The organism is Serpens gallinarum (assembly GCF_014836765.1).
GTDB lineage: Bacteria > Pseudomonadota > Gammaproteobacteria > Pseudomonadales > Pseudomonadaceae > Serpens > Serpens gallinarum.
The window spans coordinates 1-57,671 of record NZ_JACSQG010000014.1 but is presented as its reverse complement, the minus strand read 5'-3'; the positions used below and the strand labels follow the sequence as shown (position 1 = coordinate 57,671).

Sequence of the window (57,671 nt, the reverse complement as noted above, 5' to 3'; positions counted from 1 at the left end):
GAGTTTTATGTGATGGAGCGGGTCAAAGGCATTATCTTGCGCGCCGACATTCCTGCCGCACTGAATTTCACTCCCGAGCAAACCCGCGGCTTGTGCAAAAGTTTCATCGATAAACTGGTGGACTTACACAATGTCGACTACCACGCCTGCGGCCTGGCGGATCTGGGTAAGCCGGAAGGTTACGTGCAGCGCCAGATTGAAGGCTGGTGCGATCGTTACGAAAAGGCGCTGACTCCCGATGCCCCGAGCTGGGAGCCGGTCAAGGCCTGGCTGCGCGACAAGATGCCTGCCGATCATTACCGTTCGGCTATCGTGCACAACGATTACCGCTTCGATAACGTCATTCTCGACCCGGCGAACCCGATGCAAATCATTGGGGTGCTGGACTGGGAACTGACGACACTGGGCGATCCCCTGATGGACCTGGGCAACACCCTCGCGTATTGGATCGAAGCAGGCGATCCGCCTGCAGTGCAACTGATGCGCCGCCAGCCGAGCAATGCTCCGGGTATGCTGACCCGACGCGAATTCGTTGATTACTACGCGAAACGCGCCGGTATCGAAATTGAAAACTTCGATTACTACTATTGCTACGGCCTGTTCCGCCTGGCCGGCATCGTCCAGCAAATCTATTACCGGTACTACCACGGCCAGACCCAGGACAAGCGATTCGCGCCCTTCGTGCAGATGAATAGCCTGCTGGAAAAAATGGCCCATAAACTCATTCAGCACTCATCGCTGTAAACCATCGGTCCCAATAACAAGGAAAACGCCATGACCAAGACCACCCTGTTCGACCTTGATGGCAAGATCGCCTTCGTGTCCGGCGCCAGCCGCGGTATTGGCGAAGCCATCGCCCGCCTGCTAGCCCAGCAAGGCGCACATGTAATCGTTTCCAGCCGCAGGATCGAAGGCTGCCAGGCCGTGGCTGACGCCATTAACGCCGAAGGCGGCCAGGCCACAGCCATTGCCTGCCACATCGGCGAGATGGAGCAGATCAAAAATACCTTTACCGAGATACGCGAGCGCTTTGGCCGCCTGGACATCCTGGTGAACAACGCAGCGACCAACCCGCAATTTGGCAACGTGCTCGACACCGATCTTGCCGCCTTTCAAAAAACTGTGGATGTGAACATTCGCGGCTATTACTTCATGTCCATCGAGGGCGGCAAATTGATGAAGGCCAACGGGGGCGGCAGTATCATCAACGTCGCATCGATCAACGGCGTCACGCCCGGTGAATTCCAGGGCATCTACTCAGTGACCAAAGCCGCTGTGATCAGCATGACGAAAGTCTTCGCCAAGGAATGCGCAGGCTTTGGCATCCGCTGCAACGCATTATTACCGGGCCTGACAGATACCAAGTTCGCCTCGGCGCTGACCAGTAATGAAGCGATCCTAAAGTACGCCCTGCAGCGCATTCCGCTCAAGCGTGTTGCAGACCCGAGCGAAATGGCAGGCGCAGTGCTGTACCTCGCCAGTGCCGCCTCCAGCTACACCACGGGCCTGGCGTTGAATGTAGATGGGGGCTATCTCGCCTGAGTCTTGTCATTCCAGGGGCCAGCAATGCCCGGCCCCTCTCCTCTCTCCCCCTACTGCCAGCCTTTCATAGCCTGCTGTGCAGCCAAATTGAACGGCTGCGCAACCAGTCCGGTCGGTGCCAGCCGCACCGCGAATACCGCCCCATCGGCCATGGGCATCGGTGCGCTGCGCACAATCTGCGCATCGAGCCCATAGGCATGATGTTGAGCCAGCCGGAGCCAGCGCCACAGGTCTATACCCAAGACTGGCTCAACTAGCGACACATCGGTATTGCGCGCCAAATCCTGTTGTTCGATGGCCAGATAGCGGCCAGACAAGGTTTCCAGGCGATAACCCGACTCCAATCCAATCAGTGTTGCTAACCCCTGCATCTGCAACAAACGCGTATCCAGTTGCCAGAGATCGCCATTCAGCCGAACTTCTCGCTCCTGAGCGCCGGCCAGCAGGGTAACCGCAAACTGTTGTTCACCGAGGGACTTGAAATTCAGGGTTGCCAGAGGTTTGCTGCCTGGCAAGGGGGCATAGAACAGCAGATCACGGGCAACCAGGGCGACCATCCCGGCTATTGCCAGGCAAGCCATGCCCAGAGACCCTCGCAACCAGCCCAGCAACCAGTGGCGGTTGAATAGAATGCGTGCCGCAAGCAGCAAGGCCAGTAACGCCAGCAACGCGGTGAACCAGGCCAGCCCGTTGTACTGCATGCAAGATCTCCGCTAGAAAAGGCGGCATTATGTGCAGGCGTACGCTTTGTCTCTACACAGAGCCTTTCACAATCTGACCGACTTCGAGTTTTTCATGGATTTCCCCTTCGAACTGGCTTTCGATTCCTGGATTTTTGCAGCCTTGCTGGCAGTCGCCTTTATTGCCGGTTTTATCGATGCCATTGCCGGCGGCGGGGGCCTGCTTACCATTCCCGCCCTTCTGACGGCCGGCCTGCCGCCACATCTTGTGCTCGGCACCAACAAGCTGTGCGCCACTTTCGGCTCCGCAACGGCCAGCTACACATTCTACCGCCGCCGCTTATTCGATCCTCGTCACTGGTATCGCGCCCTGCTCGGCACGGCCTTGGGCGCAATGCTTGGCGCAGCCCTCGCACACTGGCTGCCAGCCAGTGCGCTGAACCAGATCCTGCCGGTCGTGGTATTTGGCTGTGGGTTGTATCTGCTTTTCAGTCGTACCCCCAAAACTCCCTCGGATCCAAACCAAATCATTCCACGCCAGCGACAGTGGCCACAAAGCCTCGGGCTAGGGTTTTACGATGGTTTGATCGGGCCCGGCACCGGGGCATTCTGGACGGTCAGTACCTTGCTGCTTTATCCCCTGGACCTGCTCCGCGCCAGCGGCGTGGGCAGGAGCATGAATTTTGTCAGCAACGGGGTGGCGCTGGCCGTCTTCGTGGCCAGCGGCAATGTCGCCTGGGCGCTGGGCCTGGGGATGGGCCTGGCGCTGATGATCGGCGCTTATCTGGGGGCGCGCACGGCGATCCACGGAGGTGCCAAGTTCATTCGCCCCGTGTTTATTCTGGTGGTGCTGGTAATGAGTGCGCGGCTAGCCTGGCAGCACTGGCTCGGCGTGGCCTAAACGGCGCGCGATATACAAGTCGATCAAGTAACGGGAAATCGATCGGTGCGCCGGCAGCGGCGGTAAGGCGTCGAGCCGGAACCAGCGTGCGTCTTCGATTTCATCGGGTTGCGCAACGATCTCCCCCGACGCGTACTCGGCATGAAAACCAAGCATCAGTGAATGGGGAAACGGCCAGCTCTGACTGGTGATATAGCGCACATTGCACACTTCCAGGCACACCTCCTCGCGTATTTCCCGTATGACGCAGTGCTCAACGGTCTCGCCTGGCTCGACGAAGCCAGCCAGGGTACTGTAAACACCTGGAAGAAAGCGCGGAGAACGCGCCAAAAGGATTTCATCGCCACGGGTAACCAGCACGATCATGCTGGGCGACAAACGGGGATAGTGGCGCAGCCGACAATCATGGCATTCCATGGCCCGCTCACCGTCGACAGGTGTCAGCGTTTTGCCACAGGCCCCGCAAAACCTGTGTTCCCATGCCCAGGTCGCAATCTGCCCGGCATAGCCAAGCAGAGCCGCGTATTTGGCATCTCCGTGGAGCAAATGCTGGCGAAGGCTCTGCCACTGGCAGCCAGGCAGATCCGGCTGATCAGCGAGCTGTCGCAAATACACCGGCACAGTGTCGTAATACCCAAGCCCATATTCGGCCACTGTCGCCAGTCCCTGCTCGCCTACCCAGGCGTCAGGAAACAACGGCCCCTGGGCATCCAGAAGAAAACCACCCGGACCTTGCAGTACAACCCACGCGCCCGGCAAACCGGCAGGAATACAGCCCGGTTGCCAGCGTGCGTCCATCAGCAGGCCACCGCTAACCTGAGTGCTTCGACACTGCGATCGGCAAGTTCCAGAACATCGTTGCGCGATGCGCCGCCGGCTTCCAGATAGTACTCAAGGCTGGTTAATGCATCAGCCAGACTTTCCAGCTTGGCCTCCACTGGCATCTGGTCAGTCTCCAGCATGTGTTGCTGGATATAGTCTGCACAGCTTCCCACCAGCCTCGCGGTCCGCTCTTGCCCCAGAAACCACAGACCACCGCGAACCGCCTGCAATGTTACTGGCACGTTGGCCAGATGCATTTTGTCACCGCCGGACTCCAAATAAGCAGTAATGGCCCGTTTGGAAAGTGCAAGCCCGGCCTTGGCCTCATCCAGAACGACAATCTTGGCTTCGGTCAGTTGGTGAACAGCAAAACTGGGCGAACTCAGCCCCGGCTGCAGCAAGGGGGCAACAGGCGCTGCCTGTCGATCCTCCTCTAGGCTTGCCACCATGCTTTCCACATAGAGGACCGCATCAGCAAGCTGGTTCAGTGCATCGGTGTTGCCTGGAGCCGCACGGCTCCAGGTGGCAATTTCGGCCAACTGTGCTTGCAGGGCATTACTCGCCGAGCTGAGCCCCACCATGCCAAGCGTCTTCGCCAGCTTGCCCAACAAGGCATGCAAATTCGCAAAGCCGTCATCCTGAACCACACCTCGCTCGATGAGATCAAGCAGGTCTTTGACACTGCCGAGCTCTTCTCGAATCGCGGTGGAGAGCGAACGCATCACCGCCTGTCCCGGCCCTGCCAAACGCCGATATTCTTCAGCCAGCATCGGTGCGGTAAACGGCAGCGGCCCCAGGTTGAACACCTCGCGAATCTGCGTGGCTCGGGGTCCATGGCTGTCAGCTAGCACGATCAGATAAAGCATCTCCTTGAGCAGATGACGGGGTGCCTGATACTGAGGATTGTTAAGTAATTGCTTGAGTTCGCGCTCAATTCTCACTCCCAGCTGTTTACCTGCCTTGCTGGGGCGCAACTGACCATCCAACGCGGCTTCGAACATGGCCGCGCCAATCCAGCACAGCCGGCCACGCGGATCGTTGGCATACAGATCATCCAGCCTGGCCATGGCTCGCGCCATCAGTTTCAACCCAGGCTGGGGCTGGGGGTCTCGCAGCAGCCCCAGCAATCCTACCTGGTACATGTGCCGCAAATGACGCGTCTGACTGACACGCACCGCAGCATCGACCGCCGGGGACGCGCTGCGCGGTCGCTCCTGATCCAGACGAACACTGAAAAAGAAACTTTCCGGCAGCGCTGGCTGGTTACATGCTTGGCGCAACTTGTTGATCGCTGGCAGCAACAGCTCGGGAATCTCCTGGCGATGCAGGCCCAGGCCTTCGAGGTAACGACGTAGCACGTGTAGTGCACTGCCCAGCGCGGTCAATTGTCCGTCTCGCTCAGGGCCTACACCGGTGGGAATATCCATCGCCACGTGCAGAGTTTCCTGAGCCAGTAGCTCGGCTCCCGTCAACTCGATCAAATTGAGTGTGCCACGTACCTGTTGCAGATTTTCAATGGCCTGCTGCAACAGCGTGCCGTTCTGCCGGTCGACGATGAAATGCTCGAGACTGCGTTCAGCCTCATCCATGGTGGCGAATAATTCGTCACGTACTAGATTGAGCGAGTTAACCCCTGTCATTGTTTACGCCTCCTGGCCTACTACGTTCAGTCTACAGTCAGTCGGCAAACTCCGGCTTCTGCTTGCTCATGTGTGCCGCCATGGCAATACGCAGGTCGGACGACTGCAACATCGCAGCATTCCAGGTGGCGATGTATTCAAGGCCATCATCAACGCGATGATCACGCATGTAGCGGATCATTTCCTTGGTGCCACGAATGGCGATGGGCGACTTGGCGGCAATCTCGGCGGCCAGCTGCATGACCCCCTCGAGAAGTTGCGCCTGAGTGTCCCAAACACGATTGACCAGCCCAATGCGCTGCGCTTCATCACCGTGCACATGGCGGCCGGTAAAGGCCAGCTCACGCATCATGCCATCACCGATAATGCGCGGCAGACGCTGCAACGTGCCCACATCGGCCGCCATGCCCATGTCGATTTCCTTGATGGAGAATTGGGCATCGCGAGTGGCGTAACGCATATCGCAGGCGGCGATCAGATCGATAGCACCGCCCAGGCAATAGCCCTGAATGGCCGCCAGCACGGGTTTTCGACACCGATCAACTGCATTGAAGGAGGCCTGCAGTTCGAGAATTTTGCGGCGTAAGGCTTCGGCACTGCGGCCGACATCTTTGCCGACCAGATTGGCTGCCTGAGCCAGCAGGCCCAAGTCGATACCGGAAGAGAAGTGTTCACCTGCACCGGCCAGTACCACCACGCGCACCTCATCGGTGCGGTCGACCCAATCGAAAATCTCGATAATTTCCGACCAGAACGCGCTGTTCATGGCGTTACGTTTTTCCGGGCGATTGATCGTGACGGTAGCGATCTTGTCCGTCAACTCGACACGGAAGGCTTGATAGTCTGGCACAGCTGACATCCTCGAGGCGCTTGTTAATGTTATTGGCGGCCCGGCAACTATAACAAGCCAGGGTCAAAAGTCGATGGTGCGCGATGTGAATCAAACCACGCCCGACACCTAACCGCAGGCTTGAAATATCAGCCTGGTTGCAGCTCTTTTCCCCACGAGCCTCAAGTGAGGCAATCGACGCTATAAATTATTTGCCCCTCGTTCACCTGTCGCCGCAATCCGTGCACATCGGCGTTGAATCCGGGAAACTGCTGATCAAAGCGCCTGGCAAAATGCAGGTAGTCGATGATTGACCGAGTCTGCGCTGTGAACCGCTCGCCGGGCATGATCAAAGGAATACCCGGCGGATAAGGCACCAGCATATTTGCTGCAATGCGCCCTTCGAGATGCTCAATGGCAACCGACTCTACCTCGCCACGCACCAGTCGATCATAAGCTTCTGAAGGTTTCAGGGCGATTTCAGGCAACTGCGTATACATGTGCTTGAGCGCCTTGGCCGTGCTGTTGGTGCGATAGCAGTCATGCAAGTCATCACACAGATCACGCAACCCCATACCCTGATAATGCGTTTCTACGCCATGGACCAGCGATGGCAACGCTTCGCTAAGTGGCAGGTTTGCATCGTAATGGCGTTTGAATTCAAGCAACTCGGTCAGCAGGGTGCTCCATTTACCCTTGGTGATCCCCATGGAAAACAGCACCAGGAAGGAATACAGGCCGGTTTTCTCCACCACCAGGCCACGCTCCCAAAGAAACTTGCTGACCACCGCAGCGGGAATTCCTCGTGTATCCAGCCGGCCACCGGCCGTCAAACCAGGCATGACCAAGGTGACCTTGATCGGATCAAGCAGCATGTAGTCGTCGGTGATCTCGCCGAAGCCGTGCCACTCCGCCCCCGGCAGCAAGAGCCAATCGGCAGTCACCACCCCGCCTGCGCCCTCGGCCTCAGGCGGCTGCCAGATCGTAAACCACCAGTCATCTGGGCTCAGATTCTGACGCAAATTGGCCAGCGCACGCCGAAAACTCAGTGCTTCATCAAAGGTTTCCTGGATCAATGAGCGCCCGGCCTGGCCTTCCATCATCGCCGAGGCTACATCCAGCGAGGCCAGGATGCCGTACTGCGGCGAGGTGGAAATATGCATCATGAAGGCTTCGTTGAAACGCACCGGGTCCAGGCGCCGCTGGCCGTTGTCTTGGACATGAATCATCGAGGCCTGACTGAACGCAGCCAAGAGCTTGTGGGTGGAATGGGTGGTGAACACCAGAGGCCCCTGTTCGGCGCGCCGAGTGCCCATCCCATAACGGCCCAAGTAGAATTCATGGAAGGCCGCATAGGCGTACCAGGCCTCGTCGAAATGCAGCACCTCAACATGCCCTTCGAGCGCCTGCTTGATCAGCTCGGCGTTGTAGCAGAGCCCGTCATAGGTGGAGTTGGTCACCACAGCCAGCTTGATCTTCGCTTCACGCCCCCGGGCCAACGGGCTGGCGTCGATCTTCGCCTGAATGGATTCACGACTGAATTCGCTGAGCGGAATCGGCCCAATGATGCCCAGCTCGTTGCGTTCCGGCATCAGATACAGCGGGATGGCGCCGGTCATGATGATGGCGTGCAGAATCGACTTGTGGCAGTTGCGGTCGACCAGCACCAGATCATCACGGGCGACCCGCGAATGCCAGACGATCTTGTTTGCCGTCGACGTGCCGTTGATCACGAAGAAGGTGTGGTCGGCGCCGAAATTGCGCGCCGCGCGCACTTCGGCCTCCGCCAGCGGGCCGGTGTGATCGAGCAGCGATCCCAGCTCAGGCACGGAAACCGACAGGTCGGAGCGCAGGGTATTCTCACCAAAGAACTGATGGAACGCTTGACCGACAGGACTCTTGCGGTAAGCCACGCCACCGCCGTGCCCTGGGGTGTGCCAGGAAAAATTCGATTGAGCGGTGTGCTCCACCAACGCTTTGAAAAAAGGTGGCAGCAGAGCATCCAGGTAAGTCCGCGTGGCCCGTGCAACCTGCCGGGCCAGGAAAGGCACCGTGTCTTCGAACAGGTAAAGAATGCCGCGCAGTTGATTGAGATCGGCCATCGCCTCGGCCGGCGCATTTTCGATGGTGACCTGTTCGCCCAACGCAAAGATCGGTAACTGCGGCGCCCTGGCTCGCGCAACGCGGATTAACTCAACCACGTCATGCAGCAGCCGGCGATTGTCTCCCGCCCCTTCGGCGGCCAACAGAATGCAGGCCAGGCCATGGTGGGTCGAGGCTACCAGGCGCCCTTCATCCGAGCTGCTGGCGGACAGAATGGTAAAGCCGTACTGCCGCAACTCGTCGGCAATGGCTCGCACTCGCTCGCCTGCCACACTTTCAGCCTTGATATCGCGATGGACAATCAGAATCGGAAATTTCAGGTCTTTGTACATGGCGCCGCCCTAGGATGATCCTGCACACAGAGTCATACAGCGAGCTGCAAGCTGCAAGCTGCAAGCTGCAAGCTGCAAGCTGCAAGCTGCAAGCTGCTTAGCATGGGGCGGGTTAACGGCGGGCAACAAGCCTGAAGCGCTTTACGCCTGCTCCAATTGCGCCCACAAAGGCGCCGCGCCCGAGGCTTTCTCCAACACGGCCAGCCGCGCGGCATGGGCAGCCAGTTCGGCTTCATTGGCCTTCAGCACCAAACCACGAGCCCGCTCGGCAGGCAGGCGCTGGATCGGGCTGGCCTGCGGCCGGTTGCCTGTGGAAGCGTCGCTGCCCTCACCGGCCAGGGACAGATTGGTCTGTCCGCCCGTCATCGCCAGGAAAACGTCGGCGAGAATCTCGGCATCGAGCAAGGCGCCGTGCAATTCGCGGCCCGAGTTATCAACGCCGTAGCGTTTGCACAGCGCATCGAGGTTGTTGCGCTGGCCCGGATGACGCTCACGAGCCATCAACAAGGTGTCGAGCACCGAGCAATGTTCGGCCAGATCAGCCCGCTCCGTCTGCGCCAGCAAAGCGAATTCGTTATTGAGGAAGCCAATATCGAACGCCGCATTGTGGATGATCAGCCGCGAGCCTTTGACGAACTCGAAGAAATCATCGGCCACATCCTTGAAGCGGGGCTTGCCGATGAGGTCTTCATTACGGATGCCGTGCACGGCGATCGCGCCTTCGTCGATGTCGCGATCTGGCTGCAGGTACACATGAAAATGGTTGCCCGTGAGGCGCCGGCCAATCAGCTCCACACAACCGATTTCAATGATTCGATGCCCATCGGTAACCGGCATGCCGGTGGTTTCGGTATCAAGTACAACGCTGCGCATGCTTTTTCTGTCAACTCCGGTGTTGTTGTTTGGCCAGGATCACGCCACGGTTGGCCAGCTCATCGGCTCGCTCATTGCCTGGATGCCCGGTATGGCCACGCACCCATTGCCAGGTCACCTGGTGTCGGTTGACCTGCTCATCGAGTTGCTGCCACAAATCTGCATTCTTGACAGGCTGCTTGGCCGCAGTTTTCCAGCCCCGCTTTTTCCAGTTCGGCATCCAGTCCTGAATGCCCTGCATGACGTATTGCGAGTCAGTTACCAGGCGCACCGCACAGGAGCGCTTGAGTTCGGCCAGCGCACGAATCGCCGCGGTCAATTCCATGCGATTGTTGGTGGTATCCATCTCGCCGCCAAACAACTCACGTTCTACACCTTTGTAGATCAGCAACGCGCCCCAGCCACCGGGTCCAGGATTGCCTTTGCAGGCACCGTCGGTGTAGATCTCGACTTGTTCACTCATGTATTTTTCAAATGCTCGGAATTACGCCGACTGATCTTGATCACAGGCATTGGAATCAACTTGCCCATCGGCTCGCGGCGCGCTTGTCGCAAGGGCCGGACACCGACAGCCAGCTTGCGCGCCACCAATAAATAGAAACCGGCGCCAGGCGTTTGCCAACGACTGCCCCAGTGTTCCAGGCCCGCCAAGCGTGCTCGCCAGGCCTGCGAGACAAGCGGCGGACGATAACACCCAAAGCGGCGTTTCTCCAGCGAGAAACCCAGCAGGTTCAGCCAGTCATAAACCCGATTGGGTGCTATGCAACGCGCCTGCCGAAACCCATCACCTGCGAAATAATGCCGCATGCCCCAGCTGCTCCAGGGGTTAATGCCAATGATTAGCAAGTGACCGCCAGGCCGCACGCTTCGGGCCGCTTCACGCAACAACCCATGGGGTGAAAGACTGAAATCCAGCCCATGTTGCAAGACCACCAGGTCGGCGCCGTGCTCTCCCAAAGGCCAGGCCTGCTCTTCGCAGGCGACTTCCACACCCGGAAAAGGCGCACCAAGGCTGATGCTGTGCCGAATCTGTCGTGCCTTGATAAGGTCCGGCACCGGACCGTATTGCACGAGATAACCACCGAAAAAGCGCGACAGTTCCGCCTCGATCAAGGGGCGCTCTTCAGCCAGCATCTGCTGCCCCAAAGGCCCGGCGAACCATGTCCGCGCCTCGCTAATCAATGCCAACCACCGAGGGTCGGCTTGTGCAAAGGGTTGTTCGGTCATATCCATCTCCCGCAAGATTGAGCAGATGTATTCCCCAGGCGCGCCGTTTCGCCGAGAACCGCACGCCACGGACGGCTGACGAAACGGCACAGACCCTAGCATCCTAGGATGCCCTTACCGACCAGGACAGTTCACCATGCTCGAGATCGATGCTCTGCCCGCCTTCAATGACAACTATATCTGGCTGTTGCGCAACCCTGCCCGCAAAGAATGCGCTGTAGTGGACCCAGGTGATGCCGCCCCCGTACGGGCGTGGCTGGCGGCACACCCTGACTGGCGACTAACCGACATTCTTATCACCCATCATCATTTCGATCATGTGGGCGGCACCACGGCACTTCAGCAAGAAACAGCAGCACGCGTCTATGGCCCCGCCACGGAAAAAATTCCGGTGTGTGACCATGCACTGAACGATGCCGACACTATCAGCGTGCTCGATCATGCGTTCCAAATCCTGCATGTTCCGGGGCATACTTTGGGCCATATCGCCTATTACCACGAGGCCGCCACGCCGCTCCTGTTTTGTGGCGACACGCTGTTTGCCGCCGGCTGCGGTCGCCTATTTGAAGGCACCGCCGAGCAGATGCATGAGTCACTGACTCGGCTGGCCGCGCTACCCGATGCCACGCTGGTCTATTGCGCCCATGAATACACCTTAAGCAACCTGCGCTTCGCCCAAGCAGTGGAACCGCATAACCCTGCCATCGTTGCGCGAATTGCTGAAGTGGAAGGATGGCGGGCCACGGGCCGTATCAGCCTCCCGTCCAGTTTGCAGCTGGAACGAGCCACCAACCCCTTCCTGCGCTGCCAGGAAACATCTGTTAAACAAATGGTTGCAGCCGAAAGGAACGTCCAGGCCGAGGACACAAAGGCCATTTTCGCTGCATTGCGTGCCTGGAAAGATCATTTCTGAATAATCAGAACAACCGAGCCGGTCACATTGGCTGCTTGACCCCCCTAGGTGGGGTTCCTAGAATCGCGACAATTTTTTAAGCGGAACGATTCCAGCCAATGTCGCTAATCGCATCGAAACTGTTTAACGCCAGCGCATTGGCTCCTTGTATCAAGACCACAGCCCTGCTCTTTTCCCTCTTTCTTGCCGGTTGCCAAAACCTGACTCAGACCGGCAGCGCTCCAGAATCAGGCGAGATCATCGCCTCGGGCTCCGCGGCGGATGCCGACTGGCTACCCCAGCCCAATGCCTTGATTACACCGCCCGAGGATATCTGGGAGCGCATGCGGGCCGGCTTCAAGATGCAGGAGTTCATCGAAGCCAACGCCCAAATCGATTATCACCGACAGCAGTTCATCGATTATCCACGCTCACTGGAAGTCGCCAGCGAACGCGCCAGCCTCTACATCCATTACATTGTCGAGCGTCTGGAGGAACGCGATCTGCCGCTGGAGCTGGCTCTGTTGCCCGTCATTGAAAGCGCCTATGATCCGCTCGCGTATTCCCGCGCCCACGCTGTGGGTCTCTGGCAGTTCATTCCCGCCACCGGCCGTCACTTCAACCTGCGCCAGACCAACTGGTATGACGGTCGCCGCGACATCACCGCCTCCACCGACGCGGCGCTCAATTACCTGTCGCGCCTGAACACCATGTTCAATGGCGACTGGATGCTGGCCCTGGCGGCTTACAACGCCGGTGAAGGCACTGTAGGTCGCGCCATTGCACGCAACCGCAGCGCCGGCAAGCCCACCGACTTTTGGAGCCTGCCGCTGCCTCGCGAGACGCGCAATTACGTGCCCAAGTTTCTTGCCCTGTCGCAACTGGTCATGTCGCCTGAGGAGTTCGGCGTAGCGCTCAGCCCGATCGCCAACGAACCCTACTTCGAAGTCGTCGAAATCAAGCAGCGCATGGACCTGCGGCGTGCCGCCAAACTGGCCGAGATCGACGAACAGGAACTCTACATGCTCAATCCGGCGTTCAAGCGCCGGATCACCATGGACGGTCCCAAGCATTTGCTGGTACCGACCGGTAATGTGGAAATCCTCGCCGCCAACCTGGCCGAGATGCCGGAGCAAGAGTTGGTGGACTGGCATGAGTACAAAGTGCGCTCCGGTGACAGTCTCTACACCATCGCGCGCCGCAATAACCTCACGGTCGGCATGCTGCAAGAAATCAACCGACTGTCCGGCAGTCATTTGCGTATCGGTCAGGTGCTGAGCATTCCGTCCCACGCCGGCCAACCCGCTCGGTCCACCGCTCCGACCAATCTGGCCAGCCACACCTCCGGTTCCTCATACAACTACCGGGTGAAGAACGGCGACTCCCTGTGGACCATTGCCCGCGCCCACCAGGTCAGCGTCAAGGACTTGCAGCGCTGGAACAAATTGTCCGGTAACAACCTGAGGATCGATCAGGTCCTGACGCTGCATGGCGGCACTGGCAAATCCACCCAGACGCAAACTGCCACCCTCTACAAGGTACGTGAAGGCGACTCCCTGTATCGCATCGCCAAACGCTTCAACGTCAACCTGGCCAATCTGCAAAGCTGGAATCCGAGCAGCAGTTCCTCCTTGAAGCCCGGCCAGACCCTGACGCTTTATCTGGCCAATTGAGCGACGCAGCGCCCTTTCCACCGATTACCCGATGTGCCGTGGTGGCAGGCTTTTTCCCTTGGGAACAAGCTGATACTGTACCGCCAGCCTTTCCGCCACCATGGACCGGGTGTATTTCTTTGATGTGCCGTTTTTTACTTGTGTTGCTGTGCCTGACCACCAGCCTGCCCGGCTACGCTGCGGTCACCCACAGTCACGGCTACGCACAGTTCGGCACGCTCAAATATCCCACCAGCTTTACCCATTTCGACTGGGTCAATCCGACCGCGCCCAAAGGCGGCACCCTGCGCATCATGGGCTCGGGGACCTTCGATACCCTCAACCCCTATTCCCTCAAAGGCACCAGCCCCTCGGCTACGGCCAACTTCTACCAGTACGGTGTCAGCGAGCTGAACGCGCCGCTGATGGTCGGCACAGGTGTCTACGACCCCTCCGGCGATGAACCGGCATCCAGCTATGGCTTGATCGCCGAATCCGTTGAGTACGGCGAAGATCGCAGCTGGGTCGTCTTCAACCTGCGCAAGACTGCTCGTTTTCACGATGGCAAGCCGATTACCGCCGCCGACGTGGCGTTCTCCTATCAACTCCTGCTGCGTGAAGGCCATCCGCAATATCGCACCAACCTGCAGGAAGTGGCGCGGGTGGACATCTTGAACAGCCAACGCATCCGCTTCGTGTTCAAGCGCGCCGGCAATCCGTTGCTGATTTTGCGTCTTGGCGAATTGCCGGTGCTGCCCCAGCACTATTGGAAAAAACGCGACCTAAAGGCCACCACCTTCGAACCTCCGTTGGGCAGCGGCCCCTACCGCATCACCCAGGTTGATCCCGGGCGGCGCCTGGTGTTCGAGCGCGTGAAGGGCTGGTGGGGTGAGGATCTGCCCGTTAACCGCGGCAAATACAATTTCGACCGTATCGAGGTGGAGTATTACCGCGACAACCATGTGGCCTTCGAAGCCTTCAAGGCCGGTGAGTTCGATATCTTCCTGGAGAACCAGGCAAAAAACTGGGCCAGCGGCTATAACTTTCCAGCGGTCAGCCGCGGCGAAGTGATCCGTGCAGAAATAGCCCACCAGATACCCACCCAGACCCAAGCCCTGTTCATGAACAGTCGGCGCGCACTGTTCGCCGACCGCCGTGTGCGTGAAGCCATGGGGTTGATGCTCGATTTCGAGTGGGCCAATCGCACCCTTTTCAACAATGCTTATCGGCGCAGCGAAAGCTACTTCCCGAACAGCGAGTTCGCCGCCACCGGCAAACCGGAAGGAGCTGAATGGCTTTTGCTCTCCCCCTGGCGTCAGCAACTGCCCAGCGGCCTGCTCGATCAGCCTTGGAAAATGCCCCGTACGGATGGACGCGGCATCCCCCGCAACACGGTTCGCCGTGCATTGGGCCTGCTTGCCGAGGCCGGCTGGAAATCCACCAGCCAGGGTTTGCGCAATTCCCGCAACCAGCCGCTACGCTTCGAGGTCCTGCTGGTCAATCCGCGCCTGGAGCGAATTCTTCAGCCCTACCGTGAAAACTTGGCACGCCTCGGCGTGCAGGTCAGTTTGCGTACCGTGGATCGCGCCCAATATAAGCAGCGCCTGGATCAATTCGACTTCGACATGGTACTGATGACTCTGCCGCAAACCCTCAGCCCCGGCTTGGAACAATGGCAATATTTTCATTCCTCGCAGGCTTCTATTCGCGGCAGTCGCAATTACGCCGGCGTCGCCGATCCGGTCGTCGATGCCATGCTCGACAAGCTGCTGGCTGCCACCACCCGAGAAGAGCAGATCGCCGCCACCCGCGCCCTTGATCGCGTACTGCTGTGGCAGCATTACAGCATTCCCAACTGGTACCTCGACAAGCATCGCCTGGCCTACCGTAACCGGTTCGCCTTTGTCACCACGCCGCCCTACACACTGGGCCTTCGCGCCTGGTGGATGAAGCCCACGGAGAACACTGCCCGATGAGCACCCCGCTGCACGCTTTTTTGATGACTGGCTGCGCCGTACTGCTGATGGGCATGGCCTCGCTCACCACTGCGGAGCCACGCCACGCGCTGACCTTGTATGACGAAGCGCCCAAATACTCGGCAGGTTTCCAGCATTTCGACTTCGTAAATCCTGACGCTCCCAAAGGCGGCACTTTACGCTTGGCAGGTCTGAACGGTTTTGACAGCTTCAACCCTTTCATTCCAAAGGGTAATGAAGCCAGCATGATCGGCCTGGTATACGACACGCTGACTTATCATTCCCCAGACGAACCCTTCACCGAGTACGGCTTGCTGGCCGAGAAGATCGAGAAAGCCCCGGACAACAGCTTCGTGCGTTTCTACTTGCGCCCCGAAGCCCGTTTCAATGACGGAACCCCGGTGACAGCCGAGGATGTCGTGTTTACCTTCAACACCCTGATCCAACAGGGTGATCCGATGTACCGCCACTATTATGCTGATGTTGCCGAGGTGGTCGTTGAGAACCCGCAGCGGGTGCGCTTCGATTTCGCTCACACCGGCAACCGCGAGCTGCCCTTGATCCTCGGCCAGTTGCAGATTCTGCCCAAGCATTGGTGGCTGGAACGCGACATCGGCAAGCTCGCCACAGCGCCGCGTCTCGGCGACAAGGCGCACCTTGTGCCCAGCGAAGACGGCCGAACGCTGCACGTGAACATTGCCGAAGGCGGCGAGGCCGTCAGCCCCGAAGATATCCGGCAATCGTGGCGGCAATTGAAGCAATCGAGCAGTACTGATGACGCGCACCTGGCCGTCGTCCAGAACGTTCGCATCATCGACGGGCAGACACTTGAGTTCGACCTCGGCCAACCCGCCAGCCCCGAACAGCTGCGCGAGCTAAGCGACCTGAAAATCCTCCCGGCCAAGCGCGACTTCAGCCGCACCAGCCTCGAGCCACCACTGGGCAGTGGCCCGTACCAGATTGTCGACTTTGCCGCCGGGCGCTCGGTACGCTATGCACGGGTCAAGAACTGGTGGGCTGCGGACCTGCCAGTCAGCCGTGGCCAATATAATTTCGACGCGATCAATCTCGACTATTACCGCGACATGTCGGTAGCACTGGAGGCCTTCAAGGCCGGCCAGTTCGATTACAACCTTGAGTACTCCGCCAAGGACTGGGCCACCGGATACGACAGCCCAGCACTGCGGGAAGGCCGCATCGTCAAGGAGGCGATCCCCAACCACAATCCGGTGGGCATGCAGGGGTTCACCTTCAACCTGCGTCGCCCCATGTTTCAAGACCGCCGGGTGCGTGAAGCCATCTCGCTCTTGTTCGACTTTGAGTGGACCAATAAGCAACTGTTTTTTGGCGCCTACAAGCGCACCCACAGCTTCTTCGAAAACTCCGAACTTGCCTCCCGGGGCTTGCCCACACCCGGTGAATTAGCCCTTCTCGAGCCCCTGCGCGGGCAAATCCCCGCTGAAGTGTTCGACACCGCATTCCAGACACCCGTCAGCGACGGCAGCGGCATCATTCGCGACCAGCAACGACGCGCTTATCAGTTGCTGCTGGACGCCGGTTACCGGGTGGAAAATGACCGTATGGTGAATGCCGAGGGTCAGCCACTGACTTTCGAGTTCCTGGTCGTACAGGCCAACCTGGAGCGGGTGATCCTACCGTTCAAGCGCAACCTCGCCGAACTGGGCATTGATCTGCAACTGCGCCGCGTCGATGTCTCGCAGTTCATCAACCGCCTGCGCTCGCGGGACTTCGACATGACCTCGAGCATTTGGCCGCAGTCCAACTCGCCGGGCAACGAACAAATGGAGTTCTGGCATTCCCGCAGTGCCGACAGCCCGGGCAGTCGCAACTTCATCGGCCTGCGCGACCCGGCAATCGACACCCTGGTGGAAGGGCTGATACGCGCCGACTCTCGGCAAAGCTTGATCGACCACGCCCGCGCCCTGGACCGTGTCCTGCTTTGGGGGCACTACGTGATCCCCAACTATTACACCGACACCTGGCGTGTTGCCCACTGGACGCACCTGGCCCGCCCGCCCCGCACGCCCGCCTATGACATCGGCCTGCTGACCTGGTGGGTCAAAGGTCAGGAAGGTGACGCAAGCCAAACCGCCGTAGCTGAGCAGGAAGCCCGCTGATGCTCGCGTATATCCTGCGGCGGCTGCTGCTCATCATTCCAACCCTGTTCGGTATTCTGCTGATCAATTTCATCATCATCCAGGCGGCGCCCGGCGGCCCGGTGGAGCAGATGATCGCCAAGCTGGAGGGCTTCGATGCCGCCGCAGGCGGCGCCACCGGGCGCATTTCGGGCGGCGGTACCGAGGTTGCGTCGGCCGGTTCCAACTACCGCGGTGCCCAGGGCCTTGACCCTGAGCTGGTAGCCGAAATCGAAAAGATGTACGGCTTCGACAAGCCTGCCGTGGAACGCTTCTGGATCATGCTCAAAAGCTACGCCCGCTTCGACTTCGGCGATAGCTTCTTCCGCGATGCCAAGGTGACCGACCTGATCATCGAAAAGATGCCGGTCTCCATTTCCCTGGGGCTATGGAGCACTTTGCTGATGTACTTGGTGTCGATTCCCTTGGGCATTGCCAAGGCCACCCGCCACGGCAGCGCCTTCGATGTCTGGACAAGTTCGGCCATTATCGTCGGCTACGCGATTCCCGCGTTCCTGTTTGCCATCTTGCTGATCGTGGTGTTCGCCGGCGGCAGTTACCTCAACTGGTTCCCACTGCGCGGACTCACCTCCAGCAACTTCGACCAGTTGAGCCTGGGGGCACAGATCCTCGATTATTTCTGGCACCTGGCCCTGCCCGTGACTGCCTTGGTGATTGGCAACTTTGCCACCCTCACGCTGCTGACCAAAAACAGCTTCCTTGATGAGATCGGCAAGCAGTACGTAGTGACTGCGCGCGCCAAAGGCTTGAGCAATAACCGCGTGCTCTACGGCCATGTGTTTCGCAACGCCATGCTGATCATCATCGCCGGTTTCCCGGCGGCCTTTATCGGCATGTTCTTTACCGGGTCGTTGCTGATCGAGGTGATCTTCTCACTGGATGGCCTGGGGCTGCTCAGCTTCGAGTCGGCGCTCAACCGTGACTACCCGGTGGTGTTCGGCACATTGTTCTTGTTCACCTTGCTGGGGCTGATCGTGAAGCTAATCGGCGATCTCACCTACACCCTGGTCGATCCGCGCATCGACTTTTCCAGCCGGGAGGGTTGAGATGAAACTGTCCCCCCTCAATCAACGCCGTTTCGAACGCTTCAAAGCCAACAAGCGCGGCTGGTGGTCGCTGTGGCTGTTCCTCGCCCTGTTCGTTCTCAGCCTCGGTGCGGAGCTGATCGCCAACGACAAGCCGCTGCTGGTCAGTTATGAAGGCCAGTGGTACACGCCGGTTTTCAAGCGCTACCCGGAAACCGTATTCGGCGGTGAGTTTCCGCTGGAAGCGAATTACAAAAGCCCTTATGTGCAGGAACTGATCAGCGACAAACAGGGCTGGATGATCTGGCCGCTGATCCCCTTCGACTACGCCAGCATCAACTACGACCTGAATGTTCCCGCCCCTGCCCCGCCCTCGACGCAGAACTGGTTCGGCACGGATGACCAAGGGCGCGATGTGCTGGCGCGCATCATCTATGGCTTTCGCATTTCAGTGCTGTTTGCCCTGACGTTAACCATCCTCAGCTCGATCATCGGCGTAGTCGCCGGCGCCCTACAGGGTTTTTACGGCGGCTGGGTGGATCTGGTCGGCCAGCGCTTCCTGGAAATCTGGTCGGGCCTGCCGGTGCTCTATCTGCTGATCATCCTGGCCAGCTTCGTGCAGCCGAATTTCTGGTGGCTGCTGGGGCTGATGCTGTTGTTCTCGTGGATGAGCCTGGTGGATGTGGTGCGCGCCGAGTTTCTGCGCGGGCGCAATCTGGAGTACGTGCGCGCCGCACGGGCGCTGGGCATGGAGAACGGCGCGATCATGTTCCGCCATATCCTGCCCAACGCCATGGTTTCCACCATGACGTTCATGCCGTTCATTCTGACCGGCGCCATAGGCACCCTGACCGCACTCGACTTCCTCGGCTTTGGCTTGCCGGCCGGCTCCCCATCGCTGGGCGAGCTGGTCGCCCAGGCCAAGTCCAACCTGCAGGCGCCCTGGCTGGGCATCGCCGCCTTCGCCGTGTTGGCGATCATGCTGAGCCTGCTGGTATTCATCGGCGAAGCCGCCCGCGATGCCTTCGACCCGAGGAAATAAACATGGCCGAGAATCTGATTGAAGTACGTGATCTGGCCGTGGAGTTCCGTAGCGGCGAGCAGTTCCAGCGTGTGGTCGAAGGCGTCAGTTTTGACATCCGCAAGGGCGAAACCTTGGCGCTGGTGGGTGAAAGCGGCTCTGGGAAGTCGGTCACCGCCCATTCCATCCTGCGCCTGCTGCCCTACCCGCTGGCTCGCCATCCGGCCGGCACTATCCACTACGGCCAGCAGAACTTGCTCAAGCTCGGCGAGACACAGCTGCGCGGCATTCGTGGCAACCGCATCGCCATGGTGTTCCAGGAGCCCATGACCTCGCTAAACCCGCTGCATAGCGTTGAGAAACAGATCAACGAGGTGCTTGGCCTGCACAAAGGCCTGACCGGCAACGCGGCCACCGCCCGGACCCTGGAGCTACTGGAACTGGTCGGCATCCCCAAACCGCGCAAGCGCCTCAAGGCCTACCCCCATGAGTTGTCCGGTGGACAACGTCAACGGGTGATGATCGCCATGGCCCTGGCCAACGAGCCTGAGTTGTTGATTGCCGATGAGCCTACGACTGCGCTGGACGTCACCGTGCAGCTGAAAATCCTCGAATTGCTCAAGGATCTGCAGGTACGCCTGGGTATGTCGCTGCTGCTGATCAGCCACGATCTCAACCTGGTGCGCAGAATTGCCCATCGCGTATGTGTCATGCAGCACGGTCGGGTCGTCGAACAGGCATCGTGTGACGAATTGTTCCGTGCTCCGCAGCATCCCTATACCCGGGAACTGCTGGGCGCCGAGCCCAGCGGCGAGCCGGCGAGCAACCCCGCCGGTGCGCCGCTGCTGGAAGTGCAGGACCTGCGCGTGTGGTTCCCGATCAAGAAAGGGTTCCTACGCCGCACCGTGGATCATGTGAAGGCGGTGGACGGCATCGGTTTCAGCCTGCCCCAGGGCCAGACCCTGGGCATCGTGGGCGAAAGCGGTTCCGGTAAATCCACCCTGGGGCTGGCGATTCTGCGGCTGCTAGGTAGCCAGGGCGCCATTCGCTTCGAAGGCCAGGCACTGGACGGCATGAATCAGCAGCAGGTGCGGCCGCTGCGGCGGCAGATGCAGGTGGTCTTTCAGGACCCCTTCGGCAGTCTCAGCCCACGCATGTCGGTGGCCGAGATCGTTGGTGAAGGGTTGCGCATCCACAAGATGGGCACGGCTGCGGAGCAGGAACAAGCGATCATCGATGCGCTCGTGGAGGTAGGTTTGGATCCGGAAACCCGGCACCGCTATCCCCATGAGTTTTCTGGCGGGCAACGGCAGCGTATCGCCATTGCCCGCGCATTGGTGCTGAAACCGGCGCTGATTCTGTTGGACGAGCCCACCTCGGCGCTCGACCGTACGGTGCAGCGCCAGGTGGTGGAACTATTGCGGGCATTGCAGGCCAAGTACAACCTGACCTACCTGTTCATCAGCCATGACCTGGCGGTGGTCAGAGCGCTGAGCCACCATTTGCTGGTGATGAAGCAGGGCCAGGTGGTTGAGCAAGGCGATGCAGCAACGGTATTCGCCGCCCCGCAGCACCCTTATACCCGGCAGTTGCTGGAAGCGGCCTTTATGGCCCCAGCAACAGTCGACTAACCAAGCAAGAGGAATAGAACATGGGTTTTCTCGCCGGTAAGCGCATCCTGATCGTCGGTGTCGCCAGCAAGCTGTCGATCGCCTCGGGCATCGCCGCCGCCATGCACCGCGAAGGCGCCGAGCTCGCCTTCACTTACCAGAACGACAAGCTCAAGGGCCGCGTTGAAGAATTCGCCGCTGGCTGGGGCTCGGGTCCGGAGCTGTGCTTCCCGTGCGACGTGGCCAATGACGACGATATCGTCAACGTCTTCGCAGAGCTGGGCAAAAAGTGGGACGGCCTGGACGGTATCGTTCACTCGGTGGGCTTCGCACCTGGCGATCAACTGGATGGCGACTTCACTGAAGTCACCACCCGCGAAGGCTTCAAGATTGCCCACGATATCAGCGCCTACAGCCTGGTAGCCCTGGCCAAGGCCGGCCGCCCAATGATGAAGGGTCGCAACGGCTGCATCCTGACCCTGACCTATCTGGGTGCCGAGCGCACCATGCCCAACTACAACGTGATGGGCATGGCCAAGGCCAGCCTGGAAGCTGGCGTACGCTACCTGGCCGGCAGCCTTGGCCCGGAAGGTACTCGCGTCAACGCCGTCTCCGCAGGCCCGATCCGCACCCTCGCTGCCTCCGGCATCAAGAGCTTCCGCAAGATGCTCGCCGCCAACGAGAAGCAGACCCCGCTGCGCCGCAACGTGACCATCGAAGAAGTCGGCAACGCCGGTGCCTTCCTCTGTTCGGACATGGCCTCCGGCATCAGCGGTGAAATCCTCTACGTCGATGGTGGCTTCAACACTACCGCCATGGGCGCCATCGAAGACTGATTCGATACACGCGCACAAAAAAACCGCACCCAGCAAGGTGCGGTTTTTTTGTTCTTCGAAACGATTTCAACACTGCGACGCCGCCCTACGACAGCAGAGCTGTCGTAGGGAATATGTCTTAGAAGCGCTCGATCTTCGCGTCAGCTTCCTGTTGCGCGTGGAACGCGGCGAAGTCCTGCTGTCCCTTGCGTGAAGCGAGGAAGCGCTGATACATGGCTTTCTCTTCAGCTGACAGCGCCTCTTGCGGCTCGCTTACACCATTCAGGCGCACCAGAACATAATCGCCGCTGGGGAGTGTCACCGCGGCGTAGTTCGGCTTGTCAGCGGTTTCCGGCTTGGGCATGCGGAACAGCGTCTGCAATACCACGGGTTCGATACCGTCCTGACTGCGGGTCGCGGCCTCAGTGACCTGCCAGGTGCCGACATCTGCCATCTCGACAGGGGTCTTGCCTTCACGCAGATCAGCCAGTAGCTGCTCGCCCTTGTCCTGGACGGCCGCCGCCGCACGCTCCTGAAGCAGTTGCTCGCGGATTTCGGCGCTTACCTGCTCAAAGGGCAGACGCTCGGATTTGCGGTGCTCTTTGACACGCAGGACCACCACCGTTTCCGGGTCAAGTTCCAGAGCCGAGCTGTTAGCCCCGTCTTCAAGCACTTCATCACTGAATGCGGCCTGCACCACCTGACGGTTCGCACTCAGGCCTTCACCGCCTTCGCGGCCAAACGGCTCACTGGTCTGCACGGTCAAACCCAGTTCCTGGGCAGGTTGGCTCAGATCTGAGGCTTCAAACGCCGCATCTTCCAACTGCTTGCTGACTTCAACGAAACGCTGCTCGACCTTCTGTGTTTTCAGGTCACGCTCCAATTTGTCATGCAAGCTGGCAAAGCTCGGCACATCGGCTGCCTGTACATCGATCAACTTGATCAGGTGCCAACCAAACTCGCTGCGTACCGGTGCGGATACTTCGCCCTTGGCCAGCGCGTAGAGCGCCGCTTCGAAGTCAGGGTCATACACACCAGGACCGGCAAAACCCAGATCACCACCGTCGGCAGCCGAGCCGCTGTCCTCGGATAACTCTTTGGCCAGCGCAGCAAAATCCTCGCCCTGCTGCAGGCGGTGCTGAATCCCGTCAATCTTGGCCTTGGCCTCCGCATCGCTGCGCACACCGTCACTTTCGATCAGGATGTGAGCGGCCTGCCGCTGTTCAGCCAGGTTGGCGATTTCTTTCTCGTAAAGGTTCTTCAGGTCTTCTTCGCTTACCTCAACCTGAGCGAAGAATTGATCTTTCTTCAGCTCGATATAATCAATTACCACCTGCTCGGGGCTCATGAAGCGTGCGGCATTCTCATCGTAATACGCCTGCACCTCGTCCTCGGCGATGGTGATCGCCTGCGGGTCTGCCTGCAGCGTCAGCGTGGCGAAATCACGTGTCTGGCGTTCCAGACGCGCAAAAGACTCGATTTCCTGTTCAGTCACGAAGCCACTGCCCGCAATACCGGCACGCAGCTGGCCGATCAGCATTTCCTGCTCGAGCATCTGGCGGAATTGCAGACGGCTATAGCCCATCTGGCGGATGACCTGGTCGAAACGTTCGGCGCTGAATTGACCATTTTGCTGAAAGCTGGGGGTTTGCAGGATGACCTGATCCAGTGCCGCCTGGGAGAACGCGAAGTCGGCCTCTTGCGCACTTTGCAGCAGCAAGCGACGCTCGATCAGCCCGTTGAGTGCAGCGTCGCGTAACAGGCGCTCATCAATCAGCGAGGTGTCGAAATCACGACCAAACTGTTGCAGCAATTGCCGGCGTTGCAGTTCGACCGCCTGGTTCAGCTCGTTGAGGCTGATTTCTTCACCGTTTACCTCGGCAGCATTCTGCGAATTGCTGGCCGCGTTGAAGATCGCCTCGAAGCCGGTAAACGACAGCAGAACGACGATGAGGCCGATGATGGTTTTGGCAATCCAGCCCTGTGAGTTATCCCTGATGTTCTGCAGCATGCATCCCCCAGAAACGGCCGTTAAAACAGCCGCGCTACGCGGTAATGTCCAAAATGGAAAAGGCGCACCCGAACGGATGCGCCTTTTCGAATGGGCGGAATGAAGGAGAAACAACCTACATTCCCGGTCAGGAGGTCGACTATAACCGACTCACTCACCACTCGGCTGCCAGGCCAGTAGTCCGGCCAGCAGCCCAGGCCCGAAAGACGCTTAGTTGACGGCGTCTTTGAGAGCCTTGCCAGCCTTGAAACCTGGAATCTTGGCAGCTTCAATCTTGATCGGCTTGCCCGTTTGCGGGTTACGGCCAGTGCGCGCGGCACGGTCCTTTACCGCGAAGGTACCGAAGCCCACCAGGACCACGGAATCACCAGCTTTCAGAGCACCAGTGACGGATTCGATCACAGCGTCCAGCGCACGACCAGCAACAGCTTTCGGGATATCAGCAGATGCGGCGATAGCATCGATCAGTTCCGACTTGTTCACTCTAAGTCCCCTTATTTCTAACTATTTTGAATGTTCGTATGAAGTATTAAGCAGGTGCCCACCAGACTGCCGGCACCTAATTCGCCAGAGAATCAGCGACAAATAAAGTGTCCCGGAAGTCCTCGAACTAATGCGTGCTGATTCGTTCCTTGGAATCAGTCTCGCGCTTGTCATCCTTTGCAACCATCTCGGGAGCCGCGTCAGGCAAGGGCTCCGGGGCGTATTGCAACGCAATTTGCAGGACCTCGTCAATCCATTTGACCGCTTTAATCTGCAAGTCCTGTTGGATGTTTTCGGGAATCTCCTTTAAATCACGCAGGTTTTCTTCCGGGATGATCACAGTTTTGATTCCACCCCGATGCGCAGCGAGTAATTTTTCCTTCAAACCGCCAATCGCCAGCACCTGGCCACGCAGCGTAATCTCGCCAGTCATCGCCACATCGGCGCGCACCGGAATCTGAGTCAGCGCGGACACCAGCGCGGTGCACAAGCCGATACCGGCGCTCGGGCCGTCTTTAGGCGTGGCGCCTTCGGGCATGTGGATGTGCACGTCGCGCTTCTCATGAAAATCCTCGGCAATGCCCAGGCTTTTTGCGCGGCTGCGCACTACGGTCAGCGCGGCGGTCATCGACTCGGCCATGACATCGCCCAACGAGCCGGTCTTGATCAGCTGACCCTTGCCCGGCACCACGGCCGTCTCGATGGTCAGCAATTCACCGCCCACCTGAGTCCAGGCCAAGCCGGTCACCTGACCAACCTGATCCTGCTGCTCAGCCAGGCCATAACGGAACTTGCGCACACCCAGATAATGCTCGAGCGTCTCGGCCGTCACCTGCACCTGGAAGCGTTTTTCCTTGATGTGCTCCTTGACCACCTTGCGGCACACCTTGGCGATTTGTCGCTCCAGACTGCGCACACCGGCTTCTCGGGTGTAGAAGCGGATCAGGTCGCGAATCGCGGCCTCATCGAAGCTCAGCTCGCTTTCCTTCAGGCCATTGGCCTTGACCTGCTTGGGGATCAGGTACTTGGTCGCAATGTTGACCTTTTCGTCTTCGGTATAACCCGGCAGACGAATCACCTCCATGCGATCCAGCAGCGGCGCCGGAATATTCATGGAGTTGGCAGTGCACAGGAACATCACATCCGACAGGTCGTAATCGACCTCCAGATAGTGATCGTTGAAGTTGTGATTCTGCTCGGGGTCCAGCACTTCCAGCAATGCAGACGCCGGATCACCGCGCATGTCGCTGCCCAGCTTGTCGATTTCATCGAGCAGGAACAGCGGGTTGCGCACGCCGACCTTGGTCATTTTCTGGATCAGGCGACCCGGCATCGAACCGATGTAAGTACGCCGGTGCCCACGGATCTCAGCCTCGTCACGTACACCACCCAGAGCCATGCGCACGAACTTGCGGTTGGTCGAGCGGGCGATGGACTCGGCCAGAGACGTCTTACCCACGCCAGGCGGACCCACCAGGCACAGCACCGGGCCCTTGAGTTTTTTAACGCGCTTCTGCACGGCGAGGTATTCAAGAATACGTTCCTTGACCTCTTCCAGGCCGTAGTGATCGGCATCGAGAATATCTTCGGCGCGGCTCAGGTCCAGGCGCACCTTGCTCTCGGCCTTCCACGGCACATTGAGCAGCCAGTCCAGGTAAGAACGCACCACGGTCGCCTCGGCGGACATCGGCGACATCTGCTTGAGCTTGTTCAGCTCGGCCTGCGCCTTGGTGTGAGCTTCCTGGGTCAGACCGGCATTATCGATGCGTTTCTTGAGTTCATCGAGCTCGTTGTGGCCTTCGTCGATGTCGCCCAGCTCTTTCTGAATGGCCTTCATCTGCTCATTCAGGTAGTACTCGCGCTGACTACGCTCCATCTGCTTCTTGACCCGACCACGGATACGCTTTTCCACCTGCAACAGGTCGATTTCGCCATCCAGCACCGCCAGCACGTATTCCACGCGGGTGGCCAGATCGGTAATTTCCAGGATTTCCTGCTTCTGCTCGATATTCAGCGCCATATGCGCGGCCATGGTGTCTACCAGGCGGCTCGGCTCATCGATGCTATTTAGCGACGCCAGGACTTCAGAGGGCACTTTCTTGCCCAGCTGCACATATTGCTCAAACTGGCTGAGCAGGCTGCGGCAGAACACTTCCGATTCACGCTCTTCAACCGCGGCATCTTCGATCAGCGATACTTCGGCGCGGCACTGGTCTTCCAGTTCGATGAAGCGCTCAATCAACCCGCGCTGCTCACCTTCGACCAGGACCTTGACCGTGCCGTCGGGCAGTTTGAGCAACTGCAGTACCGTGGCTACGGTGCCAACCCGATACAGAGCATCCTCGCCCGGATCGTCATCAGTCGGGTTTTTCTGGGCCAGCAACAGAATCTGCTTGTCGCCCTTCATGGCGGACTCGAGAGCCTCGATGGACTTTTCTCGACCCACGAACAACGGGATCACCATATGCGGATACACCACAACGTCACGCAATGGCAAAAGTGGCAATTCGATGATTGTCTTCATGATTTCGGCTCTACAGCGACCTTCTGGTCGTGATCGGTGGGATTACCCTCGCGGACAAGATGGGGCCGATGACTGCAAAAAACAAGCATCGAGCCCAGAATGACGAAGGGGCCCGCAGGCCCCTTGTCTATCACGCGTCAGGCGCAGCCTTGGCCGTTGGCTCGCTGCTTTCGTAAATGAGCAGGGGCTTGGAGGTGCCCTCAATGACGTTCTCGTCAATCACCACCTTGCTCACATCGTTTTGCGACGGGATCTCGTACATGGTGTCGAGCAAGATGCCTTCCAGAATGGAGCGCAGGCCACGCGCGCCAGTCTTGCGCTCCAGCGCACGGTGCGCCACAGCCTTCAAGGCATCCGAACGGAACTCCAGATCCACGCCTTCCATTTCGAACAGCTTGGCGTACTGCTTGGTCAGGGCATTCTTCGGCTCGGTGAGAATCTGCACCAGCGCCGCCTCGTCCAGCTCATCCAACGTGGCAATGACTGGCAGACGACCGACGAACTCGGGAATCAGGCCGAACTTCACCAGATCATCCGGCGCGACTTCGCGCAGCGACTGACCTACCGACTTGCCGTCATCCTTGCTGCGCACTTCGGCATTGAAACCGATGCCGCCACGCGTGGAGCGGTTTTGGATCACCTTCTCCAGGCCGGCGAACGCGCCACCGCAGATGAACAGGATATTGCGCGTATCAACCTGCAGGAACTCCTGCTGAGGATGCTTGCGTCCACCCTGCGGCGGTACCGAAGCCACGGTGCCTTCGATCAGCTTGAGCAACGCCTGCTGCACGCCCTCGCCCGAAACGTCACGGGTAATCGAAGGATTGTCCGATTTGCGGGAAATCTTGTCGATTTCATCAATGTAGACGATACCCATCTGGGCTTTTTCCACATCGTAATCGCATTTCTGCAACAGTTTCTGAATGATGTTCTCGACATCTTCACCCACGTAGCCCGCTTCAGTCAGCGTGGTGGCATCAGCAATGGTGAAGGGCACGTTGAGCAGGCGCGCCAGCGTCTCGGCCAGTAATGTTTTGCCCGAACCAGTCGGACCGATCAGCAGAATGTTGCTCTTGCCCAGCTCGACTTCTTCTTTCTTGTCGCGCTGGTTGAGACGCTTGTAGTGGTTGTAAACCGCTACAGCCAAAATCTTTTTCGCCCGTTCCTGACCAATGACGTACTGGTCCAGAATCGCGCTGATTTCCTTGGGCGATGGCAATTTATGAGCATTACTCTCGGCCTGGGCTTCTTGCACCTCCTCACGGATGATGTCGTTGCACAGGTCGACGCACTCGTCGCAGATGAAAACCGAGGGGCCGGCAATCAGTTTGCGCACTTCGTGCTGGCTTTTGCCGCAGAAGGAGCAATAAAGCAGCTTGCCGTTGTCCTCGCCGTTGCGGGTGTCAGTCATTCGATCAATCCAATACGGTAGGGCTTGAAACACAAGATGAAGGCAATTGCAGGCATTTTCAACCCCGCCACGACCGGCAATCCCAGCCATGGCGTGACAGCATGATCAGCTCGTCATTTGACGGCGGGTCAGCACCTGATCGATAAGGCCGTACTTGACCGCCTCTTCACCGCTCATGAAATTGTCACGGTCGGTGTCGCGGGCAATCACGTCCATCGGTTGATTGCAATGGTCAGCCAGAATTCGGTTCAGACGCTCACGAATGGTGAGAATCTCACGGGCGTGGATCTCGATATCCGAGGCCTGGCCTTGGAAGCCGCCCAGCGGCTGATGGATCATCATCCGTGAGTGCGGCAGGCAGTAACGCTTGTTGGCGGCGCCACCGGCCAGCAACAGGGCACCCATGCTGCAGGCCTGACCGATGCAGATCGTCGACACGTCGGGCTTGATGAACTGCATGGTGTCGTAGATCGACATGCCCGCAGTGACCGAACCACCCGGCGAGTTGATGTACAGATGGATGTCCTTGTCGGGATTTTCCGCTTCAAGGAACAGCAGCTGCGCCACCACCAGGTTGGCCATGTAGTCTTCAACCTGACCAACCAGGAAGATCACGCGCTCCTTCAACAGGCGCGAGTAGATATCGTAGGCACGTTCGCCACGAGCGGACTGCTCGATAACCATCGGCACCAGACCGCCGGCAGCCTGGATTTCTGGCATTTGCATAAAGGAATTGCGGGACATATCCAGCGATCGCTCCCAATGTGAACGGGTCTTCAAAGACACATAAGCCAGCACGAAGGCTGGCTTATGGTGTGCTCGAACGGGGGAAGAATCAGGCGACTTGCGGAGCTTCCGCGGGCTTGACAGCTTCTTCGTAGGAGACCGACTTGTCGGTTACGTTGGCCTTCTGCAAGACAGTATCTACAACTTGCTCTTCCAGCACAACAGAACGAACCTCATCCAGTTGTTGCTCGTTCTTGTAGTACCAGGCCACGACCTGCTCCGGCTCCTGGTAAGCGGAGGCCATTTCCTCGATCAGCTCACGGACGCGGGCATCGTCGGGCTTCAGCTCGTTCTGCTTGACCACTTCGGCGACGATCAGGCCCAGCACCACACGGCGCTTGGCTTGCTCTTCGAACATTTCGGCCGGCAGTTGCTCAGGCTTGATGTTGCCACCGAACTGCTGAACGGCTTGCACGCGCAGACGATTCACTTCGTTGGCAACGGTAGCTTTCGGCACTTCGACCGAATTGGCGGCCAGCAGGCCATCCATCACCTGGTTCTTGACCTTGGTCTTGATGGCCTGGCGCAGTTCACGCTGCATGTTCTTGCCAACTTCGTCGCGGAACGCTTCCAGACCACCTTCCTTCACACCGAACAGAGCAAAGAATTCGTCGTTCAGCTCCGGCAGCAGCGGTGCGGCAACGCTGTTCACGGTCACGGTGAACTCAGCGGCTTTACCAGCCAGGTCGAGGTTCTGGTAATCCTCGGGGAAAACCGGGTTGATCACGCGTTCTTCACCAGCCTTGACACCAACCAGCGCTTCTTCGAAGCCGGGGATCATGCGACCGGAACCCAGCACCAGCGGAGTGCCCTTGGCGGAGCCACCAGCAAAGGCTTCGCCGTCGATCTTGCCGACGAAATCGATGTTCAACTGATCGCCATTCTCGGCGGCACGCTCAACATTCTCGAAACGGGTGTTCTGCTTGCGCAGCACGTCGAGCATGGTGTCGATATCGGCATCGATCACTTCAGCCTGCAGACGCTCGACGGCAATGTTCTCAAAGCCGGCCAGCTGGATCTCCGGGAACACTTCGAAGGTCGCAACGTATTCCAGGTCTTTGCCCTTCTCGAACACTTTCGGCTCGACGGCAGGAGTGCCTGCGGGGTTCAGCTTCTGCTCAACCACGGCTTCGTAGAAGGTTTCCTGAATCAGGTCGCCCAGGGCTTCCTGACGAGCGGCTGCTTCGTAGCGCTGACGGATCACGCTCATCGGCACCTTGCCGGGACGAAAACCGGGGATCTTGGCACGACGGGCAGTCTGCTGCAGACGTTTGTTGACTTCGTTCTCGATGCGCTCGGCCGGTACGCCGATGGTCATGCGGCGCTCCAGAGCGGAGGTGCTTTCAACAGAAACTTGCATGTATTTTCCTCGTTGCACAGACATAAGCCGGCATTCCGGCCCCAGAATGGGCACGCATTCTAGTAGCTCAACTGCCATAAGAGAAGTGTTCGCGCGAGTAGTAGGCGCGTCGATCATAGTTACCCCCTCTAGAACGCCCTATAATCGCCCGTTTCCTTTCGCCCTGGGTGGCGCCCGTCAATCGCTTTGTACTGCTCATTCTGGTGTTACTGCCCTCTGCCGTAGTGCAGAGCGCGATTGGGCGATCCACGAACTCGTTACCCTTGCTGGAATCCAGGTAGCCCTGTGGGCAATGGCCCGGCTACGCACCGGCGTGCCACTAATGCCACAGCGCAGCGTCAAGGCCACGGTGCTGCTGCTCGGCCTGTTGCTCGCTCAGCGCGGGCTGCCGCACAGTCGACCAAGGCTTGACCTTCAATGACATGGGTGTGAAGCCGCACTTATAGGAGCGACGGTAGGAGCGAGTAAGCAACCATTCCAAGCACGACACCTGCGGCCGGCGTCATACGCACAAGGTGCTGATGCAAAGGCGCAAAAAAAACCTTCCTATACAAGTAATAATAAGCCTGCACGAAGTTGATGTGGAACGCGGCCACCAATCCCCAGCAGAGAATCTCCATATCGCGAGCGATGATGCCTACGCTGATTGCCGAAACCATGACAACAGCCGACAGGCTGCCGCTTAGAAATAGTAAATCCGCCCTGTTCATCGCCTGGAAAAAGCTGCCGCTGGTCGAAAGCACGACCTGTACGGGAATCGCGATGGCGAGAATGCGGATTATCGGCACTACGTCCAGCCATTGATCGCCAAGAGCAAACAAGATGATCCACTTGGCAAGCACGTACATGGCCAGCCCGGCGGCGGCGCCGAGGAGTGAAAGCTTGAAGGTGAAGTCACGATGGATCTCTTCGACCTTTCGAGGGTCGCCAGCATGCTGGCGGATGACTGGCTGGATGGCCGGTGTCATGGCGAAAGTCAGTAACATCAGCGGATACTTCATCAACTGATAAGCCTTGTCGTAGTTGCCAAGCGCAGTTGCGCCCATGTATTTGCCGACCAGAATGTTGTCGAGGTTGCGCGAGAAGTAGTTGATGAAGTTGAAGCCGAACTGATAGCCGGAGAAGCCCAGCAGCGGCTTGATGGCGGAAAACTTCCGCCCCGGCAGCGGCCTGCCGAATTCGGTATTGGCCGAGAAATACCAGATAACGAAAAACAGCGTGCCGGCACTAAAGGCGCCCTTGGCTGCCAGGGCATGCAACGGGTCAATAAGCTGGGCGAGGCTGATGGTGGCTATAGTGCCAAGCAACTCCCCAGCCAGCCCGCCATTGGCGATTCTGTAAAAAGCCTGCTCTCTAAGCAGCAGAGCATGGGGCACGATGCTGGCGGCAAAGAAAAGCAGGCTGACGGCGATATAGGGTACGACTTCATCGACGCGGGGCAGTTGGTAGAACGATAGGAATAGCGGTGCCAATGCCGTAAACAGAAAGGCCAGCAGCAAGCCGATGGTCAATGTCAGTCCAAAAAGGCCATCACGATCTTCTCTTGCCAGGTGGCCCAGATTGATGATGGCAGGCCCCAAGCCAACCTCGGCCATCAATTGAAAAAACACGTAGAAGACCATGATGGCAGCAACCGTGCCGAAGGTTTCCGGCGTGAATACCCGGGCCATTACCATCATCGAAAGAAGGTTGACCGCATAGACGGCATAACGGCCGAGCATGCTTTTGGCTATGGCGCGGTAGAGGCTGCTGGTTTTTTTCATGGATGCTTCACAAGGCCGCGTAGTTTTCTTTTGACAACTTTTATTTCCGGCAAAATGCAGATCAAAGCTGCTCTAGGTTTTATGTGCCTGAGATTTGTCTTGAAAAAAAGCTTTAGGGATTTCTTTCTGACATGGAGAGGAATTTTGTTATTAAAGGCTGCCTGCGCTGTCGCTAACGCGTTGCCAATAATGCTTTGTATAAATTGGTTGAGTGCTATTGCTGTAGAGCAGTTTTGATTTTTTAATCCATTTTTCAAAAGCTCTTCAGCTACAGCGAGATAGCCATTCACATGCTTCATGCTTTTTTCTTGGGTCATGATTGAGCCAGGCCTTACTCTTCTATGAAAGAATCGGTCGGGCAAGCAGATAACCTCTGCCGTTTCGCTACTTATGAGGAGCTGAGTTGTAAAAAGGTTATCCTCATGGATAATTTCTGGCCGAAATCTGTTTTTATTGAATGTACTACGCTTATAAAGATACAGACAAGGCGACACCAAATAGGACTTATTTTTTACGAAAAATGAAAAGGCTTCTCTGCAAAGTAACTTTTTATTAGCGAGACATGAGGGTCTGGTGTAATCCAACTTCCCAATATCAAACTCAGAGACATCATCTGCGAAAGAGCACGCATTAAACATTACCATGTCCGCGTTATGTTCTTTTAGCGCTAACAGGCAACGCTCTAATGTTTCTTTTTCAATCCAATCGTCACTGTCCAGAAATATCAGGTAGTCACCGGTCGATTTCTCTATCCCTGTATTACGCGCAGATGATTGGCCAAAATTTTCCGTGACAATTAAGACGATCTCACTATGTTTCTCTTGATACTCCGATATTATTGCTGCACTGCCATCCGTGGAACCATCGTTAACGATGATGATCTCCTTGTTCTGATGTATCTGACCCACCGCTGAGTCAAGACATTCAGCCAAATATTTCTCCACATTGTAGACGGGTATGATAATACTGACTTTCGAGTCTTTTATATCGTGCATATTTAAGCGCTACCAACAAATCTCGCGTAAAGATTCGGCCTTTCACATCTGCCAACTAACCCCGGCGTCGACTTAAACTCGTCCAGATCGGCGGCTACCCGCGAGTTGTAGAAACTCTGTTCATTAAGCGCCGGTCCATACACCGCCACCTCGAGTAGGGTTTTGCCTTCGCAGATGAATTCCGATAAGCAAAGACTGTTCTCGGCGCGGTACTTCTCGCGCACGGTCTTGATGTAGCCGAGCGCCACGGTGGATTTGATAACCATGACTGCGTTGGGATTGATTGCCAGTAAATCCTCAATCACTTCCTCGACGCTGCGGGTGTTGAAGAAGTTGGTTTGCGGGTCGTAGTCGGTGGGAGTGGCGATGGTTACGAAGTCGGCATCACGGTAGGCCTCACGCTTGTCGAGGGTAGCTCTGAGGTCGAGGTCTTTTGGGGCTAGGTAGCGCTGGATTTCGCTGTGTTCGATAGGGGAAAGGCGGTCGTTGGTTAAGTCCACCTTGGCCGGGGCGGTCTCCAGAGTGATCACCTTGTTGCGCTGCGCCAGCAGTACCGCATTGGAAAGTCCGACGTAACCGGTGCCGGCAATTGAGATGTTCATGGGCTTCCTTGCCTGAAGCTAACGTGTAATGGCGGTGTTCGGGTCGAACGTCTTCAGTAGATGATCAGAATTTTGAGATCCGGCCACAGCGCCAGTTATTGATATAGAGAGATCGTAGTCGAACGAACTTGTAGAGCTTGATCACTTGGTCGTTCCAGCCATGGCGTATCTGTTTGAAGATGACCGGGCCGGGCGAGGAGCGCTTGACCGGCAAGGCAACGGTCAGCACAGCGGGCTGAGAGCGATCAGCGCCAGCTACGCAAGGCTGCGGTCGAGAACGGCTTTGATCAGGACCGCATAGGATCGGTAACGGCAAGCAGCAAAACCTGCCAGATCACAGCCACTTCGCTCGTCACGGTGAGTGCCAGTTTAAGACGGCGCTGCTGTCGTAGATTGGCGTTGTTCGATGCTGGAAGGCAGTTATGTTGGTTGGCTTGGAATACTCAAGCCCTCACCCACCGCTGCCGGACCCAGCTACTGAGCGCATCGACCGCCAGCACCAGCACCAGCATGGCAATGATGACCGTACTGGCTTGCGCCTCCTGGAACAGGCTGAGGCTGACATACAACATCTGCCCCAGCCCGCCCGCCCCCACAAAGCCGAGCACGCTGGCCATGCGGATATTGTTCTCCCAGCGGTACAGGCTGTAAGCCAGTAACTGCGGCCATAGATTGGGCAAGGTGCCGTAGCAGAAGGCTGCAACCGGATTGCCGCCTTGTAGACGAATGGCTTCAGTCGGTCCCGCCGGGGTATTTTCCAGTGCCTCGCCAAATAGACGCCCTAATACTCCGGCGGTGTGCAACGCCAGCGCCAAGGTGCCAGCATTCGGGCCGAGCCCCGCTGCCAGCACCATCAATGCGGCCCACACCAGTTCGGGAATGGCGCGCAAGGCATTGAGCAGCAGGCGTGCGACGCCAGCCAGCGGCCAACCAAAACGTCCGGCGGCGGGCAGCGCCAGCAGCAAACCGAGAATGGCCGCCAACAGCGTACCGACGGCAGACATTGCCAGGGTCTCCAGCGCACCACGGCCGATGGCCTGCAGATGCCCAGCGCTCAGATCCGGGTCAAAAAAACGCTGGGCATACGAACCCATCTGCCCCAGGTTGTCGCGGCCAAATACTGCGCCAAGATCGAGTCCCAAATAGCTGAATGACAGCCCTACCGCCGCCAGCAGAGCCAGAATCAGTCCCGCGTTGATCAGGCGCCTCATACCAGCCTCGCCCGCAGCAGCCGACTGATCAGGTCCGCCAGCATGACAAGCCCCAGGAAAGTAAGAAGCATGCTGGCTACTTCATCACCGGCGAACATGCGCATGGACAAGTCGATCTGCTGACCCAAACCGCCGGCACCGACAAAGCCCATCACCACCGAAGCACGGATTGCGCACTCCCAGCGGTACACGGTGTAGGACACCACCTCGTGCGCCGCATTGGGCAGGATGCCATAGAGAAAAGCGGTAAAACGGCCGCCGCCGGCCAGCAGCAAGGCGTGGGCCGGACGCTGGTCGACTGACTCGAAGATTTCTGCGTAGACCTTGCCGAGCATACCGCTGTAAGTAATCGCGATAGCCAACACGCCTGCGGTAGGTCCCAGGCCCACGGCGCGCACGAACAGCAGCGCCCAGACGATCTCCGGTACGCTGCGCAGGAAAATCAACAGACCGCGCACCGGCCAGCGCAACAGTTGCGACCACCATCCAGGCCGCCCGCCACGCGCCGCTGCGGACAACGACAGCGCGCGACTGGCCAGCAGGCTCGCCGGAATCGCCAACAGCAGCGCCAAGGCCATGCCGGCGGTCGCGATCGCCAGAGTTTGCAGAGTTGCATCGAACAGGAGCTGGAGAAACTCCTCGCCATGGGCAGGCGGCCAGAAGGCAGCCACGAACAGCCCCATATCACTGGCGCTGTCCTTGGCCAGAAACACGCCCAGGTCTAGCTCGCTGAGCTGCATTCCCGGCCATAACAGAGCAATGGCCAACAGGCTTAGCAGCAGCCGCGGCAGGGCTGCCGGGTCGCGGATATCGCGGCTCAGCATCGTGAAACCTGCACACTCGTCACCGGGACCGAGGCCGGACCGGGCGCGAAGGTCAATTGCTGGTTGGCATACAGCGCATCAAGCAACTCGCGAGTGACCTGCGACGCCGGGCAATCAAACAGTACCTGCCCGGCTCGCAAGCCGATGATGCGCGGAAAATGCGCCAGCGCCAGCTCCACCGCATGCAGACTGGATACCAGGATGACGCCTTCCTGCGCCGCGTGCCGACATAGCACACCTAAAGCATGATCAGCGAGCACCGGGTCCATCGCCGACACCGGCTCGTCGGCCAGCAGCAGATCAGGCGCCTGATACAGCACGCGGGCAATGCCCACCCGCTGCAACTGGCCGCCGGAAAGCTGCTGGCACTGCGCAAACAGTTTGTCGGCCAGATCCAGTCGTTCAAGCACCGCCCGCGCACCAGGAATATCCAGCGGATACAGCAGATTGAGCAGACTCTTGCCCAGCCCCCACTGCCCCAGCTTGCCAGCCAGCACGGCGGTGATCACCCGTAAACGCGGCGGCAAGGGCGGTGCCTGATGGATCAAGCCAATGCGCGCGCGTAACTGTTGCCGCTGGCGGCTGGACAAGCGCCAGGGCTGCTGATCAAGAACTTGCACTCTACCGCTGCTGGGCTGCAACGCCGTTCCCAGCACGTTAAGCAGGCTCGACTTGCCGGCCCCGGACGGGCCAATGATGGCAACCTGTTCGCCCTGGGCAATGTGCAGATCCACATTGCGCAGGGCATGAATGCCGTTGCCGTGCGTGAGGCTGGCCTGAGCCAGCTGCACGGTCATTTCAGCAGGTCTGCCGCGCGCGCGGCGTCCTCGATACCTTGATAGTTCTCCGGCTTGGTCTCGATAAAGCGGCTCGCGGCCTGCAAGTCGAGAATCGCCTTGTGCTCGGGATTGGCGGGATCAAGCGCCAGGAACGCAGTTTTGATCTTCTCAGCCAGAGCCGGGTCAAGCGTGCCGCGCACCGTCCAGTTGTAATCGTAATAAGGCGGCGTAGTGGCGAACACTCGCACCTTATTAGTATCCACCTTGCCATTGGCTACCAGCTTGTCCCACACACTGGCATTGAGCACGCCGCCCGCCACCTTGCCCGCCTGCACCCAGGCGGCAGTGGCATCGTGGGCCCCGGAATATGCCACGCGACTGAAGAACTCTTCCGGCTTGATGTCGTCGCCCAGCATGAAGTAGCGCGGCATCAGGCTGCCTGAGGTCGAAGACACCGAGCCGAAGGCAAAGGTCTTGCCCTTGAGGTCGGCCAGCGACTGCACGCTCGGATCGGAAGTAATGAATTTGCTGGTGAATTGCGCATCCTGCTCGCGCTGCACCAGCGGTATGGCATCACCGGTCTTCTGGTGTACTTGGACGAAGGTGAAACCGCCCAGCCAGGCCAGATCAAGACGGTCAGTCGCCAACGCCTCGACCACTGCCGGATAGTCGGCAACGGGTGTGAATTGCACCTGCATGCCCAGCTGCTGTTCCAGATAATTACCCAGCGGCTTGAATTTACGCAGCAGTTCGGTGGGCGCTTCGTCCGGGATGGCGCTGACTCTAAGCACTTCGGCGGCTTGGGCAAACAGGGCGGACAGGGACAGCGTAATACCGGCGGCGAGCGCCAGGGTGGGCTTAAGCATGGAGTTCTCCGGTTCAATAGCGGAAAAAACGTGGGGATGGCCACCACCTAGGCTAGCAGGCATAAGCATGGTGAGCCGCATGGGCGGTAAAAACGAGGCGATTATATAGTGCGGCGAGCGCCACCGCAGCTTTGCTAGAATTCGCGCCCTCAGATGCGAGGTATGTGAAATGAGTGATCCGATTCGCCTGACCCAATACAGCCATGGTGCCGGCTGCGGCTGCAAGATCTCACCCAAGGTGCTGGAGACGATTCTTGCCGGCAGCGGTGCACAGAACCTTGATCCGAAGCTGTGGGTCGGCAACGCTTCGCGGGATGATGCGGCGGTCTATGCCCTGGACGACGAGCGCGGCGTGGTGTCCACCACTGATTTTTTCATGCCCATCGTTGACGATCCCTACGATTTCGGCCGTATCGCTGCGACTAACGCGATCAGCGATATCTACGCCATGGGTGCCGACCCACTGATGGCCATTGCCATCCTCGGCTGGCCGATCAATCTCCTGCCACCGGAAGTGGCCCGCGACGTGATGCGTGGCGGCCGCGCCGTGTGCGATGCCGCCGGCATTCCGCTGGCCGGCGGCCATTCCATTGACGCACCCGAGCCGATTTTCGGCCTGGCGGTGACCGGTGTGGTGGAAAAGCGCTACATGAAGCGTAACGACACCGGCCGCGCCGGCTGCAACCTGTACCTGACCAAGCCGCTGGGCATCGGTATTTTCACCACGGCGGAAAAGAAAGCCAAACTGCGCGCCGAAGACGTCGGCCTGGCCCGCGACTGGATGTGCACTCTGAACAAACCCGGCAGCCGCTTTAGCAAGCTTGAGGCGGTCAAGGCCATGACCGACGTCACCGGCTTCGGCCTGCTGGGCCACTTGGTGGAAATGGCCGAAGGCTGCGGCCTCACGGCTCGCGTGGAATTCTCTCGCGTGCCACGCCTGTCCGGTGTCGAGCATTACCTGGCGGAAGGTTGCGTACCTGGCGGCACCCTGCGCAACTTCGACAGCTACGGCGAGAAGATCGCGCCCATGCCCGAACTGACCAAACTGCTGCTGTGCGATCCGCAAACCAGCGGCGGCTTGCTGATCGCCGTGGCGCCGGAAGGCGAACAGGAATTCCTCGCCGTGGCGGCCGAGCTGGGTCTGGCGCTCGAGCCCATCGGCCAATTGGTGGAGCGACAGCGCCACGCGGTTGAGGTGCTGTAATGCGGCAAGACTGCACCGACTACCGCGACATCTTCCTCAACGATCTGCCCATGATGGATGCCCGCGCCCCGGTCGAATTCGGCAAGGGCGCCTTCCCCACCGCCCTCAACCTGCCGCTGATGACCGACATCGAGCGGCAGAAGGTCGGCACCTGCTACAAACAGCACGGTCAGGCAGCGGCCATCGAGCTCGGCCATCAGTTGGTGTCGGGCCATACCAAGGCCGACCGCATCGCCGCCTGGGCCGCGTTTGCCCAGGCCAATCCCGATGGTTATCTGTACTGCTTTCGCGGCGGCTTGCGCTCGCAGATCGTCCAGCAGTGGCTTAAAAGCGAAGCAGGCATCGATTACCCCCGGGTGGTCGGCGGCTACAAGGCAATGCGTACGTTCCTGCTGGAAATCACCCAGCAAGCGGTTGCCCAGTGCGACTTCGTGTTGGTCGGCGGCCTCACCGGCACCGGCAAGACCGAAGTGATCGACCGGCTGGATAACAGCCTGGACCTGGAAGGCCACGCCAATCACCGCGGCTCGAGCTTCGGCAAGCACGCCACCGAGCAGCCGACCCAGATTGATTTCGAGAACCGCCTGGCCATCGATATTCTGAAAAAACGTGCGGCTGGCGTTCAGCATTTTGTGCTGGAGGACGAAAGTCGTCTGGTCGGCCGCTGCGCGGTGCCGCTGGAATTGCACGAAGGCATGCAGCGCTTTCCGCTGGTCTGGCTGGAAGACAGTTTCGAAAGTCGCGTGGAGCGTATCCTTGGCGACTACGTGATTGACCTATGCGCCGAGTTCCACAGTGTGCATGGCGAGGAAGACGGTTTTCGTCTGTTCGCCGAACGCCTGCTGCAAAGCCTGGGCAACATCCACAAGCGCCTAGGCGGTGACCGTTACCAGAGCCTGCTGGCCCTCATGCAATCCGCACTTGATGAACAACAACGCAGCGGCGTGGTGGACCTGCATCGCGGCTGGATCGAGGCGCTGCTTCGCGACTACTACGACCCCCTGTACGCCTACCCGCGCGCCAGCAAAATCGACCGCATCGAGTTCCGGGGCGAGCAGGAAGCGGTGGTCGCTTACCTGCGTGAGCGGGCGCAGCGCCACAATGGTTGAATAACCACTCCTTTATAGCCAGTCGTAGGGTGGATCGCGCCTCATCGATCCACCGGGTGGCGATCCACCAGGTGGCGATCCATTGAGCGTGTTCGTGGTGGATGTAAAAAGCGACATCCACCCTACAAGACTGCGCGTCGATCCGCTGTACGCCTACCCGCGCCAGCAAGATCGACCGTGTCGAGTTCAGGGGCGATCAGGAAACGGTGGTCGCTTACCTGCGTGAGCGGGCGCAGCGCCACAATGGTTGAATAACCACTCCTTTATAGCCAGCCGTAGGGTGGATCGCGCCTCATCGATCCCGGGTGGCGATCCACCGGGTGGCGATCCACCGAGCGGGGCTTTGGTGGATGTAAAAGGCGATATCCACCTACGGACTGATGCCCAGCGTCAGGGCCGCGAGCAGCAGATAACGACTTGCCTTGGCCAACAGCACAATGAGCAGAAAGCTCCATAAGGGCTCACGCATCACACCGGCGATCAGGGTCAGCGGGTCGCCGATGATGGGCATCCAGCTCAGCAGCAGCGACCAGCGGCCGTAACGGTGATAGCCGCGCTGGGCCCGCTGCAGCTGGGCATCGTTGATGGGAAACCAGCGCTTGTGGCGCCAGCGCTCGATGGAGCGGCCCAGCAGCCAGTTCACCACCGACCCCAGCACATTGCCGACGATGGCAACCGCCAACAGGCCAACCGTTGAATGCTTGCCCGCCAGCAGCAGGCCAACCAGCACCGCTTCCGACTGCAAGGGCAACAGCGTGGCAGCGCCAAATGCGGCCACAAACAGGCCGAGGTAACCGGATACTTCCCACATGCTCTACAAATCCAGGGTCATCAGTGGCAAAGGCATGCCTTCACGTATTCAGATGTCCACTGAGAAACTGCGCCAGGCGTCGTTGCATCAGACGTCCTGCGCTGCCCAGACGAGCGATGGGCGTGCCTGCCAGGCGGTCGTGCGCCAGTTCCGAGCCTTCGCCGCACAACGCCAGCGGGCAGTCCACCGCCAGCACCAGCTTGCGCAACTGCGCCAGCAATGAATCAGTTGGCGGCGCCGTGACATACAGCACCAGCGCCCGTGGCTGCACGGCCTGGCAAATGACACTGAGTTCTTCCAGCGGCTGACCGAGGGCCAGCACGCGCACCGCGCCGTTGTCGCCGTTGAGCAGCAGGCCGGCCACCAACAGTTCCAATTCACGGCACTGGTCTGGAACCGCCGCCAGCAGCACGGTGTTATCGTCCGGGCGGCGCGCCAGTTGCAGGCGCTGCAACACCCGAGCGCGCAGGAAAGCATCAAAAAACAGCCATTGGCTGGCCTGCCCGAACCCCTTGCGGTGCAGCAGTTCGTGCCACAGCGGCAAGACAATGTCCTCGAATACCACCGTCAACGGATACGTCGAATACACCTGGCCATACAGCTGCTCCAGTCGTACGTCGTCGAAATCGCCCACCGCCTGGCGAATTCGCGCCTGCCATTCGCTCCACTCCCCCGCCACCGGCTCGGCTTCGACCGGCAGGGATTCAGCCTTGTTCGCCGCGCTGCGTTCGAGCAGGCTGCCAACCTTGCTGACCGCCACACCGCGCTCGGTCCAGGTCACGATGCTGCGAATCGCCTCGATATCCGCCTGGGAATACAGCCGATGCCCGCCTTCGGTGCGCACCGGCTGGATCAGCCCGTAGCGTCGTTCCCAGGCCCGCAGCGTGACCGGATTCACGCCAGTCAGTCGCACCACCTCGCGGATCGGAAATAGCTCATCCTGGCCCGATGGGTCAGATGCGCGCGGCGCAGCGGCAGTGAATTCGATCATTGGCAGGAGCAGCCCAGGTCATGCAAGTGGCGGCATTCTAACTCAGGGGCAACGGATTGCGCGGCTCACCCCGTAGCAAAGCCGAGCCGACTGAACGTTGTGTCTTGTCGTGCCGCATCGCCTACTTCCCACAGCCTGTTAGAATGCCCCGAACCTGCACGCGGACCTTAGAACATGATCAACGCCAAGCTGCTCCAACTGGTCGTCGAAGCCTCCAATGACGGCATCGTGGTGGCCGAACAGGAAGGCGATGACAATATTCTCATCTACGCCAATCCGGCGTTCGAACGCCTAACCGGCTACCCGGTCGACGATATCCTCTATCAGGACTGCCGCTTCCTGCAGTCAGACGATCGCGACCAACCAGGCCTCAAGGTGATTCGCGAGGCGCTTGCCAACAAGCAGCCGTGCCGGCAGATCATCCGCAACTACCGCAAAGACGGCAGCGCGTTCTGGAACGAACTGTCGATCACGCCGGTCTTCAACGAGGCCGACCAGCTCACCTATTTCATCGGCATCCAGAAGGATGTCAGCGCCCAAGTTCAGGCCACTGAACGTGTGCGCGAACTGGAGGCCGAAGTCGCTCAGCTGAAACGCCAGCTGGCCGACCGGCCCGCCTGAACCGACCGATTCACCGGGTGAGCGACCTGCCGCAGAGCAGACGCAACGTGCATGCACGCTGAATCACCGGTAGCCACCCGACAACCGCCTTGCCTGACGAATTGAACCTATGCCCGTAGCCACGAACAAACTCGAACTCCTCAGCCCTGCACGGGATACCACCATCGCCAAGGAAGCCATCCTGCATGGCGCCGATGCCGTGTACATCGGCGGCCCCAGCTTTGGCGCACGCCACAACGCCAGCAATAGCGTGGCAGAGATTGCCGAGCTGGTGGAATTCGCCCGCCTGTTCCACGCCAAGGTGTTCGTCACCCTCAACACCATCCTGCATGACGATGAACTCGAGCCCGCCCGGCTGCTGATCTGGCAGCTGTACGAGGTCGGCGTCGACGTGCTGATCGTGCAGGACATGGGCATCCTCGAGATGGACCTGCCGCCCATCGAGCTGCACGCCAGCACGCAAACCGACATCCGCACCCTGGACAAGGCCAAGTTCCTCGCCGACGCCGGGTTCTCCCAGCTGGTACTGGCCCGTGAGCTCAACCTGCAGGAGATCCGCCAGATCAGCCACCAGGTCGACGCCACCATCGAGTTCTTTATCCATGGCGCGTTGTGCGTGGCGTTCTCCGGGCAGTGCAACATTTCCCACGCGCAGACCGGACGCAGCGCCAACCGCGGCGACTGCTCGCAGGCCTGTCGCCTGCCCTATACGCTGAAAGACGATCAGGGCCGCGTCGTTGCCTACGACAAGCACCTGCTGTCGATGAAGGACAACAACCAGACCGACAACCTGATGGATCTGGTCGAGGCCGGCGTGCGTTCCTTCAAGATCGAAGGCCGCTACAAGGATGTCAGCTACGTAAAGAACATCACTGCTCACTACCGGCAGGAACTGGACAAGATCCTCACCCAGCGCCCCGACCTGGCCCGCGCCTCCAGCGGCTTCAGCGAACACTTCTTCGTGCCCAACGTGGAAAAGACCTTCCACCGCGGCAGCACCGACTACTTCGTGCAGGATCGCAAGATCGACATCGGCGCTTTCGATTCGCCGAAATTCGTCGGCTTGCCGGTGGGCGACATCATCAAGGTCGGCAAGCACGACTTCATCGCCGAAACCAGCGAATCGCTGAGCAATGGCGATGGCCTGAACGTGCTGTACAAGCGTGAAGTGGTGGGTTTTCGCGCCAACACGGCGGAACTGCTCGAGGAGTTCGAACAGGACGGCCAGACCCGCCGGCAGTACCGCATCGTGCCCAATGAAATGCCGGCGGAATTGAAACAGCTGCGCATGCCCCATGCGCTCAACCGCAACCTGGACCACAACTGGCAACAAGCGCTACTCAAGACCTCGGCCGAACGCCGCGTGCCCGTGCGCTTCCAGGCTACGTTCAGCGACGAGGCACTGACCCTGCACGTGACCAGCGTTGAAGGCATCAGCGCATCGGTCAGTCTGGCCGGGCCGTTCGGTCTGGCGAAGAATCCAGAGCAGGCTCATGAGCAGTTGCGCGATACCCTGAGCAAGCTCGGCACCACGATCTATCACGCTGAACAGGTGGACATCGACGCGCCCCAGGCGCTCTTCGTGCCGAATTCGCAACTCAAGACCCTGCGCCGCGACGCCATCGATGCGCTGACGGCTGCGCGCCTGGCCGCCTACCCGCGTGGCAGCCGCAAGCCGGTCAGCGTGCCGCCGCCGGTGTACCCCGAGTCGCACCTGACCTTCCTGGCCAACGTGTACAACGAAAAGGCCCGTGCGTTTTATCACCGCTACGGCGTGCAGCTGATCGACGCCGCCTACGAGGCCCATGAAGAGCCGGGCGAAGTGCCGGTGATGATCACCAAGCACTGCCTGCGCTTCTCCTTCAACCTGTGCCCGAAACAGGCCAAGGGCGTCACCGGCGTGCGCACCAAGGTCGCGCCGATGCAGCTGATCCATCAGGACGAAGTGCTGACCCTCAAGTTCGACTGCAAACCCTGCGAAATGCACATCATCGGCAAGATGAAAGGTCACATTCTCAACCAGCCCCAGCCGGGCAGCGCGAGCAGCATGGTCGGCTTCATCAGCCCCGAAGACCTGGTGAAAACCATCAAGCGCAAACCCGCGCGGCCTTAAGCCCGGCTCAGCGCGCCCTGACCAACAGGTTTCAGGGCGCGGGCCAGGCCACCTCCGGCAGCGCCTCGAACGCCGGACGGACTAACAAGTAACCCTGGAACAGGTAAATGCCCAGGGCCTGCAACTCGCGTAGCTCGCCGGGGGTTTCGCCACGGGGCCCAGATCAAGCAGCAACAGCAGCCAACGCGGCTGACCGTCAACGGCGCCGTTGGCCAGCACGTCAATGCGTAGCCGGCGCCGTCCACTGGCTTGCTCCACGTCCACCATCACATTCCTGACCGGCTGCGCCTGCTGCGAGCCCAATCGGGCAATCAAACGCCGGGCCAGCCGTTGGTATTCCTCGCCAAGCAGCCAGACCAGGTTGTACACGTTTGCGCCGGTCAGCGTTGCATCGCCCAACACGCGCTCCGCCAGTGGGTTGGCGTATTCGATGCGCCATCACCCAGGGCAACGATTACGCCGATATCGGCCGCCATCCATGGCACGACAGCGCTCCAGGATTAATGTGTCTGCACCGTAATGGATTGCACCTGAGCACTCCCGCACCCGAAAAACCTCAATCGATACCCACCTCGTGCCTGTAGCCTCAGGCGTCATCCCTGTTGTGCTCGACCCAGATCAGCTGCGACACATCTATGCCCAGCTCGGTAGCCTGATTGACCAGCTGTTGGCGCACCTCGTCCGGCAATTGTTTGTCACGGGCGAGGATCCACAGGTAGTCGCGGTCCGGCCCCATCACCATGGCCCAACGGTAATTCTGCCGATCCAATGCAACCACGTTGTAGCCACCGTAAAACGGACCGAAGAACGACACCTTCAGCGACCCGACGTCCGTCGCACCGGTGAACTTGGCCTTGCCAACGGCCTCCTGCCAGGCGCCGCGCATATCGTTGTAACCCCGGTTGATCACCTCGATGCTGCCATCGGCGCGCTTTCTGTACGTGGCATTCACATTGCTCAGGCCGCGCTCGAACGAATGGTCGAGCCGCGCGATTTCGTACCAGTGGCCCAGGTACCGCTCCAGCTCGAACGGCGTCACCACCGCCACGCCTTTAGGGGGTGCGTACGAACAGCCGCCCAGCACCAGCAGGGCCAGTACCAACAGCGCCGCCGGAGTTCGGCGAGACCCGTTTCGGATGCTCCACATATTCATAACGCTGATCTCCGCGAGTTGAGGTTTTCGGTTTGCGAGTGGACCCGGACGTAGGGTGGATCGTGCTTTATCGATCCACCGGGTGGCGATCCACCGAGTGGCGCCCCACCGAGCGGGGCCATGGTGGACGACGACATCCACCCTACGAAGAGCCGCGATTCGTAGCCTGGCTTCACGCGACAACCTTATACAAATACATTGACTTGTACAAGAAAAACCCTACATTTAAGAAAATCTGTACAGCCTAACCCCGTGTCCCTGAATGAGAGACCGCACATGAGCACATTCATCGCCCCCCTCAAGATCGGTATCAGCGCCTGCTTGCTGGGCAAACCGGTGCGTTTCAACGGCGGACACAAGGAGTCAAGGTTGTGCAGCGAGATCCTCGCCCGGCATTTCGAGTACGTGCCAGTTTGCCCGGAAGTCGGCATTGGTCTGGGCACGCCCCGCGAGGCGATCCGCCTGGTGGGCGATCCGGCCAGCCCGCGTGCGCGGGGCAGCGTGCATCGCGAGCGGGATGTCAGCGAGGCGCTGACGGCGTTCGGCCAACGCACAGCCGCACAGCTAGACGACATCTGCGGCTACATCCTTATGCAGAAATCACCGTCCTGCGGCATGGAGCGGGTCAAGGTCTACCAGGACAACGGCAACCCGGTGCCAGGCGGTGGACGCGGTCTGTTCGCCGCCGCGCTGATGCAGACCCGCCCGGACCTGCCGGTGGAGGAAGACGGTCGGCTCAACGATCCGGTGCTGCGCGAGAACTTCATCACCCGCGTGTTCGCCTATGCCGAGTGGCAACGCCTGCTTCGCGAGGGGCTGAGCCGCCGCGCGCTGTACACCTTTCATGCGCGCTACAAGTATCAGTTGATGGCCACCAGCCGCACGCAGTACCAGGCCCTGGGCCGCCAGCTGGCGAACAATCGCGAGCCGCTGGACGTGTTTGCCCCGCGCTACTTCAGCCAGTTGATGGCCGCTCTCAAGCACACCGCCAGCCGGGGCACGCACACCAATGTGCTGCAGCACCTGAGCGGCTATCTGAAGCACGCGCTCAGCCATGACGACAAACAGGAGCTGCGCCAGGTGATCGACCAGTACCGCCTGGGCATCGTGCCGCTGGTGGTGCCGCTGACCCTGCTCAAGCATCACTTGCGCCGCCATCCGGACGACTACCTCGCGGGCCAGGCCTACCTGCAACCGCACCCCGAAGACCTCAGCCTGCGTAACGCCCTGTGACCATGAACGAGACTTTCACGCCTGCGGCCGACGATGACGGCGCGAGCCAAGACCTGCTGCCGATCCGCGAAGTGGCGCGCCTGACCGGCGTCAACCCGGTGACCCTGCGCGCCTGGGAACGCCGCTACGGGCTGATCCTGCCGCAGCGCACGCCCAAGGGGCATCGGCTGTACTCCAGCGCGCTGATCGATCAGGTGCGCCAGGTGCTGGCATGGCTGGAGCGCGGCGTCGCCGTCAGCCAGGTCAAGGGGCTGCTCAGCGAGCGCCAGCCCGAGGCGACCCGCGACGACTCGACCTGGCGCGCCGCGCAACAGCACTTGCTGGAGGCCATCGAGGCACTCGCCGAACGCGCCCTGGATGATGCCTTCAATCGCAGCATGGCTCTTTACCCGCCGGCCACCCTGTGCCGGCACTTGCTGCTGCCGCTGCTCGACGAACTGCGCCGGCGCTGGCGCCAGCAGCCCGGTGTCCGCCTGGAGCAGGTGTTCTTCTTGTCCTGGCTGCGCAGCAAGCTGGGCGCGCGCCTGTACCACAACAACCGCTTGCACCCCAGCGCGCCGCTGCTGCTGCTCAACCTCTCGCCCGAGCCGATGGAACCCGGCCTGTGGCTGTGCGCCTGGCTGGCCAGCGATGCCGAATGCCCGGTACTGGTGCTCGACTGGGCCATCCCTGCGCCGGAGCTGCAGGTCGCCGTGCGGCGCATCCAGCCACGCGGCCTACTCCTGTATGGCAGCCAGAGGCTGAAACCCGCCCTCTTGCAACGCCTGCTGCCGGGCATCGCCTGCCCGGCCCTGCTCTGCGGCCCGGCCAGCGGCATCCACCGTCAGCAATTGCAAAGCACCGATCTGTACCTCGCCGACGACCCGCTCGACGCCCTGCACTGCCTGCAATCGCTCAATCTGCTGGGCAGCTACCGCGAAGGAGCTTCAGCACCAGGAGCCTCGCCATGCGCCAGCTGATCTGGCTGCGCAGCGACCTGCGCGTGCACGACAACACCGCCCTCTGCGCAGCCATGGCCGAGGGGCCGACTATCGCCCTGTACCTGCTCAGCCCCGGCCAGTGGCAGCAACACGACGATGCGCCGTGCAAGGTGGACTTCTGGCTGCGCAACCTGGCCGCGCTGCAAGTGGAACTGCAGCGCCTCAACGTGCCGCTGTTGATCCGTCACGCCGAGCACTGGCGCGACGCGCCCGAGGTGCTGGCTGATGTCTGCCGCACCCACACCATCCGCTGCGTGCACGTCAACGAGGAATACGGCCTCAACGAAACCCGCCGCGACCGCGAGGTGGCGTCTCGTCTGGATGACTTAGGCGTGGGCTTTCGCGGTCATCTTGACCAGTTACTGTTCCAGCCGGGCAGCATGCTGACCCGCTCCGGCGGCTATTTCCAGGTGTTCAGCCAGTTCCGCAAGGTCTGCTATCAGCGCTTGCACGCAGCCCTGCCCGCTCTGCAGTGGTTGCCCGCCGCGCAAGCGCCCTTGAGCGTTGCCAGCGATGCCGTGCCGGCCAGTGTGCAGGGCTTTACACCGCCGGCGGACTCCCTGCGTCAACTGTGGCCCGCCGGCGAGGATGCCGCGCTGGAACGTCTGACGCTGTTTGCCGAAGAACGCCTCGAGGCCTATACGCAACAGCGCGACATCCCCGCCTTGCCAGGCACCAGCCAGTTGTCGCCGTACCTGGCGGCCGGCGTGCTGTCGCCACGCCAGTGCCTGCATGCCGTGCTGCGGGCCAATTGCGGCGAGTTTGATGGTGGCCAGCCGGGCGCCGTCAGTTGGATCAATGAACTGCTCTGGCGCGAGTTCTATACACACATTCTGGTTGGCTATCCGCGTGTCTCGCGCCACCGCGCCTTCCGCCTGGAAACCGAAGCGCTGCCCTGGCGTCACGCCCCCGACGATCTAGCCGCCTGGCAAGAAGGCCGCACCGGCTTTCCGCTGATCGACGCTGCCATGCGCCAATTGTTGACCACCGGCTGGATGCACAACCGGCTGCGCATGGTGGTCGCCATGTTCCTCACCAAGAACTTGTTGATCGACTGGCGCGAAGGCGAGCGTTTTTTCATGCGCCACCTGATCGATGGCGACCTTGCCGCCAACAACGGCGGCTGGCAATGGAGCGCCTCCACTGGCACCGACGCGGCGCCCTACTTCCGCATTTTCAACCCCATCAGCCAGTCGCAGAAATTCGACCCCGAGGGACGCTTCATCCGCCACTGGCTGCCGGAGCTGGTGCATCTGGATAACCGCGCCATTCACGATCCGTCTGCACTGAGTGGCTTGTTCGGCGCCGTGGATTATCCGCCTCCCCTCGTCGACCTGCGCCGCAGTCGCGAACGCGCCCTGGCGGCGTTCCAGAACCTGCCGTCACGGGTACCCAGTCATGCCTGATGTCTGCCCTACCCAATTTGGCTTGGACGGCACAGTTGTGGCCGCGGTGCGGGTGGAATGCGTCTAGCAAGCCACTCTTGATAGATGTCAAAAAAACATCAAATCAATATCAAAAGATATACCGCGCTGAAATATTGGCGTGTTTTAGTACACACCCGCGTGCGCAGCGATTAAGCCTGACCAAAACGAAGGCGAAGGAAACATGCGTCACGCTCAAGCCCCTTCCACACACAACGCCGCAAGGCAATAAACCCAGAGAACCAGCAGTGCGAAAAAATCTTCCGGTCACGGGGCGAAATGTTGATTTACCCGAGCACGCCAACATTTTCTCCACAACCAGCCCCAAGGGGCTGATCAGCCACGTCAATGCCCAATTCGTCCAGATCAGTGGGTTCAGCGAGGCCGAACTGCGCGGCCAGCCCCACAACATCGTTCGTCACCCGGACATGCCGTCCGCAGCCTTCGAACAGATGTGGGCCACGTTGAAGCGTGGCCGCTCGTGGATGGGGTTGATCAAGAACCGCTGCAAGAACGGTGACCATTACTGGGTCAGCGCCTTCGTCACACCCATCAGCAAAGATGGCGATACCGTCGAGTACCAGTCGGTGCGCACCAAGCCCGACCCTGCCCACGTACGCGCGGCCGAACAGCTGTACGAGCAACTGCGCGCCGGTCAATCGCCACGCATTCTGCGCACGCCACTGGAGCTGCGCCTCAAGCTGATGCTGCTGGTCAGCGCCTGCCTCGGGCTGAGCACCTTCGCCGTGGCCAGCCTGTTTGCCCTGCCGCTGGTCTCTGCCCTGCTGATTGCCGGGCTTGGCGCTGCATCCAGCTCCATCGCCATCGCCCTGCTGCTGGCCCCGTTGATCCAGTTGACGGCCCGCGCACGCGACATCGCAGACAACGCGCTGAGCCAGGCGCTGTATACCGGCCGCGCCGATGAATTCGGTCAGATCGAATTTGCCTTGCGCATGGCCCAGGCGGAAACCGGCGCCGTGCTGGGCCGCCTCGGCGATGCCTCCACCCAGCTCGGCTTGCAGGCCGACAACCTGCTGCGCGAAATTGATGGCAGCAGTCAGCTGACGGTCGAACAGAAGTGCGCCACCGAACAGATCGCCACGGCCGTGCACCAAATGGCCGCGAACATTCAGGAGGCTGCTCTCTACGCTCAGAACGCCGCTCAGGCAGCGGAGCAGGCGGATAACGAAACCCGCACCGGGCAAAGCCTGGTGGCCAAGAGCAGCGAGTCCATCCATCTGCTGGAAGGTGAGATTCACCAGGCCGCCCAGGTCATTCACCACCTGGAAGCCAACAGCCAGGAAATCTCCAGCGTGCTGGAAGTCATCCAGAACATTGCGGCGCAGACCAACCTGCTTGCCCTGAACGCCGCCATCGAGGCCGCCCGCGCCGGTGAACAGGGCCGAGGCTTTGCCGTGGTGGCCGACGAAGTGCGCAGCCTCGCCGGTCGTACCCAGCAGTCCACCGCGGATATCCAGCAGATGATCGGCACACTACAGGACGGCGCGCGCTCGGCCGTTGCTGTCATGGAAAAGAGCCGCGAGCAGGCCCAGGCCAGCGTCGCCCATGCCCAGCAGGCCGCCCTGGCGCTGGCGGGCATCAGCCGGCGCGTCAATGAAATTACCGCCATGAACACCCACATCGCCGCGGCGGCGCAGCAGCAAGGCAGCGTCAGCCAGGACATCAACCGCAGCATCGCCAGCATTCGCCACGCCGCTGACGAGAGCGTCGAAGCCGGGCAGCGCAACCGCGACTATGCCGTGCAGGTCGCGCAGCTCACCGGCAGGCTGCATGAACTGGCCCGGCAGTTCTGGACCAAACGGGCCGGGAAACGCAGAGATTGACCTTCCCTGGTCGGCCACTTTCCGCTTCCCCTGGAAGCGCGCCCTCAGCCGCGATGCTCCCCCCTGCATTGCGGCTGAAACGTCCCCATCGCTAAAAAATTGCCTGTACCGCTAATCCCACACCGAATCACTCAACCCTTGAAGTCGAAAGATTCAGCCCAATATCGTCTCAACACGATATTAAGTTCGCCCCATCGCGATACACCGTTACGAGCACCGATTCCATGAGCGACGAACTGGACGACATCATTAAGGCCCTGGCCCACCCGCTGCGCCGGGACATCCTGCGCTGGCTCAAGGAGCCCGAGCGCTACTTCCCCGAGCAGGAACACCACCCGCTGGACATCGGCGTGTGCGCCGGCCAGATCGACCGCCTCGCCGGGCTCTCCCAATCCACCGTGTCGGCCCACCTTGCCACCCTGCAACGCGCCGGCCTGATCACCAGCCGCAAGATCGGCCAGTGGCACTTCTTCACACGCAACGATGCGCAGATCGAGAGCTTTCTGAAGCGCATCGAACAGAGTCTTTAACGCCCGGCCCATCCGCCTCGCGTATTGTCATCACCCCAGGAGTTACTCCATGTCCACCTTGTTTGACCCTATCCAAATCGGCGACCTACGACTCTCCAACCGCGTCATCATGGCCCCGCTGACCCGCTGCCGCGCCGAGCCCGGCCGCGTACCCGGCGAACTGATGGTCGAGTACTACCGCCAACGCGCCAGCGCCGGCCTGATCATCAGCGAAGCCACCTCCGTCACGCCGCTGGGCGTCGGCTACCCGGACACTCCCGGTATCTGGTCCGCCGAGCAGATCCAGGGCTGGCGCAAAGTCACCGACGCCGTGCATGCCGCCGGCGGCAAGATCATCCTGCAGCTCTGGCACGTCGGCCGTATCTCCGACCCCATCTACCTGGACGGCCAATTGCCGGTCGCACCCAGCGCCCTCAAGCCGGCCGGCCATGTAAGCCTGCTGCGCCCCAAGAAGGACTACGAAACCCCGCGCGCCCTGGAAACCGCTGAAATCCCCGCCATCGTCGAGGCCTACCGCAAAGGCGCCGAGAACGCCAAGGAAGCCGGCTTTGACGGCGTGGAAATCCACGGCGCCAACGGCTACCTGCTCGACCAGTTCCTGCAGGACGGCACCAACAAGCGCACCGACGCCTACGGCGGCTCGCTGGAAAACCGCGCCCGCCTCCTGCTGGAAGTCACCGACGCCGCCGTCTCCGTCTGGGGCGCCGGCCGCGTTGGCGTCCACCTGGCCCCGCGTGCCGACTCCCACGACATGGGCGACAGCAACCTGGCGGAAACCTTCGGCTACGTCGCCCGCGAACTTGGCAAGCGCGGCATCGCCTTCATCTGCACACGCGAAAAAGCAGGCGCCGACAGCCTCGGCCCGCAACTGAAGCAGATCTTCGGCGGCGTCTACATCGCCAACGAAGGCTTCACCAAGGACCAGGCCAACGCCTGGCTGGCCGAAGGCAAAGCCGACGCCGTGGCCTTCGGCGTGCCCTTCATCGCTAACCCGGACCTGGTGGCCCGCCTGCAACAAGACGCCCCGCTCAATGAGCCGCGTTTTGACACCTTCTACGGCTCGAGCCCTGAGGGGTATATCGACTACCCGACGCTGTAAGTAGTACCTGCGACAAAAAGCCCGACCTAGAGGAATTCAGGTCGGGCTTTTTTGTGAGTGGACAACAGCGGGGAATAAATAGTAGCGTCCTGCCATCGGAGGGTTTGGCTTTACAGCAATTAGATGGCGTTCGGTATAACTCCATTACAGAAGAATCACTTCTAATCACTGTTATTTCTAAAGAAAAGGAAATCCAATGAGCAGTTATGAACTGATCAAAAGCACAAGGATTGATGGAGACTTTGAGGGCTCCGATGACGAAGTGCTTTTTAAGCTTCAAGATGGTACCTACTGGATTCAAGATCAATATATGTATTGGTACCACTACGCGCACTGCCCAAAGGTCAACATCCTCAGAGCAAACGGCAGGCTGTTCTTGAATGTCGACGGTCAAAATCAAGTAATTCCAATACGACAAATATTTGACGTAATCGAGTCTCAAATTGACGGTGATTTTAATGGCTGGGAGGGAGCGACCGCTTACCAGCTAACTAACGGACAAATCTGGAAGCAGAGCAGTTACAGCTACGAATACACGTACTCATACATGCCTGAAGTTCTGATTTACAACACTGGAACCGCATACAAAATGCAAGTTGAAGGCACAAATGCCGATGTTGTTTTGATCAAACGATAGTCGAAAAGCATAACAATATGCTCAACTGTCGCTCACTTCGTTCGCTGGACAGTCAAAAGCTACGCTTTTGCCTGCCCTTTAGCTTAATCGTTATGTTTACAAGGCAATGGAATGCACGAGATAAAAACCAATCTATATGACTGTCAGCATTGCTCTGGAAGTGGCACATGCCGCAATCGTGTGAACGACAACTCTTGTTATGCATGCGCGAAGCGCAATGAATTGCCATTCTGGAGACGCACCGGGCAGCAAGGCCTTCTTTGTGGTTCCTGCGGAGGTATCGGTCAGGCTGAACCGCTAACAGAACGTATGAATAAGCGTATTGCACCAATGCTGGCAATAATCCTCGTGCTAATTCTTCTGTTTATGGTCTTCTTTTTTGCACTAACAAAAAATGAATATTTTTCCGAAATATTAGCTTTCAGCAGTGCGGTCATTGGCTCTGTTGTGGGTTTTTATTTTTCGCGGCGAGCACGTAAAGCATAACAATTGGTTCAATTTGCTCGCTTCGCTCACTGGAACGCCCGCAAAGCGGGAGCCCCTTTAACCAAAATCTAACAATACACGCCTGAAATGATAAAGAAATCAAGTTTTTATAAATACAAATCATTAAATGATCTAGAGTTCTTGCTTGATGCTTTATTACGACAAAGATTTTACGCGGCAAATTATAGTGACATTAATGATCCGATGGAGGGTTCAATAAAGATTGAATCTGAATGCTCAAGGGATTTGGAGTTTGCTTGGGAAGGTTATATAAAAAGAATTGGGGTTGTTTGTTTTACAAAAGATCCAGACGCATCATTAATGTGGTCGCATTATGCCGATGGAAGAAAAGGCTGCGTGATCGGCTTTGAACTTATTGATAACCAACCGTTTAGCAAAGTTTCTTATATGAACAAGCCTAAGCTTCGTGTTGATAATTTCTCTATGGAAATGGCTTTAGAGCAGCTAAAATTTAAAGCAAAGCATTGGAGTTATGAGAATGAATATAGGTGCTTGGTTATCGATCGTAAGTTTTTACCAGTTAACATTGTGTCTGTAACGTTTGGATCAAGAGCGGATAGCTCGAAAGTTGATTTAATTGAGCATATCATCACTCAATGCAACCCAAGCATAAGGGTTTTAAGAGAAGCGCCGTCAGGGGCTGTGGTGAAACCAAAGATCTTGATGGGAAAGGCTGGGGTATTTCAGAGAGCCTCCGACGAGGCTGTTTGCGAAAAATGCTTAAATAAAGAAATAAACCAAAATTTTTATCATGAGAAGTATCGGAAATTATGAATTATTAACAATTCGCTTAACGTTTACTCGCTTCGCTCGCTGGACGTCCACAGCTGCGCTTTTGTCCGCCCGTTAGCTTCACGTTAGCTTTCACCGAACAATTAATCCAATTAAAGCAAAGAAGTAAAAGCCATGTTAAATGTCAACCTTAAGGACAAGAAACTTTTTGGAAACGAAGCAGGAGAAGACGAGAATCTAGAGATTCTTAACTCGTATTACATTGATAATAGTGATTTTGACGATTTTTTTGATGCAGATGAGAGCCTTTCTATTGTGAGTGCCCGTAAGGGCATGGGCAAATCGGCATTGCTTTCAAGGCTTCAGTACAAGCTGATAAATGATACCGAATATAAAAACCCCATTGTCATTCGAGTCAAAGGAAATGACTTACTTGGATTGGGCGATTTTTCTGGAGATGATCATTCTTATCTTGAAAATTATTGGAAGCAAATAATTTGCAAAAAAATAATCGTAGAGATTGGTGATAGTATTGGTTTCGCTTTAACTAGCGATGAAATGTCAATGGTTGAATTATCTGAGATTGAAGGATTAAAAAGCAAAAATTTTATTGGCGGATTAATCAGTAGACTAATAGGGAAGTTGCCAGCTCTAAATATGGAGGTTAAAGGGTTTCAACCTAGCAATCTAACAGAGCTTTTGAAGAACTACCAAAATAACCATAAAAATTCTAGAGTTTGGATTCTTATAGATGATATAGATGCAAAATATACAAACACACCTGATCAACAAGCACGGGTTGGCTCATTTTTTAGTGCGATTAGAGCGTTATCATTTACTCTGAATGGCTTGAATATTCGAGCAAGCGTACGTAGTGACGTATGGTCTTGCTTAAAGCATTTAGAAGACTTGGATAAGCTGGAGCAGTATGTTATTGAAATTGTATGGACCAGGCGCCATATGCGAGACATGCTGGCGAACAAGATCCTCTCGTATATAAAAAGAAAACACCCAAGTGCGGAAGAAGCTAATTACAAGCTCGGCAGAGACTATAATAAATTAATTGATCTAGTCTTTGAATCCCCAATTCAATGGGGAGGAGACGATAATGCGAAAATGTTTGATGCGATTTCAGCATTTTCAAATAAAAGACCTAGGTGGATGGGGCAGCTTGGTAGAATGTCAGGCAAAAAAGCAAAAGAAAGAAGCCCGCACGCCAAAAGAATAACACTTGACGATATCAGGTTTATCCTTGAAGAGTTCGGCAAAAATCGAAGAGACGATTTGATTAAAGAGCACCAGCATCAATTTGATGAACTAAGTAACTTGATAGATTCACTGAGAGCAACTCAAAAAGAGTTTAATTCCATTGACTTACATAAAATCATAGATAAAAATTTCATTAGAGGCAGGGATGCTAGTGTGATCCCCCCCGTTGATGGAAAAGTATATGTTGAGCCCAAAGATCTAGGGACCTTCTTATATAAGTTAGGACTAATTTCAAGAATACACGAAGATAGAAAAACATTTACGCATTTTACTGATGACCCAGACCTATACAATTCAAGTGAGAACTCGAAAGGGAATATTGTTTGGTCGATCCATCTTTCATATAGAGAATTTCTAAACATTCATTGAGACAAAGGGGACAGATTTGAATGGCACTTACTTAACCCTCTTCCGCGCGAGCTGAGTGGCGTGTCTGCATCAGTAACGGGTAGGATTTCGGCCTTCACTTGAGCACTCGTGGCTCTGCCCGCCCGGGACGTCGGCCCACTCGCCGCTGGACAATCAAGCACAGCAGGCTAGCCAGATTTTCCTCTTCCAGGTCGACGAGCAGCCGCCAAGCTAGCCATAACTGCAGGCTGTGTTTGAAGCTCAGCTCGCGCGGTAAAGAAACAAAAGGGGACAGAACAAAAGAGGACAGATTTATTTTTCAACTCCAGTCTTGAGGGAAAATCTGTCTCCTTTTTCAAGCGTTAGGTGTCTAGAACGACGTCATTCAGCCTGGCCCGCCCTCGCTTGAACGTCGCTGCTGCGGGAGTAAGATCCAGTGCTCGCGAGTGCCACACTTGGTCACGGGAGCGAACATGGACTTAGAGCGATTTGTTGGCGATTGCATTGCGGCGAACAACGGCCCCCATCCACAGGCTGCGGTGCTGGAGGTGCTCGCAAAGGCGATCCACAATCCAAGCGCAATGCTCACCGCCGTGGGCGAGCCTCGCGAGGCTGGGATCAAAGTCCTGCATCGTTCCAAGTCGCTAACGATCCTCAGCGCGGCGTGGACGCCACAGATGAATCTCATGCCGCACAATCATCTGATGTGGGCGAACATCGGGATCTATACGGGACGCGAGGACAATATTCTTTGGCGCGAAACACCCGATCGTATTGAGGCCTTTGGCGCCAAAGCGCTGTTTGCTGGAGATGCGGTTTCCCTTCCGGTTGATGTGATTCACTCGGTAACCAATCCACTGTTGCGCTTCACTGGCGGCATTCACATTTACGGCGGCGATTTCTTCGACACGACGCGAAGCCAGTGGGATCCCGAGACACTAAAAAAAGAGCCGTCCGATGGCGCAAGTATTCGCCGCATGTTCGAACTTGAAAACAAGCGCATGCGGGGGCGCGACAAGTTGTAGCACGCCGGCCAACGCTACTCGGCCAATTACGCACCCTCACCCGCCATCGATGAAACCGGTCACGAACTGGATCTGCCCGCTCTGTGACGACCTCTGCTGAATCACTCGCTTCGGTGCACCTCAGCCCGGTGACCATACGGCAGCCCATCTGGTGGGGGGTTGCAGGTGGGGCTATACCGCCTATGTGGGGTGCGTTCAGCGCCGAATCCTTCTGCAGGAGCCTCCATTGACGGTAACCGCTCCATAAAGCACACATTCAAAAGGACTGAAAAAGTCCCGATGCTGAGCTCCCGATTCCCTCTGGAGCCT

At 58.6% G+C, this 57,671-nt stretch carries 52 protein-coding genes and 2 pseudogenes (1 of these 54 running past the window's edge); 27 read left to right on the top strand and 27 right to left on the bottom strand.

Features of this window, described 5'->3' with window-relative positions; translation table 11 throughout:
* Positions 1–744: the 3' portion of a phosphotransferase family protein gene (locus H9642_RS17320; RefSeq protein WP_251837723.1), read on the top strand. The gene continues 324 nt to the left of window position 1, outside the view; 744 of the gene's 1,068 nt are visible here — the last part of the coding sequence; its start codon lies beyond the left edge, outside the window; the stop codon is at positions 742–744.
* Positions 745–774: 30 nt separating this feature from the next.
* Positions 775–1,542, top strand: coding sequence for an SDR family oxidoreductase (locus H9642_RS17315; RefSeq protein WP_251837722.1), 768 nt, complete (start codon positions 775–777; stop codon positions 1,540–1,542).
* A gap of 50 nt (positions 1,543–1,592) precedes the next feature.
* Here H9642_RS17315 and H9642_RS17310 read toward each other — a convergent pair whose 3' ends face one another.
* Positions 1,593–2,243, bottom strand: coding sequence for a hypothetical protein (locus H9642_RS17310; protein ID WP_251837721.1), 651 nt, complete (start codon positions 2,241–2,243; stop codon positions 1,593–1,595).
* Positions 2,244–2,337: 94 nt separating this feature from the next.
* Here H9642_RS17310 and H9642_RS17305 point away from each other — a divergent pair, with 94 nt between their 5' ends.
* Complete coding sequence (locus H9642_RS17305) at positions 2,338–3,123, top strand: TSUP family transporter (RefSeq protein ID WP_251837733.1); 786 nt, start codon at positions 2,338–2,340, stop codon at positions 3,121–3,123.
* Here H9642_RS17305 and nudC read toward each other — a convergent pair.
* The 7 genes from nudC to H9642_RS17270 form a co-directional block, all read right to left on the bottom strand.
* Positions 3,091–3,921: an NAD(+) diphosphatase gene (gene nudC, locus H9642_RS17300; RefSeq protein WP_251837720.1), complete on the bottom strand. Its 831-nt coding sequence runs from the start codon at positions 3,919–3,921 to the stop codon at positions 3,091–3,093. The two genes, H9642_RS17305 and nudC, sit on opposite strands and share 33 nt — an antisense overlap.
* Positions 3,921–5,585, bottom strand: coding sequence for a FimL-related protein (locus tag H9642_RS17295; protein WP_251837719.1), 1,665 nt, complete (start codon positions 5,583–5,585; stop codon positions 3,921–3,923). The genes nudC and H9642_RS17295 overlap by 1 nt, the downstream gene beginning before the upstream one ends.
* 37 nt (positions 5,586–5,622) lie before the next feature.
* Positions 5,623–6,435, bottom strand: coding sequence for a crotonase/enoyl-CoA hydratase family protein (locus H9642_RS17290; protein WP_251837718.1), 813 nt, complete (start codon positions 6,433–6,435; stop codon positions 5,623–5,625).
* Between the two features lie 161 nt (positions 6,436–6,596).
* Entirely contained in the window at positions 6,597–8,849 is a 2,253-nt protein-coding gene (locus tag H9642_RS17285) for an Orn/Lys/Arg family decarboxylase (protein ID WP_251837717.1), read from the bottom strand.
* Positions 8,850–8,990: 141 nt separating this feature from the next.
* Positions 8,991–9,722 (bottom strand): DNA polymerase III subunit epsilon, encoded by a 732-nt coding sequence (gene dnaQ, locus H9642_RS17280; RefSeq protein WP_251837716.1) that lies wholly within the window; start codon positions 9,720–9,722, stop codon positions 8,991–8,993.
* A gap of 10 nt (positions 9,723–9,732) precedes the next feature.
* Positions 9,733–10,185 (bottom strand): ribonuclease HI, encoded by a 453-nt coding sequence (gene rnhA, locus H9642_RS17275; protein WP_251837715.1) that lies wholly within the window; start codon positions 10,183–10,185, stop codon positions 9,733–9,735.
* Entirely contained in the window at positions 10,182–10,949 is a 768-nt protein-coding gene (locus H9642_RS17270; protein WP_251837714.1) for a class I SAM-dependent methyltransferase, read from the bottom strand. The genes rnhA and H9642_RS17270 overlap by 4 nt, the downstream gene beginning before the upstream one ends.
* Positions 10,950–11,085: 136 nt before the next feature.
* Here H9642_RS17270 and gloB point away from each other — a divergent pair, with 136 nt between their 5' ends.
* The 8 genes from gloB (at position 11,086) to fabI (ending at position 22,138) form a co-directional block, all read left to right on the top strand.
* On the top strand, positions 11,086–11,862 hold the full coding sequence (gene gloB, locus H9642_RS17265; protein WP_251837713.1) for a hydroxyacylglutathione hydrolase: 777 nt from the start codon (positions 11,086–11,088) through the stop codon (positions 11,860–11,862).
* A 98-nt stretch (positions 11,863–11,960) separates the two neighbouring features.
* Complete coding sequence (locus H9642_RS17260; RefSeq protein ID WP_251837712.1) at positions 11,961–13,514, top strand: lytic transglycosylase; 1,554 nt, start codon at positions 11,961–11,963, stop codon at positions 13,512–13,514.
* A gap of 122 nt (positions 13,515–13,636) precedes the next feature.
* The gene (locus H9642_RS17255; protein WP_251837711.1) at positions 13,637–15,469 is read left to right on the top strand and encodes an extracellular solute-binding protein; all 1,833 of its coding nucleotides are present in this window, start codon (positions 13,637–13,639) and stop codon (positions 15,467–15,469) included.
* Entirely contained in the window at positions 15,466–17,607 is a 2,142-nt protein-coding gene (locus H9642_RS17250) for an extracellular solute-binding protein (RefSeq protein ID WP_433962720.1), read from the top strand. Before H9642_RS17255 ends, H9642_RS17250 begins: the two co-directional genes overlap by 4 nt.
* Positions 17,607–18,692 carry a microcin C ABC transporter permease YejB gene (locus H9642_RS17245; RefSeq protein WP_251837710.1) on the top strand — a complete coding sequence of 362 codons (1,086 nt, stop codon included), beginning with the start codon at positions 17,607–17,609 and terminating at the stop codon, positions 18,690–18,692. Before H9642_RS17250 ends, H9642_RS17245 begins: the two co-directional genes overlap by 1 nt.
* 1 nt (position 18,693) lies before the next feature.
* Positions 18,694–19,713: an ABC transporter permease gene (locus H9642_RS17240; protein WP_251837709.1), complete on the top strand. Its 1,020-nt coding sequence runs from the start codon at positions 18,694–18,696 to the stop codon at positions 19,711–19,713.
* Positions 19,714–19,715: 2 nt separating this feature from the next.
* Entirely contained in the window at positions 19,716–21,323 is a 1,608-nt protein-coding gene (locus tag H9642_RS17235) for an ABC transporter ATP-binding protein (RefSeq protein ID WP_251837708.1), read from the top strand.
* Positions 21,324–21,343: 20 nt separating this feature from the next.
* Complete coding sequence (fabI, locus tag H9642_RS17230) at positions 21,344–22,138, top strand: enoyl-ACP reductase FabI (protein WP_251837707.1); 795 nt, start codon at positions 21,344–21,346, stop codon at positions 22,136–22,138.
* Between the two features lie 118 nt (positions 22,139–22,256).
* Here fabI and H9642_RS17225 read toward each other — a convergent pair whose 3' ends face one another.
* The 14 genes from H9642_RS17225 to H9642_RS17160 all read right to left on the bottom strand — a co-directional run bounded on the left by H9642_RS17225 (position 22,257) and on the right by H9642_RS17160 (position 37,732).
* On the bottom strand, positions 22,257–24,128 hold the full coding sequence (locus tag H9642_RS17225; RefSeq protein ID WP_251837706.1) for a SurA N-terminal domain-containing protein: 1,872 nt from the start codon (positions 24,126–24,128) through the stop codon (positions 22,257–22,259).
* A 210-nt stretch (positions 24,129–24,338) separates the two neighbouring features.
* Positions 24,339–24,611, bottom strand: a complete 273-nt coding sequence (locus H9642_RS17220; RefSeq protein ID WP_251837705.1) for an HU family DNA-binding protein — start codon at positions 24,609–24,611, stop codon at positions 24,339–24,341.
* 127 nt (positions 24,612–24,738) lie between these two features.
* Positions 24,739–27,135: an endopeptidase La gene (gene lon / locus H9642_RS17215; protein ID WP_251837704.1), complete on the bottom strand. Its 2,397-nt coding sequence runs from the start codon at positions 27,133–27,135 to the stop codon at positions 24,739–24,741.
* A gap of 130 nt (positions 27,136–27,265) precedes the next feature.
* On the bottom strand, positions 27,266–28,546 hold the full coding sequence (gene clpX, locus H9642_RS17210; RefSeq protein ID WP_251837703.1) for an ATP-dependent Clp protease ATP-binding subunit ClpX: 1,281 nt from the start codon (positions 28,544–28,546) through the stop codon (positions 27,266–27,268).
* Between the two features lie 105 nt (positions 28,547–28,651).
* Positions 28,652–29,290: an ATP-dependent Clp endopeptidase proteolytic subunit ClpP gene (clpP, locus tag H9642_RS17205; RefSeq protein ID WP_251837702.1), complete on the bottom strand. Its 639-nt coding sequence runs from the start codon at positions 29,288–29,290 to the stop codon at positions 28,652–28,654.
* Positions 29,291–29,381: 91 nt separating this feature from the next.
* Positions 29,382–30,692, bottom strand: coding sequence for a trigger factor (gene tig, locus H9642_RS17200; RefSeq protein WP_251837701.1), 1,311 nt, complete (start codon positions 30,690–30,692; stop codon positions 29,382–29,384).
* 440 nt (positions 30,693–31,132) lie between these two features.
* On the bottom strand, positions 31,133–32,455 hold the full coding sequence (locus tag H9642_RS17195; protein ID WP_251837700.1) for an oligosaccharide flippase family protein: 1,323 nt from the start codon (positions 32,453–32,455) through the stop codon (positions 31,133–31,135).
* Positions 32,452–33,450 carry a glycosyltransferase family 2 protein gene (locus H9642_RS17190; RefSeq protein WP_286010395.1) on the bottom strand — a complete coding sequence of 333 codons (999 nt, stop codon included), beginning with the start codon at positions 33,448–33,450 and terminating at the stop codon, positions 32,452–32,454. Before H9642_RS17190 ends, H9642_RS17195 begins: the two co-directional genes overlap by 4 nt.
* Positions 33,451–33,452: 2 nt before the next feature.
* The gene (locus H9642_RS17185; RefSeq protein WP_251837698.1) at positions 33,453–34,052 is read right to left on the bottom strand and encodes a UDP-glucose 6-dehydrogenase family protein; all 600 of its coding nucleotides are present in this window, start codon (positions 34,050–34,052) and stop codon (positions 33,453–33,455) included.
* Positions 34,053–34,116: 64 nt separating this feature from the next.
* Positions 34,117–34,281: a sugar transferase gene (locus H9642_RS18565; RefSeq protein ID WP_251837697.1), complete on the bottom strand. Its 165-nt coding sequence runs from the start codon at positions 34,279–34,281 to the stop codon at positions 34,117–34,119.
* Between the two features lie 214 nt (positions 34,282–34,495).
* On the bottom strand, positions 34,496–35,263 hold the full coding sequence (gene phnE, locus H9642_RS17175) for a phosphonate ABC transporter, permease protein PhnE (RefSeq protein WP_251837696.1): 768 nt from the start codon (positions 35,261–35,263) through the stop codon (positions 34,496–34,498).
* Positions 35,260–36,087 (bottom strand): PhnE/PtxC family ABC transporter permease, encoded by an 828-nt coding sequence (locus tag H9642_RS17170; protein ID WP_251837695.1) that lies wholly within the window; start codon positions 36,085–36,087, stop codon positions 35,260–35,262. Before H9642_RS17170 ends, phnE begins: the two co-directional genes overlap by 4 nt.
* Positions 36,081–36,884, bottom strand: a complete 804-nt coding sequence (locus H9642_RS17165) for a phosphonate ABC transporter ATP-binding protein (RefSeq protein WP_251837694.1) — start codon at positions 36,882–36,884, stop codon at positions 36,081–36,083. The genes H9642_RS17170 and H9642_RS17165 overlap by 7 nt, the downstream gene beginning before the upstream one ends.
* Positions 36,881–37,732, bottom strand: a complete 852-nt coding sequence (locus H9642_RS17160) for a putative selenate ABC transporter substrate-binding protein (RefSeq protein ID WP_251837693.1) — start codon at positions 37,730–37,732, stop codon at positions 36,881–36,883. The genes H9642_RS17165 and H9642_RS17160 overlap by 4 nt, the downstream gene beginning before the upstream one ends.
* Positions 37,733–37,901: 169 nt before the next feature.
* Here H9642_RS17160 and selD point away from each other — a divergent pair, with 169 nt between their 5' ends.
* Entirely contained in the window at positions 37,902–38,936 is a 1,035-nt protein-coding gene (gene selD, locus H9642_RS17155) for a selenide, water dikinase SelD (protein WP_251837692.1), read from the top strand.
* On the top strand, positions 38,936–40,045 hold the full coding sequence (gene mnmH, locus H9642_RS17150) for a tRNA 2-selenouridine(34) synthase MnmH (protein ID WP_251837691.1): 1,110 nt from the start codon (positions 38,936–38,938) through the stop codon (positions 40,043–40,045). The genes selD and mnmH overlap by 1 nt, the downstream gene beginning before the upstream one ends.
* 370 nt (positions 40,046–40,415) lie before the next feature.
* Here mnmH and H9642_RS17145 read toward each other — a convergent pair whose 3' ends face one another.
* Both H9642_RS17145 and H9642_RS17140 read right to left on the bottom strand, forming a co-directional pair.
* The gene (locus H9642_RS17145; RefSeq protein WP_251837690.1) at positions 40,416–40,856 is read right to left on the bottom strand and encodes a YqaA family protein; all 441 of its coding nucleotides are present in this window, start codon (positions 40,854–40,856) and stop codon (positions 40,416–40,418) included.
* Between the two features lie 40 nt (positions 40,857–40,896).
* Positions 40,897–41,847, bottom strand: coding sequence for a MerR family transcriptional regulator (locus H9642_RS17140; protein WP_251837689.1), 951 nt, complete (start codon positions 41,845–41,847; stop codon positions 40,897–40,899).
* Positions 41,848–42,021: 174 nt separating this feature from the next.
* On the opposite strand from H9642_RS17140, the gene H9642_RS17135 reads away from it, so the two are divergent.
* Positions 42,022–42,468, top strand: coding sequence for a PAS domain-containing protein (locus tag H9642_RS17135; protein ID WP_251837688.1), 447 nt, complete (start codon positions 42,022–42,024; stop codon positions 42,466–42,468).
* A 109-nt stretch (positions 42,469–42,577) separates the two neighbouring features.
* On the top strand, positions 42,578–44,581 hold the full coding sequence (locus H9642_RS17130; RefSeq protein WP_251837687.1) for a peptidase U32 family protein: 2,004 nt from the start codon (positions 42,578–42,580) through the stop codon (positions 44,579–44,581).
* A gap of 81 nt (positions 44,582–44,662) precedes the next feature.
* On the opposite strand, the gene H9642_RS17125 is transcribed toward H9642_RS17130, so the two are convergent.
* Positions 44,663–44,983, bottom strand: a complete 321-nt coding sequence (locus H9642_RS17125; RefSeq protein ID WP_251837686.1) for a hypothetical protein — start codon at positions 44,981–44,983, stop codon at positions 44,663–44,665.
* Positions 44,984–45,167: 184 nt separating this feature from the next.
* On the bottom strand, positions 45,168–45,734 hold the full coding sequence (locus H9642_RS17120; RefSeq protein WP_251837685.1) for a lipocalin family protein: 567 nt from the start codon (positions 45,732–45,734) through the stop codon (positions 45,168–45,170).
* 276 nt (positions 45,735–46,010) lie between these two features.
* On the opposite strand from H9642_RS17120, the gene H9642_RS17115 reads away from it, so the two are divergent.
* The 11 genes and pseudogenes from H9642_RS17115 to H9642_RS17070 all read left to right on the top strand — a co-directional run bounded on the left by H9642_RS17115 (position 46,011) and on the right by H9642_RS17070 (position 56,358).
* Positions 46,011–46,967, top strand: coding sequence for a YbgA family protein (locus tag H9642_RS17115; RefSeq protein WP_251837684.1), 957 nt, complete (start codon positions 46,011–46,013; stop codon positions 46,965–46,967).
* A 2-nt stretch (positions 46,968–46,969) separates the two neighbouring features.
* Positions 46,970–47,926, top strand: coding sequence for a MerR family transcriptional regulator (locus H9642_RS17110; RefSeq protein ID WP_251837683.1), 957 nt, complete (start codon positions 46,970–46,972; stop codon positions 47,924–47,926).
* Positions 47,914–49,353 (top strand): deoxyribodipyrimidine photo-lyase, encoded by a 1,440-nt coding sequence (phrB, locus tag H9642_RS17105; protein WP_251837682.1) that lies wholly within the window; start codon positions 47,914–47,916, stop codon positions 49,351–49,353. Before H9642_RS17110 ends, phrB begins: the two co-directional genes overlap by 13 nt.
* Positions 49,353–49,949 (top strand): annotated as a pseudogene (locus H9642_RS18555) (PAS domain-containing protein); the annotation flags it as partial. The gene phrB and the pseudogene H9642_RS18555, both read left to right, overlap by 1 nt.
* A 126-nt stretch (positions 49,950–50,075) precedes the next feature.
* A complete protein-coding gene (locus tag H9642_RS17100; protein WP_433962721.1) occupies positions 50,076–51,215 on the top strand; it encodes a methyl-accepting chemotaxis protein in 1,140 nt (379 codons plus the stop codon).
* Between the two features lie 224 nt (positions 51,216–51,439).
* Positions 51,440–51,745 (top strand): ArsR/SmtB family transcription factor, encoded by a 306-nt coding sequence (locus tag H9642_RS17095; RefSeq protein WP_251837680.1) that lies wholly within the window; start codon positions 51,440–51,442, stop codon positions 51,743–51,745.
* A 49-nt stretch (positions 51,746–51,794) separates the two neighbouring features.
* Positions 51,795–52,844 (top strand): alkene reductase, encoded by a 1,050-nt coding sequence (locus tag H9642_RS17090; RefSeq protein WP_251837679.1) that lies wholly within the window; start codon positions 51,795–51,797, stop codon positions 52,842–52,844.
* A 196-nt stretch (positions 52,845–53,040) separates the two neighbouring features.
* Positions 53,041–53,481, top strand: coding sequence for a hypothetical protein (locus tag H9642_RS17085; protein WP_251837678.1), 441 nt, complete (start codon positions 53,041–53,043; stop codon positions 53,479–53,481).
* A gap of 111 nt (positions 53,482–53,592) precedes the next feature.
* The gene (locus H9642_RS17080; RefSeq protein ID WP_251837677.1) at positions 53,593–53,967 is read left to right on the top strand and encodes a molecular chaperone DnaJ; all 375 of its coding nucleotides are present in this window, start codon (positions 53,593–53,595) and stop codon (positions 53,965–53,967) included.
* Positions 53,968–54,054: 87 nt separating this feature from the next.
* The gene (locus H9642_RS17075) at positions 54,055–54,762 is read left to right on the top strand and encodes a DUF2971 domain-containing protein (protein ID WP_251837676.1); all 708 of its coding nucleotides are present in this window, start codon (positions 54,055–54,057) and stop codon (positions 54,760–54,762) included.
* A gap of 132 nt (positions 54,763–54,894) precedes the next feature.
* A complete protein-coding gene (locus H9642_RS17070; RefSeq protein WP_251837675.1) occupies positions 54,895–56,358 on the top strand; it encodes a P-loop ATPase, Sll1717 family in 1,464 nt (487 codons plus the stop codon).
* 97 nt (positions 56,359–56,455) lie between these two features.
* Here H9642_RS17070 and H9642_RS17065 read toward each other — a convergent pair.
* A pseudogene (locus tag H9642_RS17065) lies at positions 56,456–56,614 on the bottom strand (IS4 family transposase); the annotation flags it as partial.
* A 196-nt stretch (positions 56,615–56,810) separates the two neighbouring features.
* On the opposite strand from H9642_RS17065, the gene H9642_RS17060 reads away from it, so the two are divergent.
* Positions 56,811–57,362, top strand: coding sequence for a hypothetical protein (locus tag H9642_RS17060; RefSeq protein ID WP_251837674.1), 552 nt, complete (start codon positions 56,811–56,813; stop codon positions 57,360–57,362).
* Positions 57,363–57,671: the final 309 nt, after the last annotated feature.

Excerpts from the sequence above, each read along its gene's own strand:
- phrB (WP_251837682.1), top strand. The coding sequence starts at position 47,914 with ATGCGCCAGCTGATCTGGCTGCGCAGCGACCTGCGCGTGCACGACAAC.
- clpP (WP_251837702.1), bottom strand. The coding sequence starts at position 29,290 with ATGTCCCGCAATTCCTTTATGCAAATGCCAGAAATCCAGGCTGCCGGC.
- H9642_RS17270 (WP_251837714.1), bottom strand. The coding sequence starts at position 10,949 with ATGACCGAACAACCCTTTGCACAAGCCGACCCTCGGTGGTTGGCATTG.
- H9642_RS17245 (WP_251837710.1), top strand. The coding sequence starts at position 17,607 with ATGCTCGCGTATATCCTGCGGCGGCTGCTGCTCATCATTCCAACCCTG.
- mnmH (WP_251837691.1), top strand. The coding sequence starts at position 38,936 with ATGCGGCAAGACTGCACCGACTACCGCGACATCTTCCTCAACGATCTG.
- H9642_RS17260 (WP_251837712.1), top strand. The coding sequence starts at position 11,961 with ATGTCGCTAATCGCATCGAAACTGTTTAACGCCAGCGCATTGGCTCCT.
- H9642_RS17090 (WP_251837679.1), top strand. The coding sequence starts at position 51,795 with ATGTCCACCTTGTTTGACCCTATCCAAATCGGCGACCTACGACTCTCC.
- gloB (WP_251837713.1), top strand. The coding sequence starts at position 11,086 with ATGCTCGAGATCGATGCTCTGCCCGCCTTCAATGACAACTATATCTGG.
- H9642_RS17070 (WP_251837675.1), top strand. The coding sequence starts at position 54,895 with ATGTTAAATGTCAACCTTAAGGACAAGAAACTTTTTGGAAACGAAGCA.
- H9642_RS17315 (WP_251837722.1), top strand. The coding sequence starts at position 775 with ATGACCAAGACCACCCTGTTCGACCTTGATGGCAAGATCGCCTTCGTG.
- H9642_RS17255 (WP_251837711.1), top strand. The coding sequence starts at position 13,637 with ATGTGCCGTTTTTTACTTGTGTTGCTGTGCCTGACCACCAGCCTGCCC.
- H9642_RS17060 (WP_251837674.1), top strand. The coding sequence starts at position 56,811 with ATGGACTTAGAGCGATTTGTTGGCGATTGCATTGCGGCGAACAACGGC.
- H9642_RS17130 (WP_251837687.1), top strand. The coding sequence starts at position 42,578 with ATGCCCGTAGCCACGAACAAACTCGAACTCCTCAGCCCTGCACGGGAT.
- selD (WP_251837692.1), top strand. The coding sequence starts at position 37,902 with ATGAGTGATCCGATTCGCCTGACCCAATACAGCCATGGTGCCGGCTGC.
- H9642_RS17080 (WP_251837677.1), top strand. The coding sequence starts at position 53,593 with ATGCACGAGATAAAAACCAATCTATATGACTGTCAGCATTGCTCTGGA.
- H9642_RS17295 (WP_251837719.1), bottom strand. The coding sequence starts at position 5,585 with ATGACAGGGGTTAACTCGCTCAATCTAGTACGTGACGAATTATTCGCC.
- clpX (WP_251837703.1), bottom strand. The coding sequence starts at position 28,546 with ATGACTGACACCCGCAACGGCGAGGACAACGGCAAGCTGCTTTATTGC.
- H9642_RS17160 (WP_251837693.1), bottom strand. The coding sequence starts at position 37,732 with ATGCTTAAGCCCACCCTGGCGCTCGCCGCCGGTATTACGCTGTCCCTG.
- H9642_RS17135 (WP_251837688.1), top strand. The coding sequence starts at position 42,022 with ATGATCAACGCCAAGCTGCTCCAACTGGTCGTCGAAGCCTCCAATGAC.
- H9642_RS17240 (WP_251837709.1), top strand. The coding sequence starts at position 18,694 with ATGAAACTGTCCCCCCTCAATCAACGCCGTTTCGAACGCTTCAAAGCC.
- H9642_RS17170 (WP_251837695.1), bottom strand. The coding sequence starts at position 36,087 with ATGCTGAGCCGCGATATCCGCGACCCGGCAGCCCTGCCGCGGCTGCTG.
- H9642_RS17100 (WP_433962721.1), top strand. The coding sequence starts at position 50,076 with ATGCTGCTGGTCAGCGCCTGCCTCGGGCTGAGCACCTTCGCCGTGGCC.
- H9642_RS17145 (WP_251837690.1), bottom strand. The coding sequence starts at position 40,856 with ATGTGGGAAGTATCCGGTTACCTCGGCCTGTTTGTGGCCGCATTTGGC.
- H9642_RS17140 (WP_251837689.1), bottom strand. The coding sequence starts at position 41,847 with ATGATCGAATTCACTGCCGCTGCGCCGCGCGCATCTGACCCATCGGGC.
- H9642_RS17095 (WP_251837680.1), top strand. The coding sequence starts at position 51,440 with ATGAGCGACGAACTGGACGACATCATTAAGGCCCTGGCCCACCCGCTG.
- H9642_RS17120 (WP_251837685.1), bottom strand. The coding sequence starts at position 45,734 with ATGAATATGTGGAGCATCCGAAACGGGTCTCGCCGAACTCCGGCGGCG.
- dnaQ (WP_251837716.1), bottom strand. The coding sequence starts at position 9,722 with ATGCGCAGCGTTGTACTTGATACCGAAACCACCGGCATGCCGGTTACC.
- H9642_RS17075 (WP_251837676.1), top strand. The coding sequence starts at position 54,055 with ATGATAAAGAAATCAAGTTTTTATAAATACAAATCATTAAATGATCTA.
- H9642_RS17310 (WP_251837721.1), bottom strand. The coding sequence starts at position 2,243 with ATGCAGTACAACGGGCTGGCCTGGTTCACCGCGTTGCTGGCGTTACTG.
- H9642_RS17115 (WP_251837684.1), top strand. The coding sequence starts at position 46,011 with ATGAGCACATTCATCGCCCCCCTCAAGATCGGTATCAGCGCCTGCTTG.
- rnhA (WP_251837715.1), bottom strand. The coding sequence starts at position 10,185 with ATGAGTGAACAAGTCGAGATCTACACCGACGGTGCCTGCAAAGGCAAT.
- H9642_RS17110 (WP_251837683.1), top strand. The coding sequence starts at position 46,970 with ATGAACGAGACTTTCACGCCTGCGGCCGACGATGACGGCGCGAGCCAA.
- H9642_RS17250 (WP_433962720.1), top strand. The coding sequence starts at position 15,466 with ATGAGCACCCCGCTGCACGCTTTTTTGATGACTGGCTGCGCCGTACTG.
- H9642_RS17165 (WP_251837694.1), bottom strand. The coding sequence starts at position 36,884 with ATGACCGTGCAGCTGGCTCAGGCCAGCCTCACGCACGGCAACGGCATT.
- H9642_RS17305 (WP_251837733.1), top strand. The coding sequence starts at position 2,338 with ATGGATTTCCCCTTCGAACTGGCTTTCGATTCCTGGATTTTTGCAGCC.
- fabI (WP_251837707.1), top strand. The coding sequence starts at position 21,344 with ATGGGTTTTCTCGCCGGTAAGCGCATCCTGATCGTCGGTGTCGCCAGC.
- tig (WP_251837701.1), bottom strand. The coding sequence starts at position 30,692 with ATGCAAGTTTCTGTTGAAAGCACCTCCGCTCTGGAGCGCCGCATGACC.
- H9642_RS17190 (WP_286010395.1), bottom strand. The coding sequence starts at position 33,450 with ATGCACGATATAAAAGACTCGAAAGTCAGTATTATCATACCCGTCTAC.
- H9642_RS17185 (WP_251837698.1), bottom strand. The coding sequence starts at position 34,052 with ATGAACATCTCAATTGCCGGCACCGGTTACGTCGGACTTTCCAATGCG.
- H9642_RS17235 (WP_251837708.1), top strand. The coding sequence starts at position 19,716 with ATGGCCGAGAATCTGATTGAAGTACGTGATCTGGCCGTGGAGTTCCGT.
- H9642_RS17195 (WP_251837700.1), bottom strand. The coding sequence starts at position 32,455 with ATGAAAAAAACCAGCAGCCTCTACCGCGCCATAGCCAAAAGCATGCTC.
- nudC (WP_251837720.1), bottom strand. The coding sequence starts at position 3,921 with ATGGACGCACGCTGGCAACCGGGCTGTATTCCTGCCGGTTTGCCGGGC.
- phnE (WP_251837696.1), bottom strand. The coding sequence starts at position 35,263 with ATGAGGCGCCTGATCAACGCGGGACTGATTCTGGCTCTGCTGGCGGCG.
- H9642_RS17085 (WP_251837678.1), top strand. The coding sequence starts at position 53,041 with ATGAGCAGTTATGAACTGATCAAAAGCACAAGGATTGATGGAGACTTT.
- H9642_RS17285 (WP_251837717.1), bottom strand. The coding sequence starts at position 8,849 with ATGTACAAAGACCTGAAATTTCCGATTCTGATTGTCCATCGCGATATC.
- lon (WP_251837704.1), bottom strand. The coding sequence starts at position 27,135 with ATGAAGACAATCATCGAATTGCCACTTTTGCCATTGCGTGACGTTGTG.
- H9642_RS17225 (WP_251837706.1), bottom strand. The coding sequence starts at position 24,128 with ATGCTGCAGAACATCAGGGATAACTCACAGGGCTGGATTGCCAAAACC.